The organism is Alkalibacillus aidingensis, assembly GCF_014595945.1.
GTDB classification, from domain to species: domain Bacteria; phylum Bacillota; class Bacilli; order Bacillales; family Alkalibacillaceae; genus Alkalibacillus; species Alkalibacillus aidingensis.
Genome location: NZ_JABXWU010000013.1, coordinates 1 through 57,671, shown reverse-complemented (window position 1 = coordinate 57,671; position 57,671 = coordinate 1). Strand labels below are relative to the sequence as shown.

Sequence of the window (57,671 nt, the reverse complement as noted above, 5' to 3'; positions counted from 1 at the left end):
TTCGCGATTAAGGGAAAACAACGCCTGCTTATTAGGGAGCCTTAGACTATTCTTAAATATTCTTAATAGGTTCATAGTTGTGCCATCCTTTAAACGATTGAATTCAATCTCTCAAAAATATTATATAGGTATTTATTCTATATCCCAAGAAAAAGCTTTGTGTCATTTTGATTACCATTTTATAGTATAATACAAGTATAAATTATCAGAATATTATCCGAATAATGTAAGGCCATTTTTAGAAGAAGAAGAAAAGTTTAGTGAGATGGTTACATCATTTAAGCAATTGTAGGAGGTTTTTTAATGAGTAGAATTGCGATTATTTCTGATATTCATGGTAATAAAACAGCACTTGAAGCAGTGTTAAAAGATATCGACCAACGATCAGTCAATCAAATTTTTTGTTTAGGTGACTTAGTAGGTAAAGGTCCTCAGGGGTCTGAGTGTATTAGACTCGTACGTGAAAATTGCCATAGAGTGGTTCGTGGTAATTGGGATGTGTTTATTCAGAATGATACAGATAATGAGTTTTTATTGTGGTATAAAGATAGATTAACAGAGGAAGATTACGTATATTTGAAAGAGTTGCCGTTTTGCATTGATGTCGAAATGAATGGCCAATTAATTCGAGGGATTCATGCTTCCCCTAGGAGTGAATTTGAAAGAATCTTACCATGGCATCCTGTTGAGAAATGCTTATCGATGTTTGAACATAGTGAGTTGACAGGCTTCAGAGAGAAGACACCAGAAATTGTGTTTTATGGAGATATTCACACAAGCTTTTTACATACTTACCCAAGTGGTATGCTCTGCAATGTCGGAAGTGTCGGCAACTCATTGGATTTAACCGATGCTTCATATGTCATTCTTGATGGTAATCATGGAAGTAATAGTATTGAATTTGTCCGTGTGAATTATGATCGAAAAGCTGAAGTAGGGATTGCTGAAGATTTGGGGATGCCAGGGTTACAAGAATATCGCAATGAAATTATGCATGCAACTTATCGTCATGCAAATAAAAAATAGGGGTTGAAGGGCTTTTGGTGGAGTTTATTGTTTTATATCAATGGTCGATATTTATCGCTGCTGAAGTCTTGTCAGTTATTGCCCTATTGTTATTTGGCTTTTTTAGATATTTTTTGAATAAAAGAAAAGTAAGTATGTTGTTTATCTTCACTTTTCTAGTTATCTTAGCTTTTGAAGCTATTCTTGCATTCATTTTTTATCAACAAACTGGTGAGGTTTCTTCTTTTCAGATAGTGATTGGTATATTTGTATTATATGCTTGTACCTTTGGTTTTTACGACTTCCTTAAAATGGATCGTTGGATGCGTCAGAAATTTAGTAAGTGGCGTGGGGTAGATTTATTAACTGAGGAAGATTACCGTACGTTGCAACGTCAAAAGGATCCTAAATATGTAGCGAAAATGTATCGAACAAGTGCGACGCTTCATTTAGTCGTTTTTGTTACGGTTCAGTCGATTTTTTGGATTTATGGCACGGCAAATTTTGCTGAGATCATGCATTATTTATCTGATCGGTCTTGGATAGAAGTGGGTATAGCTGAACTATCGCCTTATCCTAATGAGGCGACGTACTCAATTGGAATGATATGGGCAATTGTCTTTGTGGTCGATTTCATTTACTCGTGGTCCTACACGTTTTTTCCTGATAAAAAATAAAGCAAAGCTTAAGAGAGCGCCAAAAAGCTCTCTTTTTTCTTGACTTTTATAGTGTTATGGTTATATACTCAACTATATAACCATATATACATTTGAGCATAAAAAGGTGGTGACCCCACGTTGAGTAAGGAATTTGATGACAACAAACCGATATTCCAACAAGTGAAGGAGCTGATTGAGGATCAAATTTTAAACGATCAGCTGAAAGAAGGTGATCAAGCACCCTCAACTAATCAGCTTGTTAACTTTTACAAAATCAATCATGTAACAGTTGCCAAGGGTGTTAATCAGTTAGTTGAAGAAGGCATTTTGTTTAAAAAGCGTGGTGTAGGAATGTTCGTAGCGGAAGGAGCAAAAGAGAAATTGGTACGAAAGAGAAAAGAAGTTTTTTTAGACGATTATGTATTTAGATTGGTACAGGAGGCCGATAAACTCGGCATTTCTGAAAGTGAGATGTTAGAAATGATTCGTCAAGTAAAAAGGAGTGATCAGGATGTATAAGATTGAAGCTAAAGAGGTTTCAGTTAATTATAAAGACTTTCAGGCGTTAAAGAATGTTTCTTTTTCTCTAGAGGGTAATAAGATCTATGGGTTAATCGGTAGAAACGGAGCAGGCAAGACGACGTTTTTATCATTATTAGCTGCTTTTCAAGAAGCATCAGCTGGTCAAATCCAAGTGAATGGTGAGGATGTTTTTGAGAATCCTGAAATGATGGAAAAAATCGCATTACTTTATGATGTCGATTATAAAGATGAAACTGAAAAGGTGAAAAACATGCTCGAAGTGGCTAAAAGATATCGTCCTAATTATGACGATGAGTATGCTATGTATCTTTTGGAAAGGTTTAAGCTACCTTTAGATAAGCCAATAAATAAGCTGTCTAAAGGGATGCAGTCAGCCTTTAATGTTGTGATGGGCTTAGCTTGTCGGACGCCAATCACCATTTTTGATGAAGTTTATTTAGGAATGGACGCACCGACTCGGGAAATTTTCTATAAGGAACTATTAGAAGAGCAGACCAATCGTCCTCGGATGTTTATATTATCTACGCATTTAGTTTCTGAAATGGACCATTTATTTGATGAGATTGTGATTATTGACCAAGGTGAAATGCTACTACACGAAGATTATGAATCATTAGTCTCTAAAGGCGTTTCAATTACAGGTGATGCAGACGTGGTTGATCAGTTTACTCAAGATAAAGAAATTCTAAATGAACAGCGCTTAGGTCAAACAAAAGCTGTGATGGTTTACGGTACGTTAGGTAATGATGAATTGGAGAAAGCAAGGGACAATGGATTAGATGTGGGGCCAGTATCTTTGCAAGATTTATTTATACATTTAACGGATGGTGAAGAATCATGAATGCCAAAAAAGTAACGATTGACATGCTTTATGAACAAATGAAGTGGGCGTTTATCTTCCTTTCCGTTATTCTTTTAATTCAAATTAGCTTTACCGTAATTTCTTTATTAAAAGAATTTAGTCGTGGTGACTTCTTGTTATTTTCTTATAACTCAACACCTATTTTTATGTTAATCATTGGGATTATCAGTGCGTATAGTTTTTTACCGACTTATGTCAAGCAGGGTGTGACTAGGAAAGATTATTTCTTAGGTGGTACCTTATCTGGGGCTGGTGTTGCTGTTGGATTAACAGTTTCCTCCATCTTAATTACACTTATTGAACATGAGGTCATTGGCCTACTTAACGCTGAAACTCAACTGGATACTTGGACTAACCAAATGGGTGGCACTTGGCTATCTGCGTTTGTGTTTTATTGCTTCTCCATTATAATTTTTTATTACATTGGCTGGTTAATAGGTGTTGGTTATTATCGCTATGGATGGGTTGTTGGGTTTGGTTTTATTGCAGTTGCAATTGTCTTTATGATGGTAACAGATTTCCTTTGGGAAAGTGAAGTTTGGAAAAATTCTTCTGATTGGCTACCACTTGAGTTAAGTCATATATCAGTGATGCTCTCAGTAGTAGGCTCGTTGATCGTGATCACAGTGTTACTAATTTTGATTAGAACAATTACGAGACGAATTAGGATTAAAATGTGAAGTGTTGGAGGTGGATATAAATGAGACATGTCGTACACCACTTATATACAGAGCAGATGAAGTGGTCGTTTTGGTTTTTGACGACCTTAGTAACTGCAAGGTTTGCACATTATCTGATGGCTAGTTTCATGACTTCAGTGGATTCATCTATTGAAAATATCATGGTTTTTTCATTAGAGTGGTTTAAGATATATATGTTAGTCATTGGTTTGTTATCCGTATATGTGTTTCTATCACAGACGGTTTCTCACGGTGTTTCAAGGTGGAATTATTATCGTGGAACGTTGTTAGCAGCTATTGGAATTATAGTGACATATATGATTGTCATAGCCCTATTGACTTTAATTGAAATACTAGTTATTCAATTCATTGAAGTGCCAGTTGAAATTAATCAGGTAGCTTTTGGTGAAATGGCACAGTTAGTGATTCATTACTTTGTGATTAGTCTGCTGTATTACGTTGTAGGTTGGATGATTACAGCTGGTTTTTACCGGTTTGGTTGGTTGATTGGACTTGGGTTTATTATCATTGGTTTTGTGACGATCATGATTGCTGATTATTTTTGGGGAGAGAATGAATTGTTTTTCAACTTTGACTTTGGTCATGTTGAGTATCCATTTGGTATAGCTGTGATGGTATCCATAATCATCAATGTTGCTATGCTTTGGTTAGTTCGATTAATAACTAGAAAAGTTAGAATAAAGATGTAGTGAAAGCAGTGGTTAAAGCCACTGCTTTAATAATTTAGTAAATCCAAAATATTTCGAAACACGTAATTTTTCCATTGACTTCATATCGGACGAGCTGTAAAATACAGGCTAGAGAAAAAATTTTGAAAATTGGGAGGGTTTCCATGAGACTTCTAGCAATTCTCCTAGCAGCATTGTTGGTTTTAACAGCATGTAATGGGGATGACGCGGCAGAGGAACCAGAAGAAAATGGTCAAGAACCAGAAGAAGAGGTAGAACCTGAAGAGGAAGATGAGGGTGATCAAGAAGCTGAAGAAGCTTCAGCAGAGGCGAGTACAGAAGACTTAGTACTTGAAGCTGTTCAAAGCTACAGCGATGCAATCGAAGAAGTGTACGTTGCAGGTGAAGAAGTTGAAGATTTTGCAACAGCTGATGAGGTTGCGGACTATTTATTAGAAAATGCTCAAGTTACAGAAGATTTAGCTCAACAAATGGCTGAAAGTGTAACTGAGGACGAAGATGGAACGTTAGTATGGGCAGAAGTTGACCACGCCGTAACGTTTGAAGATGAGAATACAACTCGTTTTGAAGTTTATCCATTATTCGAGGACAATTACTTAATTAATATAACCATCTCCGGTGACGCTGAAGAATACCGTGGCCATTATAACTATAATGTAGTTGAAGAAGATGGCGAGTGGTTATTTGATGAATTCCACTTTGGTTATATCGACGGTGAACATCCTGATGACCAAGTAGAAGAAGAGGAATCGGATGAAGGAGAAGAAGACGAAGAATAACAAGGAGCCTTGACCTAAGATATGGGTCAAGGCTTTTATATTGAAATCACTTCTTAAATTTTAAATTGGTATTTGAATTTTGCCAATATTATAGTATATTATAAAGCATCTTTATTTTGGTAAGGTGATTAGGATTCATGGTTTCGTTTATACAGATAAAGGTCAACTGAGTATGCCGTAGCTGGACCAACATTGAATAAGTGAATGGCTATGGCTAATAATGCTAAGTCGAATTCATAACCTACAGATGAACCATCCCCAAGAAAACCAGCACTTAACTTCACAGAAAATAATGCTCCCACTAGTAATAGGATAAATGCAGCAGAAGTGTAGCGAGTAGCTAAACCAACAATTAGTGCCACGCCACCCAAGACTTCTAACCATGCAACTAAATAAGCCAAAAACCCAGGTAATCCTAAAAGATTAAACCACATAGCCGTTTGATCGATCCCTGATTGGAACTTGTCCAACCCATGGGTGAGAAAAATTAGACCTAAGACAATACGTAGAATTGCATTAGTTGTAGCATGATGTAACATCCTTGTCCCCCCTATAAGCTTTTATCCTATGTTTATTCATGATTAAGTCAAAAAATATTATATTTACGTTAATTATTTCATTAGCAGTAGAACGGAATTTCATAGAAAAGGGTGATAAAGGTGAATCGAAAATGAGAGTAAGGAGGAATTTGGGTGGATACGACAATTGAAAAGATTCAAATCGTCAAGAATTCCCGGTCGATTAGGAAGATTCATAAAGGGTTTTCCTTTGATGAGAAGTATGTTGTAGACGATCAGTACTTACTTAGATTATTTTCAAGCGAGAATGAAAAACAAAGAAGGCTAGAGTTTGAAACGATTAGGGACTGTTATCACTATTCTAGTTATGTTCCACGTGCTATTGAATTCGGTGACCTTCCTGAGTCTGAAAAATCATATATGCTGCTTACTTATTTACCAGGAGAAGACGGTGAGGAGGTATTGAGTGACTTAACAAGTGATGAGCAATATCAAGCAGGATACAAAGCAGGAGAAGAGTTAAGAAAGCTAAACTCTATGAAAGCTCCTAAAAATTTACCTACTTGGTATCAAACGAAGAAGGCAAAAAGTGACCGCTATCTTAAAAGGGTTAAGGATAAGGATTTTGATCAAACCATTATGAAAGAGGTTGAACAATATATTAAAGAAAATGAAGGTTTGATGAAGGGGCGCCCTAACCATTTGCAACATGATGATTTTCACCCTAATAACCTCTTAATTCACCAAAGAAGGTTTGCAGGAATTATAGATTTTCAACGAATGGATTGGGGAGACCCGTTTCATGATCTCCACAAGCTAGGCTATTTTTCTAAACCCATCAGTATTCCTTTTACTAACGGGTGTATCGACGGTTATTTTGACGGACAAGAAATACCCGAGTTGTTTTGGCAGTTATATGGCTTATATAGTGCGATGCATATCGTGTCAGCGATCGTTTGGGGAAGTGCATTTGAACGTGACCAATTTAAGTTTTTGAAAGCGCGAGCCTATGAAGTATTGGAGGATCATGACTATTTTGAGCTTCATCAACCAAAGTGGTATTCATAGAAGGAGGTTATATCATGTCTGTACACATAAGAGTACGAGCAGGTGCCATTATTATCGAAGACGAATCGATCTTACTAGTGGAATTTAACGATGAGCGAGGTGTTCATTATAATTTTCCTGCCGGTGGAGTTGAACCACATGAGTCAGTCATTGAAGCGGTTAAAAGAGAAGCGAAGGAAGAAGCGGCAGTCGATGTGGAGGTTGGCTCATTAGCTTTTACTTATGAATATGCGCCACATCTATGTGACTATCGTTTTGGGGAGTTGCATCAAATCGGCTTAATGTTTGAATGTAAGATTAAGGAAGGATCTGTACCTAGATTTCCGGATCACCCTGACCCACAGCAAACAGACGTAAAATGGATTCCATTAAGTGAGCTACATACCATCGATTTATACCCTAACATGACCAAGCAAATCATCGATTATGTCAAACAACCGTCGAAAATGGAGCTAATAGAAGAGAGACTGTTACCACAATCTCTCTGAATAAAGTTTACACGGGTTGGTATTGGTTGGATTTCTTATATGTCATCCAGCCAATACCAAGTAAGATTAAGAGAGCACCTGCAAACAAATAGGAAGTCGTTAACGTAGCGAACTCGATAATTAAGAATGACATTAATGGACCTAACGCCGCTCCTAAATCAACAGCGACAGTGTGAGAAGTCATCACTTTCACGCGATCTGTTTGAGCAGCTGCATGTGTTGCTAATGTATCCGTAGTCGTTACAAACATTGTCGACGTTAGTTGGAATATTAAAAGTAAGCTGACTAACCAGATCATCAACTGCATATTGGCGACTATTAAGAGTAAAGCCCCTCCAGTGAATAGTGGGATCAATAGGATGCTAACGACAGATTTGGCATCCAAAATCCTCCCTACTAGAGGAGCTATAAAAGGGTCCCATCCCCAACGAACTGCTTGGAGGAAACCTGCCAAAGTTGCTGCACCAATAGAGATTTGACCGAGTGTCCACTCATGAGTATAGCTTCTTTCAATTAATGGACTTAAAGTGGAAGCGAACAGGCCAAATACGATAAAACCCATGGTCATTCCTGTTAGTAATACCATCCTAGATGGAGGTTACTAGTTTTTGGATGAGTCAAAAGATTGCTATTCGACAGTGATTATTTATAAAATGATGTATAGGTTTCGTCATAAGAATGACTAGGTTAGAGGTGAAAAGGAGGAGAAAGTTATGGCATTCGTTATTACAAGTCCTTGTCAAACAGAGAAGGCTGCAGAATGTGTAGACGTTTGCCCGGTTGATTGTATAGAAGAAGGGGAAGATCAATTTTATATCGACCCAGATATATGCATTAATTGTGGCGCTTGCGTTTCAGTGTGTCCTGTAGAAGCAATTGTTGAAGACTTTGAACTCATGCCGGGTGAAGATGTTTATTTGAAAAGGGCTGAAGAGTTCTTTAAAAGATAGGGTACTACCACCTTCTAAACGCGAATAGTTCCTTTATGAATAGGAAAGATAAGAGTGCACATTGTGTTTAGGAGGGATGGTCTATGGACCGTGAAATGAATTATGGTAAAGATTATAAATTTATTCCTGCCACTTCGGCAAATAGTGGCTTGGGTATAGAGGTTTTACCAGACCTTTATAGTTATACGATACAGATTGTAAATATTATTCTTGTTGGTGATCCTGAATCAGATCGTTTTGTTTTGATTGATGCAGGGATGCCTAATTCTTCTGAGCAAATTATTTCGGAGGTTGAGGATCGTTTTGGTGCTAAGAAGCGTCCTGAAGCGATAATTTTAACTCATGGTCATTTTGATCATGTTGGTGCAATCATTGAACTGATTGAGTATTGGGATGTTCCTGTCTATGCTCATGAGCTTGAAATTCCGTACTTAACTGGTGAGAAGAGTTATCCGGAGCCAGACCCATCAGTGGAAGGTGGTATGGTGGCTAAAATGTCTCGTTTATTTCCTAATGAACCAGTTAATTTAGGGAATCATGTAAAAGCTTTACCAGAAGACGGGTCTGTCCCAGAATTACCAAAATTCAAGTGGGTACATACGCCAGGGCATACGCCAGGACACGTTTCGTTTTATCGAGAAAATGATGGGGCGTTAATTGTTGGGGATGCGTTTGTCACAGTTGAACAGGAGAATCTTTGGGATGTGATTACACAAAGGCCCGATATTAGTGGGCCACCGAGGTATCTTACGACGGATTGGGAAGTGGCTAAAAAGTCCGTTGAAAAATTAGAAGCACTAAAACCTACCGTTGCGATAACAGGTCATGGCTTACCTTTAACAGGTGAAGAATTAACTAAGAACCTACGAGCATTAGTTGAGAACTTTGACCAGATTGCCATACCTGATCATGGTAAATACCTTGATCACTAATGGATGATATATGTTAGCGGATAAAAGTAACTTGAATGGCTGTCAAGACCAAAATGAGTGGTAGGAAGTCTAGAAATGTCCGATAGAGCCGTTCTCAAGGCCGAAATGAGTGGTAGGAAGTCTAGAAATGTCCGATAGAGCAGCTCTCAAGGCCGAAATGAGTGGTAGGAAGTCTAGAAATGTCCGATAGAGCCGTTCTCAAGGCCGAAATGAGTGGTAGGAAGTCTAGAAATGTCCGATAGAGCCGTTCTCAAGGCCGAAATGAGTTGGCAGAAGCATCAAAATGTCCGATAGAGCAGTTCTCAAGGCCAAAATGAGTTGGCAGAAGCATCAAAATGTCCGATAGAGCAGTTCTCAAGGCCAAAATGAGCTGTCAAAAGCACCGAAATGTCAAGTCAACAAATTTTGTGAACAAATATAATTATGAGACAATACTTTTATACGAAATAGTGCTGAAATCAGAGAGGGGAATCGGTGATGAAACATATTTTTAGAGAAGGTAAAGACTTAACCGGACATACGCTGTTATTGCTTCATGGAACAGGTGGGACCGAACAAGATTTACTACCTTTAGTGGATTATATTGACCCTGAAGCGAATGTTCTAAGTGTACGTGGAAATGTTTCAGAAAATGGTATGCCACGATTTTTCCGTCGATTAGCTGAAGGGGTATTTGATGAAGAGGACTTAATATTTCGGACGAAAGAATTATATGAGTTTCTAGATCAAGCAGCCCAAGACTATGGCTTTGATCGTCAAAACGTCGTGGCTGTTGGCTATTCAAATGGCGCTAATATTGCAGGAAGTTTAATGTTTCATTACCAGGATGCGCTCAAAGCGGCAAGCATGCACCACCCAATGGTTCCGCGTAGAGGGATTGACCTCCCAGACCTAGCAGGAAAGAAGGCCTTCATTGCTGCAGGAACAAATGATCCAATTTGTCCCGCTCAAGAATCTGAAGACTTGAAGGCCTTATTAGAAGGAGCTGGAGCAGAAGTTGAATTACATTGGGAAAATCAGGGGCATCAACTAAATATCGGTGAGGTTAAAGCAGCTGCTGAATGGTATAAACAGATATAGTTAATAGGAAATACACAATAAACGAAAATAACGAAACTATTAGTTCCCTTACCAGGTGAAATTCGTGCTCACGTTAAAAAAAACGGTTGGAAATCCATAGTAGAAATTCAAGAAAACCCCTATTAGAACGAGGCTGGGACAAAAGTGTTTTTGGTAGAATAGAGCTTCACTCAGTTATGTCCCAGCCCCATAGTTTTATAATCCATTTACTACAATCGCTCCCTTATTGGTTAAAGAGCTTTGGTTCATGTCCTAATTTATTGTTTGAGTGTTTTTATCATAATTAAGTCAATTTGTTCTTCATCACCCATATAAAAAGAATGGGATCCAGTTTGAACAAACCCTAATTTCTTATAAAATGCAATAGCGTTTTCGTTCTTTTCCCATACGCCTAACCAGATTTTCTTTTTATGGCGATCGATTGCAATTTCCATTGCTTTATTTAGCAGATATCTACCTAGCCCTAGTTTTTGAAATTTACTCCTTATATAAATCCTTTCGACTTCAAGAGATTCATCACCCATTTCTTCAGACTGAGCATCATCCGTATTGATCTTTAAATACCCAGCGATCTCTTGATTAAAATAAACGAAAAAGAATTGCGAAAACCTGTTAGATAACTCTGTTTCCAACTGGGAAGAATTAAATGCTTTTTCCAAATAGGACTTCATATTTTTAGATGAATTTTGCTCTTTAAAGGTATCGTTAAAGGTTTCAACACTTATTTCTTGGAGTGTTTTTAAGTCTTCCTTGGTACATTTTTTTATATTTATAGTCATTTCAATTGCCAGTCCTTATATCTATAAAATGTGATGCAGTTTAATCGAACTCTAATTAGTACCTGCTAGATCTCGTATAGTTAAGTCTCTTTTATATTTTCTTGTTACTGATCTGTTGTCTAGGTTAATCGTTTGGCTAAAGATTGTTTCCACTTATCTGCTAAGAGTTCGCAGGAGTAGAGCTTTTTATTAAGCTTTATGTCATCCTTCTTTTCATACATGATTTCGTTGCACTTTGCGATGGTCCATTGTGGGTAAGGTCGCTCTAACAATGATAGTTCTACTTCACTTTGGACGTATCCTTCTTCTAATACTCGAAAGTACCAGCCAGTTCTCCCAGTTTGTTGGATACGTAAGGCAAAGTCATTGATGTTAAACCGACGTGCGGGCTTCCAACATGGTTTGCGTGGCTGTGATACTTGGATCACGGAGTCTCCGAATTGATAACGATCACCGATACAAACAGAGTGTTCATCCATTGATTGAACAGCTAAATTCTCTCCCATAGCTCCAATTCCGATCTTCTCTAATCCCAAATCTTCCTTCCAATAATCATAGTGACATGTTGAGTAAGCGAAGATGGCTTTTTCAGGCCCACCATGATTCTTCTTATCAGCTACTTCATCGCTTGCTAATCCCGTGCGACTAAGCCATAACTGATCATTGGTTCCTTCTTTAAACATGCCACTTTCCCATTGTCGTTCCCTTTGGATTGAGGCTTCTGAATCACCTATTTTTTTCACGCGTCCTACTAACAATTCTTTTATGTAAGGGGCACTCATGGGGATCCTCCTTTTAAGTTTGTGGTGAAGTAAAAATGTTAATAAATTATGTGTTGATTCTAACATAATCTTCAAATTAATTTAGAATTAGTTTAATAATTAGGGTAAAAAAACAATTAACCATAGTCAAATTATGATTGACTTCACAAAAGAGTCATTAGGTTACACCATTTTTGTGATTTATATCACATTTGAGAGGCGCGCTAAGCTGATACTATTAAACTAAGAAAGGTGGAACCAAGGTTTTCAAATCCTTCTACACTGGAGTGATTATGAATGAAAGCTCAAAAAGTATTAGTAGCGTATGATGGTTCTGAGACAAGTCACAAAGCTTTAGAGCAAGCTAAAGAGATTGCCATGAAAAATGAACAGGCGGAAATTAATGTAATGATTGTCTGTCAAATGTCCTTTGTTCCTGATTCTTTTGCTTATCAACAGCATGCGTTGGAATGTCAGAAATCTGCTGAAAAAGCCAGGGAGTACGCTGAAGACTACCTTAAAGATTTGAAGAATAACAAGGATGTCATTGTTAAGACTGGACATGCATCAAGTACGATTGTTGACTTTGCTAAAAATGAAGGAGTCGATTTGATTATCATCGGGAATAGAGGTTTAGGTGGAGTTAGACGATTCTTTTTAGGCAGTGTGAGTCACCATGTTGTACAAGATGTGGAGTGTCATGTATTAGTAGTTAAGTCATAAGAACAACGTAAATATCGATAACATAAACAAAAGCACACAACAACCTTCCCCCTAGTTGTTGTGTGCTTTACCTTTAATCCAGGTGAGCAAATGGGATATTTGTATCTACTTCACCGAAGATTTGTTCAGTTTCTATTGATTCACCTTTTAACCAAGCACCAAAGTCAAATTCAACTGGCTCCTGATCACCGCCTAATGCAAACCAGGCTTTTCTTTCTTTGGGAAAGTAAGCAGAAGTATGGATGGTACCAGCCCAACTTTTGTATTTTTTTGAGAAAATTCCTTTATCTGTGTCATTTAGTAGTCTAAATGCTTTGTAAGGATCAGTTGCTTGGGAACGCTGGTTGTTAATGGCCTCCATACGTTTGTAAGAATCCTCTAAGTGATGGCGGTTTTCGTCAGTCATGGTTTCGAAGTGGTTGGTGCAAACGTTGGTTTGACGAACTTCAACACCACGCGGACTGGTTTCAATGACATAGGATTGTCCACTTGGGTCTAAGACGATATAGCTAAAGGCATTACGGTGTGGTATGTCTTTAAGAAGTTGGATCGCCTCGTGAACATTCGCACAAGTATCTAAGATCATGCGTCCAATCATGTAGCAAACAAAGCCGTCCTTGGATTTTTTGCGATGAGTAAAATTATAGGCCATAGCTAACCCTTTTTCGTTCATTCCGTCCATACGTCCAGTCACCCTAGAAGTTGGTCCGATTGTTGCATACCCTTGATCGGTTGGCTGAAATAGACTATAGCGTCCTTCGTAGGTTTGGGGTTGATAGTCGTAATTACGAATCATGTAATCTGTGTCTGTCATAACTGAACAGCCACTTTTATCGATTTCAACTCGGTAGCCACCAAAGTCGCGCAATACTTCTTCCATAGGTTTTTCTAAACCATCTTTTAAGCCTTCAAATTCAGACCACATTTGTGGTGCATATGTCATGAATTTTGCTTTGGCTTCTTCGATGTTGATTTGGAAGCGTGGCTTTCTAATTTTCCAATGTTTAGTTCTGTTTTTAATCGTTAGAGAATGCTTTAACTGTTGACCTTGCATATAGCCAAATTCGTAATGGCTTCCTCTAAATGGGATGATGTCACTATGTATTTGTCTCATGTAAACCGTCCTTTGGATTTAGTCATAATAAATATCTTATTATGATTGTCTAATGGCTGCAATAGTTTAGCTTATTCATTTCCTTTACTTTGTGAATGCTTCTAAACATTAAATTTAACAACGCACTCAAAATGCCCAAGGATTGAAGTTTGCAAGGTAATATTGTATAATACAGTGTTGATTTCTACACTAATAAATCATTTAAAATAAATTTGAAGCAAGGTGGTAATTATGTCAAACAAAGATTACAGAGTGTTGCTTTATTACAAATACGTACAAATTGATGATCCAGCGACGTTCCGTGATGAGCACTTACAATTCTGCCTAGACCTTGGTTTAAGAGGTCGAATTATTGTAGCTGAAGAAGGTTTAAACGGAACTGTTTCAGGTACAGTTGAACAAACCGATAAGTATATGGAGGCACTTCATGCTGACCCACGCTTCGCAGATATGACATTTAAGATCGACGAAGCGGATGAACATGCATTTAAGAAAATGCATGTACGTCATAAGGATGAAATTGTTAATTTAAGTCTTGATGAAGACGATATTGATCCGAACGAAGTGACGGGGGAATATTTAGAACCCAAAGAGTTTTATGAAGAAATGCAGAAAGAAGATACGATCGTACTGGATGCTCGTAATGATTATGAGTACGATATTGGTCATTTCCGTGGCGCAGTCCGTCCTGACATTCGTAATTTCCGCGAGCTACCTGAATGGATTAAGGAAAATAAAGATATGTTAGAAGGTAAGCGTGTCTTAACATATTGTACAGGCGGTATTCGTTGTGAGAAATTCTCCGGTTGGTTGAAAGAAGAAGGCTTTGAAGATGTAGGTCAACTCCACGGAGGGATTGTAACTTACGGTAAAGACCCAGAGGTAAAAGGTGAACTTTGGGACGGACAATGTTATGTGTTTGATGAACGTATTAGTGTTCCGATTAATCAGGTAGAGCATAATGTCGTTGGTCGAGACTATTTTACAGGTGAACCGTGCGAACGCTATGTCAATTGTGCAAATCCAGACTGTAATGAACAGATTTTATGTTCTGAGGAAAACGAACATTTTTATTTAAGAAGTTGTTCACATGAATGTCGTGTACATCCTCGCAACCGCTACATTGAGGAACATGGTTTATCTGAAGAGGAAGTACAAAAGAAACTAAAAGCAATTGAAGAATCATCAACTCAAAATGCTTAATCAAAATCATGATTGACATGGTTATAATTGCCATGGTATGATGCATATAATTTAATATTAATAATTGAATAACAATTTCAACTCTTATCCAGAGTGGCTGAGGGACTGGCCCGTTGACGCCCGGCAACCTTCAAACATCGGTTTGAAAGGTGCTAATTCCTGCAAAGCAATTTATTGCTTTGAAAGATGAGAGAGACCAAATAGGTGTAATATTTGACCTCTCTATCTTTCAGGTAGAGAGGTTTTTTGATTTTTAAGGGGGGATGGTATTGGTTGATCATCAAGTCGATTCGGTGGTAACAATCCCTAATTTTACTTTGGAATCCGGTTATTTATTTGATGAAATCAATTTAGCATATGAAAGGGTAGGCCCAACTGATGGCCCGGTCATATTGGTTTGTCACGCGTTAACGGGTAACCAATGGGCTGTGGGAACTGAAGAGCATCCCGGTTGGTGGCGTGGACTAATAAGTAAGGACGGTTATTTAAATACCGCTCAGTATCAGGTTATAACATTTAATGTCTTAGGGGGGTGTGATGGTTCCACAGGGCCAAAGTCTGTTAACCCTAATACTAATCAACCTTATGGTAAGGAGTTTCCCAGCCTAACGATTCGTGACTTAGTTGAAGTGCAATTTCTAGCATTAAAAAAGCTAGGAGTGAGTCATCTTAGGGCTGTGATTGGTGGATCACTAGGGGGGATGCAAGTCTTAGAGTGGGGCTTAATGTATCCGAATTTTGTTGATGCTATCTTTCCAATAGCTGTAACACCACAGTTTAGTGATTATGCAATAGCATTTAATCATATCTCGAGTTTAGCTATTAAACAAGATCCAAATTGGAAACAAGGTAAAGTGCCGACAGCAGGTTTAGGTCTAGCGCGAGAGATTGGTATGATCACCTATCGTTCTGAGGAATTGTTTAAAGAACGTTTTGGTCGCAGTTTCTCAAAGGGTCAATATGAAGTTGCTTCATACCTAGATCACCAAGCTAAAAAAATGGTGGAAAGATTCGATCCTAATAGTTATTTAACCCTACTTGATGCTATGAACGGTCATGATATTGGCCGAGGACGAGGAGGTTTAGAGAATGCGATCGAGCAGCTAGAAGTCCCTGTTTATGCTTTAGGTTTTCAACACGATTTATTATACCGACCCGAGTCAATTGAAGAATTTATTGAGCAAGTTTTAATGGTTGGTGGTGAGGCTGACTATTTTGAGGTTGACACGGTCTTTGGTCATGATGGCTTTTTAGTTGAGTTTGATAAGTGGGGGCATATTGTCAAAAAGCAATTGTCCAAACTTGAAAAAATAAAAATATAGGTCTGGAGTGGTGAAGATGAGTCAAAAAGATTATCGCTTAGAAACAATTGGTGTTCATGGTGGCTTAGAGGCGGATCCGGTAACGGGTGCTAGAGCGTTACCCATTTATCAGACGAATTCCTATAAGTTTGATAATACAGAACATGCGGCAAATTTATTTTCATTACAAGAGGAAGGATTTATTTACTCAAGAATTGGTAACCCAACAGTTGGCGCACTAGAAGAACGCGTTGCACAGCTTGAGGGTGGAGTTGGTGCACTAGCATTTTCAAGTGGTATGGCTGCGATCTCAGCTGCTATTTTTAATATTGCTGAAAGTGGGGATGAAATTGTTGCGGCTTCGACGTTATATGGAGGCACGTATAACTTATTTTCGACAACCTTGCCAAAGCATGGGGTTACGACACATTTTGTTGACCCAACAGATGTAGAGAATTTTAGGCAGGCGATTACACCTAAAACAAAAGCTATTTTTGCAGAAACCATTGGAAATCCAGGGTTACACGTTTTAGATATTGAAAAAGTTGCTGAAGTCGCTCATCAGGCTGGAATTCCACTAATTGTTGATAATACTTTTCCGTCACCTTACTTACTTCGACCAATAGACTTTGGTGCTGATATTGTTGTTCACTCAGCGACTAAATGGTTAGGTGGTAATGGGACTACTCTCGGAGGCGTGTTAGTTGATGGTGGGAAGTTTGACTGGAATTCGCCAAAGTTCCCAGGGTTTACTGAACCAGATCCAAGTTATCATGGTATTGTCTATGCAGAAGCCTTACCAGAAGCGGCTTTTATCACTAAGGCACGTGTGCAAGTTCTTCGGGATACTGGAGCTGCACTAAGTCCATATAATGCTTTTCAAATCGCCTTAGGTCTTGAAACTTTGCACGTTCGGATGAAAGAGCATGTGTCTAATACCAGAAAGATTGTCGACTATCTAGAAGGTCATCCTGGAGTGGAATGGGTATTATATCCTGAGCAAGAGAGCCATCATTCCTACGAATTGGCTAAGAAATATCTACCTAAGGGTGCGGGTTCCATAGTTGTCTTCGGTATCAAAGGTGGCCGCGAAGCAGGAGCAAATGTCATTAATAACGTTGAGTTATGGTCTCACCTAGCTAACGTTGGTGATGCCAAGAGCTTAATCATTCATCCAGCAAGTACAACACACCAACAGCTAAGTGAAGAGGAGATTAAAACAACAGGTGTGACAGAGGATTTAATTCGCTTGTCAGTTGGGATTGAAAATATAGAAGACTTGATTGATGATCTCGAGCAGGCTATTGAAGCGGCAACAGGTGAGAGGACTAGAGGGGTGCATGTGAAATCTTAAGCTGGAGGGCTCTATATGAGTTCAATTAAGGTAGCGTTACTAGGGTTTGGGACGGTTGGCAGTGGTGTTTATGAGTTAATAAACCACGAGCAAAAACGTTTAAGAGAACTAATTGGGAGACCAGTTCAAATTGTTGCTGTGTTAATTAATGATGAACGAAAACAACGTGATATTGATCAAGATATTTTAGTGACGTCAAATATTGATGATGTTTTAGCACAAGAAGTTGATGTTGTCGTTGAAGCAATCGTTGGGGTTGAGCCAGCGTATACGTATTTAACTAAAGCTATTCATCAAGGGTGTCATGTTGTTACCGCTAATAAGGAGATGTTTGCCTATAAAGGCTTTGAATTAAGAAAACAAGCAAATGAACAGCGTGTTGAGGTATATTATGAGGCTGCTGTGGCCGGTGCTATTCCCATTATCTCGACGTTAAGAGATGTGTTTAAAGTGAATCGAGTTGCTCGCCTAGAAGCTATATTAAATGGAACGACGAATTATATTCTAACTGAAATGAGGGAGAATGGCACTTCATTAGAGGCAGCTTTAAAGACAGCTCAAGCCCAAGGATACGCTGAGTCAGATCCAACTAATGATGTCGAAGGTTATGACGCTCTATATAAATTGGTTATCTTATCTGAACTGTTATTAGGTAAGCAAGTAAACTGTACAACAGTCGAACGGGAAGGGATTAAAGAGGTCAATTTAGAGAGTATTAAGCGAGCTAGCAAACGGAATCACCGTATTAAACACGTCGCTAAATTAGCTTTTGAAGGTGATAAATTGCAGTTATATATAAGACCGCTAGAGGTTGATGAAGATCACCCACTATTTGCGGTAGAAGGCGTTGATAATGCAGTTGTAGTTACGGGGAACTATGTAGGTCAACTCAAATTCGAAGGGCCAGGAGCAGGGAAGTTCCCGACAGCAAGTGTTATGGTTGATGACTTAGTTGATATAATGCAACAAGACCAACGAGCAGTTAGTCCAGTGGTTAGATAATGTTGAGGTCTATGAGGCTGGGAAATTACTTAGTGAGTGATGCTAGGTCCCAGTCTCTTTTCTTTTGGTAGGAGAAAGGAGTTTAGCAATATTTTTTCCTATAAATAATTTCACTATTTCGATTATTTTATAAGTTATTGAGAACTCATTTATAAAGGATTAATATAAGTATAAATGTTCAAAAAATATAGATAAAAGGGGTAGGAGATAGTGAAATTAATCGCTAAATTAGTCGCAGGTATTATCGTTGGTATTATAGTCGGTTTAATGGGGATTGAGTGGTTAACACGTGTTTTAATAACATTTAGTGATTTGTTCGGTCAATTTATCGAATTTATGATTCCTCTTATTATATTGTTTTTCATTGCTTCAGGTGTGTCAAAACTCGGTCAAGAGTCTGGGAAGCTAGTCGGTCTTACGGTAGGAACAGCCTATACATCAACGATTTTGGCTGGTATTGCCGCATTTTTCGTTGCAACAACGCTAATGCCGATGGTGGCATCAGAACGTAGAGCACCAGAGGAAGGTAGTGCTTTAGAAGGGTATATTGATTTGGCTATTGACCCACTAATGGGTGTAATCACCGCATTATTGTTAGCGTTTACATTTGGTATTGCGATAGCAAAGTTGAATAGCGAAACATTAATCCAAGTCTTTGATGAGGGTAAATCAGTCGTTGAACTGATTATTGTAAAAATCATTATCCCACTACTGCCACTTTTTATTGCTGGTATTTTTGCGGGATTGGCTTCAGAAGGTACAGTTTTTGAAACACTACAAGTCTTTGGTGTTGTATTAGTCGTCGCAATTGCGACACATTGGGCTTGGATTATTTTACAGTACACTGCTGCTGGACTATATGTCGGTCGCAATCCGTTTATGTTGCTAAAAACTATGTTACCTGCTTACTTTACCGGTTTAGGAACAATGAGTAGTGCAGCAACGATTCCTGTTACTTTAAAACAGGCTAAGCAAAATAAAGTTCGTGAAGAAGTTGCTAACTTTAGTGTTCCACTAAGTGCAACGATTCACTTATCGGGAAGTGTTATTACTATTGTCAGTTGTACAGTTGCTGTCATGACAGTTTTAGATGGTTATAGTACTCCTGGTTTCTTCGAGATGCTACCAGTCATTGCAATGCTTGGGATAATCATGATTGCAGCACCAGGTGTTCCAGGTGGAGCAATTATGGCAGCGATTGGGATCTTAGGGTCCATGCTAGGCTTTACAGAAGCAGCGATTGCCTTAATGATTGCGTTATACATGGCTCAAGATAGCTTTGGTACAGCAGCTAACGTTACAGGTGATGGTGCAATTGCATTATTCGTCGATAAATTTACTAGTAAATTTAAAGGCTAAAAAAGAGGCAACCTAAAATTAGGTTGCCTTTTTCATATGTTAAAATATTTATCCGTTTAAAACGGCACTAGTAAAGTCACTTTTGCCCCAGCTTTTCTTCTATTCTTTTCTCTTAAATGGACTAGCTAAGCGACTAGCAGCGTCCTCTTCAGTATCCAAATATAACGTTCTGGTTGGGAATGCGATGGATACCTCTTCTTCATTAAGAATCTCCATGATTTTAAAATTAATTTCTTCTTTAACTTCTAGATATTCTGCCCAGACGGTTGTTTTGGTAAAGAAGTAGAGCATAATATTTAGGCTACTATCGTTATATTGATCGAACCTAACGAAAATAGTTTCCGGGTGTACTCCTTCATGGTTCTCCAGCAAATCACGAATTCGCTGAACAACCGTCTCAAGCTTATCTTTTGGTGTTCTATATTCTACGCCTAAGTTGAAGTAGATTCGGCGTTTCCCCATCTCACTCCAGTTGGTAATCGGTTCATTTGACAAGGTTGAATTCGGAATGGTTACTAAGGACTCTGAGAATGTACGAATGAGTGTACTTCTAAAGTTAATATCCTCAACCGTTCCTTCCACACTCGGTGTCGCGATCCAATCACCAATTGAGAAAGGTTTTTCTGTAATGATCACCACACCACCAAAGAGATTCTTAATGACTTCTTGTGCAGCTAAAGCAAAGGCTAAACCACCAAGACCTAAACCAGCGACAAAACCACTGACATCGTAGCCAAAGACTTGCAATACGATACTTAAGCTAATAGCCACCACAACAAAACGAATGGCCTTTGAAAGAAATGGGATTAGAATTTCGTCTATTTCAAGGCTTGTCTTGTCGTTAATTTTCATAAGCATCAGTGAGGAGCCTGAGGCTAAATTAAAGATTCCCCAAGTAATAATAATAATAAAGGATGCTTGAATTAATTGGCGAAACAGTTCATTTTCTTGATCAATATAGGGGAAGTAAAATGCAGCTGCATAAATACCAATAATGATAAAAAACCAACGGAACGGGCGCTCGTAAGCATCAAATATGTAATCTAGGAGTTCTGTTCGTGTCTTTTTTGCTATTTTCTTTAAAAATTTAAATACGTAAACCGTGAAAAACTTTCTAAGCAGCAGGAATACTAAGATAATTCCAACAGCAATTCCAATTTCGACTAAATCTTCGTATGTAATTATTCGTTCCCAAAAAAACCAATCCATGTTCTTAACTCCTTTAGTGATCATGAAACACTTCATTTTCTAATTGCCATCATACCATAAAAGTTACTAGAGTATCACATTCTGAATAAAAACGGGAACTGACCTAAGGATTCCTACCCCAGGTCAGTTAGGTTCACCACATTAACAAAATTGTGGTGGAATATGAAAGTTTGTATCAAATGTGTATGGAGGAGCGGGTTTTAATGTTGGAACTGGCCCATAAGCAGGAGGGTTTTGGATATATCTAAAGTGAGAACAGCTATCCATACTTGGGCCGTGTGCCCAGCGACCTTCTGCACTCTCATCACCTCGTGAGAAGTTATAGAAGTCATAGGCCACTTCTTTTTTCTCTTGATTAGACGGGAATGTTGCTGGAACAACCACACCTTCATGTTCTTCTAAGTCCTCAATGGCTGCCAACCACATGTTTTGGTGCATACGGTCGCGTGCGATTAGGAATGATAGCATATCCTTAACCCCACGGTCATTAGTCATTTCGTATAAACGAGTAGCTTGTAGACGTCCTTGGGATTCAGCGTTTAAATTAGCTCGGAAGTCAGCCAATAAATTGCCACTTGCAATAATATAATCTGCTGTCCAGCGATTACCTACACTATCAGATGGCATAGCACCTAGCCCTGATACAATCGCGTGCTGTGGATTCATACCACCTAAAATAGCACCAATAACTGGGTCTTTAGCGGCATCTTCTAAATCTCCAACTGGTGCATCATCTAGTAGTCGAGCAATCATTGTTGCCAACATTTCGATGTGAGCTAATTCTTCGGTTCCAACATCCATCAATAAATCTTTATATTTCCCATCCATTCTCACATTCCAGCCTTGGAATAAATACTGCATGGCGACTGAAATTTCTCCAAATTGACCACCTAAGATCTCTTGTAACTGCTTAGCGAAAAGTGGATCTGGGCGGTCTGGTTTTGCGTTATATTGAAGCTCCTTAATGTGATAAAACAATTTTTCCACATCCTTTAGTTGGGTTTCTGTGTATAGGTATGCAACTGGGGGTAAAACTGTTCAATTCAACAGTAATTTATTAACAATTAATGAATAGGGTGGAACGATTTAGAGAAAATATTAACGAATGAAACAGATAAAGGAGAGATTGATTTGGGAAAGTTATCAGGAAATCCTAAAGAACAACCATTACATTATGGTGAAGTGTATCAAATGTGGTCGTTTTTAGCTGCAGAAAAGTTGGATTATGCTAAGCTGCAGACATTGAGCAATCACACGGGTGATCGGGATTTAAAACGATTACTAGAAGAGATGCTTCAAGGTATGGAGAAGCAGATGGAAGATGTCGAAGAAATTTTAAAAGAACATGGTGTCAGTCTTCCACCGACACCTCCAGAGCGTTCTTATGCTGACTTAGAGGAAATTCCATCAGGAGCTAAATTCAATGACCCAGAAATTAGTGCGATGGCTTCTGCAATATTAGGTAAAGGTCTAGTATTGTTCAGCACGATTATGAGTCAGTGTACACGTGAGGATTTGGCCATGTTATTTGGACAATATCATATGAATACGGCTCAGTTAAGTGGTAAAGCGCTAAGATTAAATAAGGAAAAAGGTTGGTTAGTTGTTCCACCTTTACACAAATAAGACTCATTTAAAATTTAAACCCTGCCTCGTAGCACAGTAGGAGGCAGGGTTTTTCATGGCTTATTTTTGACTAGTTGGATCTTTAGTGTTAAGGATACGTGGTCTTCTCTTGTTATAAGGAATAGGCGAGCGTACGAGCATTAAGAAAAAGTCTCTCGGACTAAATGGGATAAAAGGCCATAGGTAAGGGACATTTAATGTTTTCGTTCTGACTAGTAATAAGAACCATAAGAAGATGGCGATTAAAAACCCAGTCACACCAAAAGATGCAGCAATAATTAAGAAAATAAGGCGAAATACACGGTTAGCTAAACCTAATTCATAACTAGGTGTTGCATAATTACCAATAATGGCAGCAGCTAAGTATAAGATCACTTCATGGTTAAATAACCCTACTTCTACTGCTATCTCTCCAATTAAAATGGCTGCAACTAAACCAAGAGCTGTTGCAAGTGCACTAGGTGTGTGGATGGCAGCCATTCTCAACATTTCAACGCCTATTTCAGCTATGAGAAATTGGAGGAATATCGGAACCTCACCGGGTTCTTCAATCCCGATAAAAGCAAAACTGTCACCTAAAAGGTCTTGATTGGTAGCAAATAAATACCATACAGGTAGTAAGAATAAAGCAACTAGGATCGCGATAAAGCGAATCCAACGTAGAAAAGCACCAATGATAGGAGTTTGCCGGTATTCTTCAGCATGTTGTAGATGATGCCAAAACGTTGTTGGTAAAATCATAGCACTTGGCGAACCATCTACCATAATAATAATGTGTCCTTCCATTAAATGAACGGCGGAGCTATCTCCACGTTCTGTGTAACGGACTAATGGATAGGGGTTCAAGCTTTTACCAAATAAGTATTCCTCTAAAGTCTTTTCACCCATAGAAAGACCATCAACTTCAATATTCTCGATTTCTTTTTTGATTCTCTTAACTAACTCGGGGTCAGCAATACTGTCGATATATGAAATGACAATATCCTTCTTGGCCCGACTTCCGACTTGCATATAATCCATAATTAAAGAACGGTCGCGTACATGTCGGCGAATCAGTGACGCGTTAAAGACGAGCGTTTCCACAAATCCATCTCGTGGACCACGAACAACACGTTCTAAATCAGGCTCTTGTGGTGAGCGAGCAGGATATTCTCTAGCATCAACAAGAATGGCTTCCGTACAACCCTCAACAATTAAAGCTGCTTGTCCAGCTAAGACTTGGCCAATTACTTCTTCTAAGTCTTCAGAAGTTTCAACCTCCTGGTGGGGGATGATCACCTCAGTTAGTGTCTTGATAGGATCATCAGCAAATCCATCTGCCTCAAGGTGTTTAAGGCCCTTCAAGGATTGGATCATAGCCATATCGTTAGCAAATCCATCGACAAAGAACATGCCAATTTTCCGGCCGTCATGTTCAAGTTTATGATGGATCACATCAAAGCTGTCATCTATACGAAGCTCTTTTTGTAAATAATCAATATTTTGTTGAAATTTTTTAGATAGAGGGACTTGGTTACCAGGTTTACCCATACACTATATCTTCCTCTCTATGTAAATGGCTTTCGTACGCCTTATTATTAATAAAATAGAAGAAGTTATGCGAGTGTATATGTAGTTACCTAAATGATCGCTATAAAAAATGACTCCGGTATTCACCCGAAGTCATTTAACTATTTATCTGATTGATTTTAACGCTTTAGCCCAATTATTAACTTGATAAAGCATTTGATTAACGTTGTCAGTGTGTAAATCCTGTGGTTTGAATTGAGTGAAATTATCAAAATCTGTAAATAATGATAGTGCAGGATTAGCACGAACATCTGCAATCATTAGTTCACCTAAAATTCCTCGTAAGTGTTCAGCTGCTCGAACGCCACCAGTAGAACCGTAACTGACTATTCCTGCCACCTTGTTATTCCATGCTTCACGTGCTAAGTCTAATGCATTCTTTAATGAACCTGATAGGCTGTGATTATATTCTTGCACGATGAAGATAAAACCATCCAGTTCAGAAAGTTTGGCATTCCAGTGAGTAATACCTTCTGTTTCATCTTCACCTAGTAATGGTAAGTTATAGTCAGCTATATCAACAATTTCATAATTGGCATCTCCACGTTGATCAGCGATTTCCTTAATCCATTTTCCAACTTGAGGGCTAACGCGCCCCTCACGAGTACTTCCTAGAATAATTCCGATGTTTAGTTGTTCAGTCATTTCAAATTCCCCCTTAGATGTTTGTTTGAATAGTTTTGTAAAGAATCCCATTGTGATGTTCTCCCCTTAATTACTTCTCTTTTTAAACCTTGAGATAAATGTCATTTCCTGAAGGATCAGTCGTAATCAAGCCTTCATTTTCTTCTCTGACAGATGCGCCAACTTTTTCTAAATTAGCTACAACTTCAATTCTCGATTCATGACTAGGTAGAACGATTGAAAAATGGTCAAGACCAACACTATTTTTGGATGGTGACGGTGCACCAACACCATTCCAAGTATTTAAGCCAATGTGGTGATGGTATTGATTTGAAGAAATAAAGAGTGCTTGAGATCCAAACCGGCAAACGACATCAAAACCTAGACCTTTGGAATAAAATTCTTCCGTTTTCTCTAAATCTGATACATGTAAATGAATATGTCCCATCACTGTTTCGGGAGGAAGCCCTTGCCACAATTCATTTTCCTTCTTGCTAGAAAGAACACCTCTAAAGTTTAGAGGATCTACAGTCATAGCTACCTCACCATTGTTCCATTCCCATTCTGAAGGGTCGCGGTCGATATAGACCTCAATCCCATTACCATCGGGATCTGATAAATAAATCGCTTCACTCACTAGATGATCTGAGGCACCAATTTGAATATTATGGTCAATAAAGTGAGTCAAGATATTAGCTAAATCAGAACGGTTAGGTAAAAGAATGGCAAAATGGTATAAACCGGTTGTTCTTCTTTGTTTGGGTTTAACGTTTTCTGGCTGCTCAATCGTAAGTAAAGTTGTTTTGCCATCAGCTGTCAATTTAGCAGATGTATCTGTCGTTTCTAATATTTGAAAACCAATTACTTCTTGATAAAAACGAAGGGAACGCTGTAAGTCGCTTACTTTAATTTTTACATGGTCTACATAAGTAGTTGGCTTAGTGTGAAAGTTGTTCATGTTAACCCTCCTTTCCTTACACACTTACATTATGTAAGTAACTATACATTAGTAATTTATGTGTGTCAATTATTAGGTTTTATACTTGATCAGAGTTTTTGAACACCGTGGTCAGTTCATTAAAAAAAGCATGTGATTTCGATTCGAAATCACATGCTTTATAGTTAGCTTATTACTTAAAATCCACCTTGCATCATCATATCCGTCATCATTTGATCTAGTTCATCGAAGTCCATGATGTCTGCGTTTTCTGGATCAAGTGTGAACTCAACATCACCATTCATGTTGCTGTAGGTAGTATCAACGATGAAAGCCATGTCCATTGACTCACCAGCATCTTCAATATTAAAGTCGATTGTGAAAGTTTGTCTCGTTAATTCATCACCATCAACTTCAACGGCAACATCGAATTGGTTGATTGTTAATACTTCGAATAACTCGTCAAATCCTTCATCAAGATCCTCATTAATCATGTCAAGCTCTTCAGGTGTTAGTAAATCACTAAACTCATTAAAGAACTCTTCGATTAATGTACGGACATCATTTTCACCGAAAGAAACGATGTACTCATCATCTTCACCTCTAGTGAAGTCTGCATCATCTTTATTTTCTAAAAGCTCAGTGAGCATTTGTTGCATACGCTCTTCTAACTCAGCCTGATCAAATTCTTGCGCTTGTGGGTCAACTTCTTCGATGTCAATTTCAATTAATTTCCCTTTAGCTTCCTCTGGAATAGGGAATAACATCCCAAGGTTGTCTACTAAGCTGTCTGTTTCAATATACATTTTCTCATTGGCAAGGTCTTGTAAGAATGGAACCTCAACATTAATGGTTAAAGGAGCCATTTGACCTTCAAAATAGATAACAGCTTCTTGTAATTCTTTATTAGCATCATATGTCTGGTCAAAGCTTAATTCAATATCATTGATCATCTGTAAATATGGCTCAACAAATGGATCATTAATATCTAAACTAAAATCAAAATCTACATCAGAAGCAGCTTTATAACTTTCTGCCTCTAGTACTGATTCAAACGCATCTACTACGACTTCTTTGTCGCTTCTCTGGTCGCCACATGCTGCAATTAATAATGAACCAACTAGCAGCATGACTAGCAATAAATTCTTACGCATTCATATTCCCCTCCCTAAATAATTACAAATCAATCATACCATATAGTACAAGTTTATGGTGCAATTGTTTTCAAAAATGTCTAAGTGTCAATTTTTGATAATTAATTATTGGGAAGAGAAAAGATAACTGTTTTACCTTTATCATATCGGTTTGATCAAAACTTATGTAGAAATCACAACAGGAAGAATTTGTGTAGGAATTTAATGGGATAAGTCGTTCCTTGTATAATTTCAACCTCTGGGTAAAAGCTAAACTTTGAAAGGGGTGAAGTTTAGTGGAAAATGCTATTCGCAATTTAATGAGTGATAATGTGATCTCTGTTTCACCACAGCAAACTGTTAAAGAAGCAGCAGCCTTAATGGAGCAAAATGACATTGGTGCAATACCAGTTGTTGAAAATGGTCAAGTAAGAGGGATTATTACAGACAGAGATATTACTCTACGTGCGACTGCACACGGGCAAGATGGAAACTGCCCAATTAACCAGTGCATGAGTAGTCAATTGTTAACGGCTGAGTCAAGTATGGATGTGCACGAAGCTGCAGCGCTCATGGCACAAAACCAAGTGCGTCGTTTACCAGTTGTTGAAAATGGCCAGCTAGTTGGTATGCTGTCAATTGGTGACTTAGCACAGCAAAATATTTACCGTAACGAAGCTGGTGATGCTTTATCCAATATTTCGATCCCAAATTTTCAGCAAAATATGGTACAACAGCAAAACATGCAGCAACAAAATACACAACAAGGTAATAACCCTCAAAGTTTTCAATAATAAAATCGCCCAAAGTCACTCATGCTGACTTTGGGCGATTTTTGTATTATCAACATTTCATATGCAGTTGAAGATAGATTATAACTCAAATTCAATATGATCGTGCAATTCTTCATTTTCAATGTGAACTGTTACAAAGTAATCATCATCAGGGTTTTGGTCAAAGTTGGCTTGATAGGTGCCAGGTTCAGCCTCAACAGCCGAAAGCCACTGACGTTCATCAGAGGTTGCTTCTGTCCAAATTTCAAAAGTGATATCGGCAGCCTTTAGCATTTTTCCTTTATACGTAATGGCAGCCTGTATATGATTTTGTTCATCTGATTCCACCACTGAAAAATCAACGTTTAATTCTCCGATTGTTTGATTGTGTATCTCATGACTTTCTTCATGAGAAGGATTGTCTACTTGAGTAGCCTCTGTGTCGACATCCCCCACGACCAAATCATGGCTAGGCATGGTATGTTGATCCCTAGCAGTTACGTGTGAGACAACATAATATGTCCCATCCTCTTCAAAAACATAACTTGCTTCATACACCCCATCTCCGGTTAGTGATCCTTCAATCATCTCACTAGCATCTCTCTCGCCATCTTGCCAAACCTCAAATGTGACTTCGCTAGCATCATTAACTGGCGCGTCATCATGAATAACTTGTACTGAAAGGGTTGTTTCACCAGTATCGATTTGATCTTCCATTAATATATCAACTTCAATGGGAGTTAGTGCGTCTGCTTCTGTTGTTTCCTCTTCCTCAGCCCCACAGGCTGTCATAGCAAATAAAGAAGAAACGACTAGAGCTAATATGACTTTTCTCATAAACATTCAACTCCTTCTAACGACATTATTTCCAATTTAATAACACCTTATCATGTTTGTGGAAATAGTGGCTTAAATAAGTTTGAATGTTTTTCGAAAGTTGACTTTATCAGAATAGTCTAGGACAAGTTGTGACATTTGTCATATAACACTTGTGACGATCATGACTGTGAAGAGGTGATCAAACCACTTAAGATAGGAAGGGAATAAAAGTAGAGGTGATGGTATGGCTAATCGAAAACTAAGTGAGTTAAGAAAGAAAATTAAACCTTTTGAAGATGCTGATACAAGAGCAAGTTCTAGGCAGTTACTGAATACAGTCATCCCTTTCTTAGTGCTTTGGTTTTTGGCCTATCAAAGCTTATCCATTTCGGTCTGGTTAACGGTCTTGTTATCTGTAGTGGCAGCTGGATTTGTCATTAGAGTATTTATCATTTTTCATGATTGTTGTCATGGGTCTTTTTTCAAAAATCGGAAGTTAAACCATTTGGTAGGTACGATCACGGGGGTAATCACCATGTTCCCTTATCAGAAGTGGAAGCGTGAACATGCTATTCACCATGCAACGAGTAGTAATTTGAACAAGCGTGGCACTGGAGATGTATGGATCATGACGGTAGATGAGTACATTAATTCATCACCGTTGAAAAGATTGCAATATCGGCTCTATCGTAACCCTCTCATTATGTTCGGATTGGGGCCTATGTATTTATTTTTGGTAACTAATCGCATGAACCGTAAAGATGCCAAAAAGCAAGAACGATGGAATACGTATTTAACCAACTTATCGATTGTCGGATTGTCTTTATGTCTAATTTGGTTAGTTGGATTTTACGCATTTTTTATCATTCAATTTACCATCTTGATTGTCAGTGGTTCTTTAGGGATTTGGTTATTTTATGTGCAGCATCAGTTTGAAGATTCTTATTTTGAAGATGAATCAGATTGGGATTATGTGAAGGCTGCCATTGATGGTAGTTCCTATTATAAGCTGCCACGAGTGTTACAGTGGATCACAGGTAATATCGGATACCATCATGTCCATCACTTAAGCCCTAAAGTCCCGAACTATCACTTAGAAACGGTTCACGAACAAACACCTCCACTCCAAGAGGCAACGACGATTACGATTAAATCAAGCTTAAAGTCAATTAATTTTAGGTTATATGATGAAGAGAAGAAAACGTTTGTCAGTTTTCATTCAATCAAACATTTGCTTAAAGATCACCAACCCATTAATGAATAAATAGGTAAAGCCATCCTTAATAGGGGTGGCTTTATTTTGTTTAAATCATCAATTAGACGATTTCTATCGGATTTTACTGCATTCAGGTTGATCACAATGACATTTAGCTCGATAGCCAATCACTTACTGCGCACCTTTCACCAAACCAAGTTACAACTATTATAGGAAAAGAGCTTGAAGGAAAAGAATGTTATAATAGAGAAATCAGAATAGAATGGTGGGTTCATGTTTGAAACAAAATTGGTTTAACCTTATACCTAGAAATTTAAGTTTAAATATATATGTTTGGATTATTTTTAGTTTTTTACCGTTTTATTTCATTTTTCGATCTAATGCTTTTGTCGAAGTTGTGTTAGGTATTGTCTTGATTTTAACTTTTTTCCTTGCTTACCGACTTTCAATTTTTTCTAATGGATGGTCGATTTATTTATGGGTCTCCATAAAAATGTTTATTAGTATCGGTATGGCTTTGTTTTATGGATACGTTTATATGTCGTTGTTCTTAGCATATTTTATCGGGAATATTCAGCGTAAGGCAGGTTTTCTAACGCTTTATATTATCCATCTGGTGACGACGCTTATTGCTGTTTATGGTAGCTTTTATACCCAAACGGAGTTATTTTTTACACAGCTTCCGTTTATCGTGATTACGATTATTGGGGTTATTTTGCTCCCTTTTAACACGTATAATCGCATCAAACGTCAAAAGCTTGAAGGTGAATTAGAATCTGCAAATGAGAAGATTTCACAATTAATGATTTTTGAGGAGCGACAACGAATTGCTCGTGACCTTCACGATACGCTTGGTCAAAAGCTTTCATTGATCGGATTAAAAAGTGACCTAGCAGGTAGGCTCATCGAAGATAATCCCAATCAAGCAGCTAAAGAAATGCAAGAGGTTAATCAGACTGCTCGTACGGCTTTAAAAGAGGTAAGGGAAATGGTCTCAGAAATGCGTGGCGTTCGATTAGAAGAAGAGCTTAAACACGTGCGACAAATCTTAGAAGCTGCTCAGATCGCCTATGAAATAGAGGGATCTAGTAGATTGACACAGACTTCACCGGTTATTGAAAATGTCGCAAGCATGTGTTTAAAAGAAGCAGTCAATAATGTCGTCAAGCATAGTGAGGCAACTCATTGTTGGATTGAAATTGATGAAATGAAAGATGAGTTGAAACTAGCCGTGACCGATAATGGTATCGGTCGTAAAGGTCAAGGTGAGAAATCTAATGAGCATGGTATTCGTGGAATGCGTGAACGCCTTGAATTTGTGAATGGTCGCCTATCAATTATAGACCAAGATGGTATTAGGGTAGTGATTACGATACCGAAAACCATTCAACAAAGTGGAAAGGAGGCAGTTGAGTGATTCGAATAGTCATAGCAGAGGACCAGGGGATGCTATTAGGTGCATTAGGGTCTTTATTAGACTTAGAAGATGACATGGAAGTAGTGGGAAAAGCTAGGAACGGTGAGGAAGCCATAGATTTAGTCAAGCGCCATCAACCAGACATTTGCTTGATGGATATCGAAATGCCTGTAAAAAGTGGCTTAGAAGCTGCCGAAGAACTTGTTGAAGAAGATTGCAAGATCATTATTTTAACAACATTCGCACGGCCAGGTTATTTTGAAAAGGCAAGACAAGCAGGCGTTTACGGCTATCTATTAAAGGATAGTCCAAGTGAAGAGCTGGCGAGTTCAATTCGAAAGATTATGAATGGTAGACGAGTTTACGACCCTGAATTAATTGACATTGCCTATGAGGAAGTTAATCCTCTTACAGAAAGAGAGAATCAAGTTGCTGCTTTAATAGCAGAAGGAAAAAGTACTAAGGAAATCGCTAAAGAATTATATTTGACCCATGGTACCGTTCGAAACTATATATCGATTATTTTCGATAAGCTTGAAGTCAGTAATCGAATTGAAGCAATCTCTAAGCTTAAAGAAAAAGGGTGGTTGTCAACATGAAGCGTATTCGTGATTATGGGATCAACATTGGAACAACTGTAACAGGGAAACGTAATCAAATAACCGATGTTCCAGGAGTAAAAGTTGGACATTCAACTCTAATGAATGGTGATATACAAACTGGTGTGACAGCTATTGTTCCAGGTAGTGGCAACCTGTTCCAGAATAAGATGGTGGCAGCTAGTCATGTGTTTAATGGTTTTGGTAAATCAACGGGTCTTGTTCAAATTAATGAGCTAGGCACGGTAGAAACACCGATTTTGTTGACCAATACGTTAGGGGTAGGGACTTGTCAGGAAGCGTTAGTAGAATACATGTTGGATCAAGACTCGTCTATTGGTGTAACGACAGGTACAGTCAATCCTGTGGTTGGTGAATGTAATGATATGGTACTTAATGATATTCGAAAGTTATCGGTTCAAAAGAAACATGCTAGAGAAGCAATTGATCATGCGAAAGGTAAGGTGGAGGAAGGTAGTGTTGGTGCAGGTCGGGGAATGAAGTGCTTTGGATTAAAAGGTGGTATTGGTACATCATCCCGTCAGTTAGCTTTTCCCTATGATACCTACCATATTGGTGTTTTAGTGTTATCGAACTTTGGTCAGCTTAATGAGTTTCGCTTAAATGGAATTAAAGTCGGCGAAAGGCTAGGAGAATTGACTAGAGTTTATGGACAGGAAGCTGATAGAGGTTCAATTATGATGGTTGTTGCAACTGATTTACCCGTAACGTCTAGTCAATTAGAGAGGATGATCAAGCGAACAGGAAATGGTTTAAGCCGAACTGGGTCGTTTATGGGAAATGGTAGTGGAGATGTGGTCATTGGCTTTTCAACTGCTAATCGTGTACCCCATCAAAAGAATGAACGTCTACAGACAATAAAAACAATTCATGAACAAGATATAGATCAAGCATTTCAAGCAGTAACAGATGCAACAGAAGAGGCTATTTTAAATTCCATGATAACAGCAGAGACAGTTACCGGTAGAAATGGTTACACCCTTTATTCATTAAATCAATACATAGATCACCTTCTCTAATGGGAGAGTGACTTTGTGGGAAAAGAGCGTAGGCCAGCTAATGAATTAGAGAAAAAGCGTCAATTAAACTTTTGGGATTGGTTGTTTCTTGTCGGGGATATCCTTTTATATTTACCACGGTTAATCTATACGTTAATCCGTAGTATGTTTTAGTCGTCATAAATGGGAGGTACATGGATGCGATATTTGGATGAATTGCAGAAGTTAGATGCATTGGGACAAAAGGAATTAATCGACCGAGGAGAGGTTACTGCTGAAGAAGTCACAGCTTATTATATCGACCAAATTAATCAGCTAAACCCGAAAATAAATGCCGTTGTACATACGATGTTTGAAGAAGCTTATGAAAATGTAGAGAATTATAGTCGCAAGAACCATCCCCTCTGTGGGTTACCTTTCTTAATTAAAGATCTAAATCCAGTCGCAGGTCATCCGTTTACGAATGGGTCGAGGCTTCAACAGCATGTGATTGCCGAACAGGATGATGTGTTGGTGTCACGTTACCGTGATGTGGGGCTTAACTTCCTAGGGAAAACCAATACACCAGAGTTTGGTTTTTTACCAACAACAGAGCCGGAACTATTTGGAGCGACACGAAATCCCTGGGACTTAACACGATCGCCGGGTGGCTCAAGTGGTGGTGCGGCAGCAGCAGTTGCTTCTGGTATGATTCCATTTGCTCATGCCAGTGATGGTGGTGGGTCGATTAGGATTCCTGCCTCGTGTTGTGGCTTGTTCGGATTCAAGCCTTCACGTGGCCAGTTACCGATATCACCGTATGTTAATCAAATTTCAATTAATCATGCGATTACTAGGTCAGTTCGGGATAGTGCAATCTTATTGGATGCTGTGCGTGGGGGGCTATCAACAGAGCTCTATCCGACTTTCAGGAGTTCCTCTAGCTTTTTAGAAGTGGTCAATTCATCTAACCAAGGTAAATTAAGAATAGCTGCCACATCTGATTGGAATGGACAAGCACAAATTGATCAAGAGACGCGTCAGGCTTTTGATGAGACGGTAAACTTGTTGCAAAGGTTAGGGCATGATGTTGACGTGCATTCACCTAATATTAACTTTGAACTTTTTGCCGAACAATTTATTAAAGTGTGGGTGGCATCAGGTTCTGTGGTGATCAAACATCTAGGGGCGATGGCAGGTGTGCAACCATCAGAGCAAAATCTTGAGCCACTTTCTCATCAGGTGTACCGACAAGGAAGTGGTATGACAGCCTTAGAATATGAAGAAGCTAGGGTGATTTTGCAGATCGAATCACAGAAGTTCCTTTCCTTATTTGAGCAGTACGATGTGTTATTAACACCAGTAATCAATAAGCTTCCAGTGAAAATTGGTGAACATAAACAGTCGCAGCCTGATGCTTTAATGAAAAATTTCGTAGACTATTGTAGCTTTACTCCAATCGCTAATGTTACTGGCCAACCAGCTATGAGTGTTCCAGTATATTGGACGGAAAGTGGTGTGCCGATTGGCATGCAGTTGTCGGCTAACGTTGGCGATGATGCACGCTTATTTAAATTGGCAACCCAAATTGAGCAAGCTAAACCGTGGTTTGACCGATATCAACAGATACAGTTTTAGATTTGGTAATAAAAATAGAACCCGCCTAATGCTTATAAAGCTTAGACGGGTTTTCTATATTAATCTAGTGTTGGATGGCTTCGTATGACTGGACTAACCCGTGCCCATATTGATGTGAGGCACCAAGTTCATCAGCCGTATCTTGGAGAAGTTCACGTAATTCGACATTTGATAATTCAGGCTTTTCCGCCCATACTTGTGCAGCTACTCCAGCAACGTGTGGAGATGCCATGGATGTTCCATTGTAAGTATCATAACTATCACCAGGTACAGAACTTAGGACATCGACACCAGGTGCCGATAATTCAACGTCTGGACCAGTACTAGAGAAAGTCGCGCGTTGGTTATTTTCATCAACAGCAGCTACTGCAATAGCAGAGTCATATTTTGCCGGGTAACCTACCGAATCATTATTTCCACCACGATTACCATCATTTCCAGCAGCAGCTACAACAAGGACTCCTTCTTCATATGCTAGGTCGGTATATTCTTCTAGAATGCTAGAGCTTTGTGAGCCACCTAAGCTCATATTAATAATATCCATGTCGTTTTGGATCGACCATTCAATACCCTCTGCAATTCCTGCATAAGATCCACTTCCGCTATTGTCTAGAACTTTTACAGCATAGACACTAGCATCAGGAGCTACTCCCACAACACCTAAGTCATTGTCTAAAGCAGCAACTGTACCAGCAACGTGTGTACCATGACCATTTTCATCGTAATAAGGGTCACTATTTTCTGCATCATCAAAAACTGAATGGCCTCCAGCAACGTCTAAATCTTCATGACTAGCATCAATACCAGTGTCTAATACCGCAACATTTACACCTTCACCGGTATAGCCTTCATCCCGGGAATCTGTTCCTTCAACATGTGGGATACCCCATGGTTCGGTTTGACTAAAAGCTTGCGCATCGGCATTTTCCTCGACGTGCTGGATTTGAGGATGGTTATCTAAACCTTCTGCCTGCCCCTCAGTCAGATTAATATGGTAAACAGGGAGTAAATCGTAATCACGCAAAATATCCTCATCATCAACTCCAAAGGCGTTAAGTAAACCTTTCTGTGCAGGACCATCAAACATAACTAAATAATCCTCTTTGCTTTCATCTTCTGCTGCTGCAGATATTCCTGTCGAGATTGGAGCGACCAATAAAGCAATTATCCCAAGTGTTGCTAATAACTTTTTCATCAACATCCTCCTCTTAACAATTTAAAATAATTAATACATTATGCCGATCTTGTGGTTAAAAAGGGATGAATTCTACTGCAATTGCACCTCCTACATTTGGAATTGTTAAAATATTAGCACATTAAAAGGAGGAGGTTAATAGTCTAATAGATTGAAAAATATTGAGTGGACTTTTGTATTTATGAAAAAGTCCTCATTCGAACAAACTATATTTTTTCATAAATTTTGAAAATTACTTGAGGCATATAAATGACTTTAAATGACGGCTAGAAAGTCGGTGTACTGGTTTTATGAGGAGTGATTATTTAATAACATTTTTAGCTTTTCTTGGAATTTTTCACGGTCTTCTTGAGTGAATGCTTTCGGTCCCTTTGTTTTTTGACCGCTTTTTCGAGCTTTGGCGTTTAAATAACGCGACTGAAGAAGTTGGTCAATATTCTCATTTGTATAGGCGAACCCCTTGTGGTGTATAACCGTACAGCCTTTTGGTAGGGCTAAGGAAGCTAAACCATAATCTTGGGTAATGACTAAGTCCCCTCCTTGACATAACTGCATAATCTTATAATCAGCTGCCTCTGCCCCTGTATCGACATAGATCGTTTTGACACCGTCTTGTTCATCACTAGGTGAGAAATGAGAGAAGCTTTTAACTAAAACAACTGGGATATGACGTAGTTTAGCTTCTTTAATAACGATATCTGTAACTGGACAAGCATCTGCATCGACGTATATGTTCATATTTAAACTCCTTATTCTTGTAGTCATTAAGTTCTGAATTATATGTACAATGACTGACTTCGTTGGTAAATTATTTAGATTCACCACAACTGACATCTTATTAAGAATGATGAATGATTGGTGATTATTATACAAGTATTATGTGAATACCAACCGTTAAACGATAAGAAAAATATCTATTGACTTATTTCCAAATTAAGTTAAAATTTAATTAGTACATTACATCACTAATGCACTATGTCACGTGTGATGAAGGTGGGGAAGATAATGATTTTAAACCACGACAGTATGAAACCCATTTACGTTCAGATTGCAGAGTGGTTAGAAACTGAAATTATAAATGGCAATTTGAGTGTCGATGACAAAATTTACTCGCAATATCAATTAGCGGACTTATTTAATATTAATCCTGCGACAGCGGCTAAGGGGCTTACCCAATTACTTGAAAACGACATTGTGTATAAAAAACGAGGACTTGGTATGTTCGTTAAGGAGAACGCGCGCGCGATTATTTTGCAAAAACGTAAGAATGAGATGATGGAAGTGATGATCGAAGACCTGGTGAAAGAGGTGAACTATCTAGATGTCAGTAATGAAGAGTTATTTCGAATGATTGAAGCGATTAGGAAAAAGGGGGAATCCTAATGGGAGTTGTCACGTGTTACAACGTCACGAAGATGTATCGTCGTCACCGAGCAATTAATCAATTGAGTGTCAATTTTAAAGAACAGACGATTACTGGATTAATTGGACGTAATGGAGCTGGAAAAACGTCATTATTAAAAATGATTGCAGGACTAACTCGACCAACAAGTGGAGATTTAGAAGTTTTCGGGGAACATCCATTTAATAGTTTGAAAGTATCAGCCAATTCTATTTTTGTTGATGATCAAATGGTTTTGCCACCTGATTTAACAGTCTCTAAGGTATTAAGGGAGTGCCAAAATTTCTATCCTAACTGGGATAAGGTGTTAGCAGATCGACTCATTAACTATTTTTCTATCAGTCTTGATGTTTATCCTGATCAGCTTTCTAAAGGGAAGCGCAGTACGTTTCATGCGATCATTGGTATGGCTTCAAGAGTACCACTTACTATCTTTGATGAACCAACAACAGGGATGGATTATTCGGTTAGGCAAGACTTTTACCGTGCATTATTAAAAGATTACCTCGAACATCCTCGCACTGTAATTTTATCAAGTCATTTACTTAACGAGTTGGAGGATTTGTTAGAGGAGATTATTTTGATCAATGATGGTGGTCTAAAGCTTCATGAATCAATGGCTGACCTCAAGGAATATGCGATCGGTTTAATTGGGCAGTCTTCTGTGATTTGGGAACAGATTAATGAAGAGCAAGTTATTTATCGCAAAAACATGGGTTCCGAACAGAGTTATATAGTTGTCAAAAATGATTTATCTTCTGAATTGAAAACATCGTTACACCGTTCAGGAGTCCAACTTAAACCAGTATCACCAGCTGATTTGTGTGTTTATATCACGAACCAATCGAAAGGGGGCATTGATGATGTCTTTGATCGAGATGAGTCTTAAGGGTGTTGTTAAAAGGCAATATATGTTAAAAATGCGTGCGTTTACCCGTGTGTTTTCATCGTTAGTATTTGTTCATTTAATTGCTATGCTGTTTAGTATCGGTGGAGTTGGTTCAACGGGTGGTGGATCAAGTCTGGGAATTAGCTACCAATTCTCTTATATGTCCGGTGATATGATTTATATATTTACACTGGTGTGGGCCTTTGTGATCCCGTTTGGAATGGTAAGAAGAGAACATTGGGAAATGGATTACGCTTTTATTACGAACCGTTTAGCTAGTCAGTTAGCGAATATCGCATTTATGGTCACGATGAGCGCAGTGGCAGCTATTATGGCGGTCGGCAGTAGTATCTTATTTAAAACGTTAACGGCTTTATTGAGCAGTGAACTTATGGTTGCTACGAGTTTCGGACTGCTAGAATATGTGATTAGTATGGCTGTACTATTTATGTATTTATTATTACTAAGTTCGGTGGGGTATACGCTAGCTTTAATCATGAAGTGGTATGGATTATTTAAAATAATCATTCCCGTCACTGTTGTTGGTCTGCTACTCGTCGAACAAAGAGTAGGATTTTTTGGAGGAATCTTTCCTTTCTATGCATTGGAGGATTCAATAATTGTATTACTCATAAAGAGTATTGGAACAGCTGGGGTACTATTTGTGTTGATGATTTTATTGACAAACCGATGGGAGGCTAGAGTATGACAGCTGTAATGCAACTGCTTCCAATAGCGATGATTCTAGTAATTATTGTTCTAATCGCCTTTTCCGTTACTAAAGGAGCTTCAGTAATGGTGCCGGTGAGAATCAGGCAGAATCAAACACGCTATATACTAAGTGGCTATAGTGTTTTGCTTATTATGGCAGCTATTACATATATATGGATGGCTGATGAACATGCTGTTGATTACAAAAGTAATGGATATGAGCTAGGGAATGGAGACTATAGTGTAGAGGAAATTTCACCTGATGAACATGCGTTAAGAACAGGAGATGCTGATCAATTAGATGATATGGCTGTTAATTATGAATGGGAGTTTGATCTCGAGGATCATGAAATCAAGATTGACCAAAACCAGAACACCCATGACGGTTTAAGAATGGTCCCAATTTATGTGAAGGAGAATTCAGCATTAAATCAGCAGGTCTCTGTCAAGCATTATACACCAGAAACGGTCTACCTATCTGGTGTAGCCTTGCAGGATCATATTCCAGCCCCTATTATCGATCAATCTTTTAATACACTACATTTTAGAGCTATGGCTGAGAAATTCTTCGATTATAAGCTAATTACTGATGAGGCTGTGACTAGTCGATTCACGGATGTTCAAAGTTGGCTTCCTTCTATGAGCCATGTCGATTCAAATATACGTATGCAGGCAATTGTCATAGAGGTTCCATCGGGAGTTCGAGTCACACAAGGGGACATATCACATTTTTATGATTTGAGAGAGGAAACTGAATCTTAAGGGATTCATCCAATTGGTCGTTTGGGTGCTGCTAAAGAGGTGGCTGTACAGCTCAATAATTTGTTAAGAATTAATAAGAAAAGGCTTAGGGAGGAAAAATCCCTATGCCTTTTTAATCATTAAAAATTAGTCATTGAAATAGGTTTTTCGCGTGTGTAGAAGGTGTCATTAATTGCTTTGACATGTTCTTCATTAGACACGTCAACTTTGCCATATAAATGAAGCTTCTCAAATTCTACAACTCCTAAAACTAAACTAGAGAAATCAGCTATATCCATCTTAACGATCGTATCTGCTTTTGCACCTTGAACCACAGTTGGTTTCCCATTGGTGAATTTAACCGTCACCTCGCCAGCATTCGCAGGATACATCGTGTCCGAAATCTGGAAAGTGATCGAGTGATTACTGTTGTTAAAGTTATGTTTACTAACTTGTTGAAAGAATCGCTTGGCATTAATAACTCGGTACATGAGGCCAAGTCCAGATTTATTGGTTTGATGATAAACAAAATTCACTAACTCATCTGATCCATCGCGTGCATCAGTGAAAAAATGGTGAATCGCCGGGTCTTGCGTTGGAAAAGTAATTCGGTGAACTTGGTCTTTTTGTGTATGGAAAAAGGTTGATAATTGCTGCAGTGCATCTCGATCTTGGTAGACAAATTCATGGAGGGATATATTGTTAGAAAGAAAATTGTTTTCCTCACGCTTTTTAAAGGAAAAAATCGCATAACCTGTCAGCTTGTCATTCTTTTTAATCCCAACAACTTTATATTGAAATTTTTCAAGAGTTCGTTGATATTGGAGTTTAATTTTTTTAATTAGACCGTGATGCTGACTTGCAAATTCGTTATAGCAATCAACAAGTAATTGTTCATCGCCTTTTTTCAGATAAGTTAAATCATTTTTGTGTTTAAAATTCGGAAAGGCGTGTGGTGCCACGGTGTAGACATCTTTCTTGGTTGCATAGCCAAAGCCCATTTGATAATAAAAATCAGGGCGAAAAGCGTACAAAGCAGCCAGTGAGTACCCACGCTCGTCATAATGTTTTAGATAAAAGTCAACCAATGACTTAGCCACTCGCTCCTTCTTATGTAACAAATCAACGGCTACAGAGCTTAGACCTCCAGTAGGTAAAAAGCTTCCAAACACATTCATCTCAAAGTCGAACAATTTCATGGAGCCGATTAACTGATTGTTCTTGAACACACCATATGGCTGAACACCACGGGCGGCGTTTAAATTCTCCTTTTCTTTTTTAACTAATTGATCAATCTCTTCATCGTTTTCAGCGGCATGAGCCGTATAAGCTTGCTCATGTAAGATGACAAGATCTCTGTATTCTTCTTCTTTAATTTTTCTTACTTCGTGCATGATTTAGCCTCCTTGTCTAGAGTTATTATAGAACTAATCAGAAAATTAGCCAAGAGGAAGGTAAAATCTTGTTGGCTCACCCCCCAAAACTCATAACGGTGGAAGAAGTTTTGAGAAAAGTATGATAAATTATTACTTAAAGGAGTGATTAGGTGAGAAAGCGTGTCGTTCTTCCGGGAGGATCAGGTTTCTTAGGAAAGGCTTTTGCTGCATATTTGAAGGAACGAGATTATGATGTTGTTGTTTTGACAAGGCGAGTACCAGAATCAAGTGAGGATGGAATTAAATATGTTCAATGGGACAGTCGCAATTTAGGTGAGTGGGTCAACGAAATAGAAGGTAGTGTGGCTGTCGTTAATTTCACAGGTAAGAGTGTCAATTGTATTTACACAAAATCAAATAAGGAAGAGATTGTATCATCACGAGTGGAGTCGGTACGTGCTGTGTCAGAAGCAATCAATCGTTGTGAGCAACCACCGTCTGTCGTTGTGCAAGCAGGCTCTTTAGCGATCTATGGTAATACGAGTGAAGTGTGTGATGAAGAAGCTCCACATGGTAAAGGTTTTTCTGTTCAGGTTTGCGAATGGTGGGAGGAAGAGTTTTTTAAACAATCCTTTGATCAAACGAGGCAAGTGATGTTTCGGATTGGCTTTGTTTTGGGGGAAAATGGTGGAGCATTAGAACCTTTAAAAAAATTAGCACGATATGGTCTAGGAGGTACGGTAGGATCTGGGAAGCAGTATATTAGCTGGTTACATATAGATGATTTAAACCGTATGTTCCTAGAAGCGATTGAAAATGAGCGCTATCAAGGCATTTATAATGCAACAGGACCTACCCCGGTAACGAATCAAACTTTTATGAAAGAGTTAAGAGAGTCGATGGGGAAAGGTTGGGCACCGCCTGCACCAACGCCATTTGTTTGGTTAGGAGCATATTTAATTATGAGAACTGAACCGAGCTTAGCGTTAACAGGCAGGAACTGTATCCCTAAACGATTAGAGAACGAAGGCTTTCAGTTTAAATATACTGATTTGAAAAAGACCTTAAGCGAGTTGGTTTAGCTAATGAGAGTCTGTTGAGTACAGTTCTCTTTAATTTTTCTTGTAATATATTGGAACAGAATTAGGTAATCATTAGCTGTTCCATGGTATATTTTGGAGTTATAAATTCCTATTTTTCTGACTTTTCAACATACTGAAGTAAATTTCCTCTATAATCAAATTGTAAAACTAATTTATGGAGGGTTATGGAATGTCAGTTAGAGTTAAGAAATTAGGAATAGTAGCTGTTATCATATTATTTTTTATGACTCTATTATCAGCCGTTAACTTCAATCAATCAAATGCTTCTGTATTAGGGTTAACTGAGAAATTATCTGATACACTAATTGAAACTTTAGAAGTTGCGGATGAGGGGATGTATCATGATGTGATCGTTGTTTTTGACGATTTAGATAGTGTATCTAAATTAGATGATTATAGTCGGAGCTATCATTCATATGATCATTTACCCTTCGCACGAATTCTATTAAATCAAAGTGAAATTGCAGACATCTCTGAGTGGAATGAGGTTCGTTATATAGAACCTAACCAAAGTTTATCACTATTTAATGCAGAAGGACGTGAAATGACGGGTGTAGATGATCTTCAGGACTCTTTTGGTTATACAGGAGAGGGTGTAGAAATAGCGATTATTGATACAGGGCTAGACGGATTACATCCTGATGTTCAAGATAATCAAGTTCGCAATTGGCAAGTAGCAGGGACAATTGTGACTGAGGATAATTTATATGTAAGTTCGACACCAGATGGGATAGATTTAGAAACGAGTGTTTTTGATATCGAGTTAGATGAGGGAGCACCTGTCAATAATGATGAATATGGACATGGAACGCATGTCTACGGATCGATTGCCGGTAGTGGAGAGGCATCTGATGGTCAACTTAGAGGTATGGCACCAGATGCAGAGGTACACAGCTACAGCACATCTACTGGTATGGCTTTAGTTTATACTCTGGAAGCCTATGATCATATTATTGACCTTGTGAAAAATGATGAAGCAGATATTCGACTGATTTCAAATAGTTGGGGATCAGATGGATGTGAGTTTGATCCAAATAATTCTACTAATATAGCAGCAAAGGAAGCGTATGAGTTAGGGGTATTAAGTGTATTTGCTTACGGAAATGAAGGCTCTGATAGTAATACATGTAACCCTTATTCAGCATCACCATATGTTTTAGGGATTGGTGCTACAGATAAGTCATATAATGTGACTGACTTCTCTTCGCGTGGTAAGGAAAATGGCAACTTTGATCGTGAAGAGGCACTTGCGAATGCAAAAGCCTATTATTCGGCTAATGAGGAAGAGCAAGACAACTGGGATTTTGAAAATCAACCTATAGGTTTATACCGTCCATCAGTAGTAGCTCCCGGAGAGAATATAGTGTCAGCCCAAAATCCACTGCATGCTATGACGTTAAGTGGAACTTACTACGGTTCGGCTAGTGGTACTTCAATGGCAACACCTATGGTTACAGGAATTTTAACCCTGGTTATTGATGCTTATGAACAAAATAATGAGGGTACCTTAAGTCCAATCGAATTGATTAGGTTATTGGAGGTAACCGCCAATAAGGATGTTATGCATGGATATGAAGAGTTTGAAGCAGGTGCGGGTTTTGTAGACGCTAAAGAGGCAGTAGAACGTGCTATTCATAATGATATACCAGATCAAGTAACGATGGATGACCTTGTATCATTTGAATATCCTGAAAATGTGGTCACTGAAGAAGGTGCCTATGAAGGAAGTGTCGCGCCTAATTCATGGGAAACAAATGAAGGATATGAGACCCATACCTTTGAGGTGAAGGAAGGAGCTCTAAAGGCATACGCAGACCTTTCATGGTCACTAGAACTAGAGAATATATATATTTCACTTTATGGTCCAGGTAGTGATGTGACAGATGTGGATGCAGCTGATGCTCAGTCGGCAGGGCTATTAGATATAGTAGATGAACGTTATGTGTCAATCAACTTCCCTGAGCCAGGAACATGGACCGTTCGAATAGATGGACGTACTAATTTATTGACTAGTTACGAAGGAAAGTGGCAGGTTGAATATCCTGAAGACTTAAACTATGATCCAGAAGTTGCTTTAGAAGTTACGCCGGATCAAATTTCTGGAGATCAGGGAATAGATGTTACAGCGACTGTTACGGACCGTGATGGTCTTGAGGATATAGAAACAATTGATTTGACCGTTGAATCAGCTAATGGTAATGTACTTCACCACTTTACAAAAGCTGATTTCACAAATAAAGATCATGACTTTACCTTGAGTGAATCAGATTTAAAAATGACTGCAAAAGCTCCTTGGATCATAAAGTTGAATGTGGTTGACTCCGCTGGTATTCAGACTTACGAACAGGATTTAGTAGGAAGAGAGTAAATTCAAGTGGAAGAGGTTGACCAGAACCCTCTTTCTGAATGACTAAAACCAGTTTTGCTCCATGTTTATAATTTTTAAAATAGTAGCCCAAGTGTTACTCATAATAAAATCGCCTCGGTTTCGTTGCTTGTTGGTTTATCACTTACAAATTAACGAAAGAGGCGATTTTTTTGCTACAGAGTGCCTTTTTAGCGATTTTTATGGCTTTGGGGACAGTCCGATTTACTTTTTTGTTCTTTTTTCATTTTAGTCATATCTGTCATTTGTTTCCAAATAGAACCTTGTGCTTTTTCGCCTTCTTGGATTCGAGCTAAGGCCATTTTAGCTTGCATTCTCACTTCAAATTCAGGGTCATTTAGAGCATCTTCTAAAGCAGCAATAGCTGTTTTATCCCCATATTCGTATAGAAACATCGCCGCCCGCCAGCGTACAATTCGACTGGGGTCTTTTAATCTGTCAATCATCTTCGGAATGGCTTCAGTGAAACCTAAGTCAGATAGACAGTCACCAGCAGTTCTTCTTACCGTTACCGTCTTATCATCTAATGCCTTGTATAAATGTGGAAGAACTTCTTTTTCTTCGATCATTCCTAAGTAGGCTGTCGCTAAGCGTCGGATCGACATTTTCGGGTCGTCTAACGCTTTTTCCAGTAAGGGTAAATCCTTTACTGTAGGATCCGGCATCCGGTCTAAAGCAGCATAACGAGCTTTCCAATCATCTTGTTCAAGTTTCACTGTTGTGAGTGGTTCAAGCTGTTTGGCCTGTCTTGTTTCCGACACATCTCCGGTTTGTGCCAATGAAACAAGTGTATTTAAACGCTTTTCATCGTATGTGGCTTCTATCTCGTCGACGATATCGGGTCCAATCTCTTCAGCATCACCATAACGAGGGTCATGCTCAACCCATTTGCGTTCCATTAACATATTGGTCGTGTCTTTAGATGCTTCCATAGCAGCGTCTGTAAAACGTTGAGGCAAACCAAAACGCTTCTCTCCATCTTTTTCTTCTAGCTTGACTTGCAAGGGAATCCCTCTAAATAATTGAATGAAAACCTTAACTTCACCGAAGGATTCTTCAACCTCTTGGTCACTGTTCATATCCTCAGTGGCTAAATCATCAGTGGATCCCATGACTGCTTTGACTTGGGGTAAGATCACTTCCCACTCCACTTTTGGATCGCGCTCAAGGGCAATAAAATCTATGACGCGATAGAGTTCTTTAACCCCATCAATCTTAAATAAATCTTGAACATATTGTGGGGCCATATTTAAGTCATCGCTCTTAGTGAAATTTTCTGTTTCCATATCTGATAAACGTTCATTAACAATAATCTTCATCGAGTAAGGACTCGGAGTAGGTTCAATGGATATGATCTTCATAGTGCTCCTCCTCTTGAAATGTACCGTTAGAATTATTTTATTAAAGTATAACAAAAGAAGGATTGGTCTTCGAATTGGAACATATGATATTGATAGAAGTATAATTTATATGGAGGCTAATCATGAATCAAATTCCTTTTCATGTTGGTAAAAACATAGCTGGTGTTATCTTTTTATTTATTTTCTTGTTATTCATTGTGTTTTTTTCCACTAATTGGTTTTGGGTTATTATCTTTTTAGGTGGTTTAGCTTATTCAATTTATGCACTTGATCAATGGCAAAAGGGAGATAAGGACTTTAATATCTATATCCTTTTATCTTTGTTTATATTAAGCCAAGCTTTCTTTTTCTTCGCCTTGTTTTCCATTGTTTTGTCAAACTTGTTAAGCTAATGATTACCGAGAAACGGTATTTATTTCCGACTTATTTTATTCATTGCTATTCAATTTTCCATTATGATAAGATATCTTAGTTGCAATTAATCATAGTAGAGAAAAGGTGTAAAAAATGAAAAAAGAGCTAATATATTCGATTGTTTGTTATGTGTTAGGTATGTTAACGCTGTCATTTGGCGTAACGATGCTTATTTTGTCTGGTTTGGGCGTTGGTGCTTGGGATGCCTTATTTGTCGGGTTATCAGAGCTAATAGGATTAACTGTTGGTTCGTGGATATTCATTGTAGGGATCTTATTAATTATTATCAATGCTTATCTGCTAAAAGACCGCTTTGATTACTCAGCGATCATTACGATTTTCCTAATCGGTGTTTTTATCGATTTTTGGTTACTAATCGTATTTGATGGGGTTACGGTAAGTGATTTTGTAGCACGGATCGCTCTATTTATTCTAGGTATTATCTGTATGGGTGCTGGAATTGGAAGCTACTTGCAGTTGGATTTTGCACGTAATCCGATCGATAACTTGATGATGGCTGTACACAAAAGGTTAGGTTTAAGTTTAGCTGTTTCTAAGTCGGGGTTAGAGATTTTAATCCTTATCATTGCGTTTTTTATTGGTGGCCCAGTTGGAGTTGGGACGATTATTGTCGCATTTGGGATTGGTCCATTAGTTCAATTGTCCTTTAAGACTTTAGATAAGATGAAAGCACGATTAGCAGCATAGTGGTTTTATTTGCTATTCGCCAATAGCATTGTAGGACTTTCGCCACCACATATAGACAAGATAAGTGTAGGAAATTAGTTTGAGATATCGTCAATTTGGGAATGGTATTTCTGATAACTTTGTGATTAACAATCCTTGTCGAATTTTAATATGTGTGGAGGTCCGTAATGAACACTAAGGACTCAGTAAAGTATAAAAAATATCCGATCTTGATGAAATTTATCATGATCATTGTCATATTATTAATTGGGCAGTTCGCCTATCGATTATTTGACATTGTATTCGGTCCAATTCAAGTAGACGGATTAGATCTAAAATTCTTTTTTGATTTAGGTTTTGTTCTGTTAATAGTAGCTCCAGTGATCTTGATATTTCTAAAACAAACACAGCATCACCTTAATGAAATAGAGAGTCATGAACAGTTCATGGAAAGTATTTTTGAAAATATGTATGAAGGTTTCATTGTTTGTGATCAGAACGGAAATTTGACACGAACTAATTCTAAGATCAGTGAGTATATTGATTTGGAGTACGACGACTATATCCCGTTTGAGAAGTGGACGTCATATGTGCAGTATTTCGATCCTGAAACGAACGAGCTCTTGGCGCCTAATGAATTGCCATTAATCCGAGCATTGAATAATGAGAAAGTTAAGGATCAACAATTGTTAGCTAAATCTGAAAATGGTGTTAATAAGTATCTTTCTGTGAATGCTAAATGTTTAAAAGATCATAAGGGTCGAGTAATTGGAGCCTTTTCTGTGTCTCATGATGTAACTGATCAAGTTGAAACCAAGCGAAGAATTAAGCAAAGTGAAGAACAATATCGTAGCTTAATTGAACTATTGCCAGATGCGGTTATTGTCCAAAAAGATGAGAAAATCGTCTTTGCCAATGACCGAGCCCGGGAAATGTTAGGTGGTCAAAGTGTTGAGGATATTGAAGGTAAACCTATATACGATTTCATACAGTATGGTTATGAGCAGAATTTAATGACTTGGATTGATGAAGAGGGTATGAATGCTCGTTTTCCTAAACCAGTTGAACAGAAGATTGTTTCACTTGATGGTCGTGAAAGGGATGTTGAATCTGTTGGAGTCCCTATTGTTTTCCAAGGCGAGCCTTGTATATTGACCATTGATCGCGATATCACTGAACGTAAAGAGATCGAGCAGGCCTTAACAGAAACGAGACGTCAATATCAAGTTATTGCTAACAATATGAATGACCTAATTGCTATCGTTAATAAAGATGGCAAAATTGTTTATTCATCCCCTTCTCATAATTGGTTTTTAGGATTTAGTCATGAAGAGTTCGAAGGGAACGACGCTCTATCCTTTGTTCATCCTGATGATCAGGATGTGATGAAAGAGTTATATTATAACATCATGGCTACGGGTGTGACTCAGGAGGCTGAATACCGGATTCGACATCAATCTGGTAAATGGCTATGGATTCAGGTTAAAGCTTCACCATTATTTAACGAAGAGCATTTTGATGGAGCTGTTCAACTTCCGGATGAAATCTTGCTCGTTTCGAGAGATATTACGGAACGAAAAGAACTAGAAGAACAGCTCCGACATATGGCTTATTACGATGAACTGACGGAATTACCTAATCGCCAATTTCTAGAGGATCATATGAATCGATTGATGGCTAAGTCAAAACGTCACGGTGAAAACATTAGCACTCTATTTATCGATTTAGACGGTTTCAAGATTGTCAATGACCAACTCGGTCACGATGCAGGTGATGAGTTATTGAAGGTCATCTCCTCACGTTTTGTCAATAATTTACGAGAAGAGGATTTTATTGCAAGACTTGGAGGAGATGAATTCATTGTGGTCCTTGAAGATGAAAGTGAAGAAGGAACTGTAGGCGCTGCACAAAGGATCATCGAATCCTTGTCAAAACCAATCAAAATAAAGGGTGAAGAGGTACAAATCTCACCTAGTATCGGTATAAGTATGTATCCGAAAGATGCGAAGGATATGGATACCTTAATTAATAAGGCTGACCATGCCATGTATGTCGCTAAGAGTAAGGGTAAAAATACTTATCAATTCTATCGAACAGATTTACCTAAAGTTCAAGACTTAAATGTCAATCCAATTACAAAAATCTTGAACAGGTTTAAAAGAGATTAAAAAGAGGATGGGGCAATATTTTGTCCCATCCTTTTGCTATCATAAACTTTATAACCGTTGGATCACTTGGTTAAAAAAGTAACCGGAGAGAAGTCCAAAAGTGGTATGTATGGCCATAGTTCGCCCGATATCTATAAATACCATTCGATTAACATCCATTAAGGCAAAGAAAAGCATGATGACGCTCATGATCAAAAGTGGTCCAAACACAAAGATATATAGATCAATTTTTGTAAAACTACGAAGTTGAACGACACGTAGTATAAGAGCCAATCCGATCGTGACGATTAATAAGACAAAATGATGTGCAAAGCTCAAACAACCAGCCCCTATGACTTTTACTTGACGGTCTTGTCAGTTTTAACGAACCAAGCTTTTCTCCTATATTAAATCATACGCAGACAAGGGGTAAATTATTTTAAAATTTCGCATAGTGTTCTTTTACCTTCTGGATTGTCCTGAAATTACCACTTCGCTTCATGATCCTCAGCCCAACCCAGTAGCTTGTGAAACTCAAGTTCCTCACCATGGTGAAGTTGTACGGTTCCGGAGTAATGCCCAATAATTTGGTGTACCTTCGATTTGACCGGGCCACTGTTAGTTTTAGATACGCGTTCGAATATAGGGTCAAATACAAGTTTGACACGATCAGAATGAGAGGTTTGTATAACCCATGTTTTCATATAATTGTGTCTGTCGTAAAGCCAGTCTAATTCATCGTTTATTTTATGGAGGTGCCCGTTGACGATAATTCCATTTTCCGTTTGACCAGTCCCTGTTGTCCATTGCCCTCCAAAGTTAACGCCAACTCTGTTGTTATTCACGAACCCGGCAGCAGCTCCCCAGTTCCATCTAGCATGATAAGGCCACTTCCCACGCCCGAAGTCTAACGTCGCAAACGCATATGTCGGTTGAAAGGAATACGTTCCTGCTGACCACTTAACTTCACCCCGTACGGGTAGAGCCACTTGTTTGGATGTGTATTGAAAGCGTTTATGACTCCAAGGAATGACGACGTTAAGGGAGTCATGATCATATGTGCGATCAACTAATAGGTGTGCTTCAAGCTTTTGTTGATCATGAAAGGCATCCCAACTCACATGGATTCTTGTCGCATCACCCATCTCCACAAACTCAACTGAAATACCACTCTTTTCAAAATAGGCACTTTCCCAAACATTATCAGGGATAATGAGTCCTTTTCCTAGTGGCATCAGGACTGACTTTTCCTTGAAATTCAATGTCTCTAAATCTAGTACATAAGCAAATACAACAGCTGCGTAATCTAAGTGAGAAAGTGTAATCGAAAATAAGAGTTCATCGCTTGTAAAGCACCAATAATTCCATTTCTTCTTTCGTAAAAAACTACCGTTTAGATTACAAGAAGTTAGTGGTGTACGAGACCAACCTACACTTTTTTGATTAATATTTCCCTTCCGATTACATAATTGAACCGGTTCAATGATTTCTTCTGACGCCATGAGCATACCTCCTAAAGGTCTTATTTACTAATTACGGTATCAGCAAGGGATATTCCTTTTTATATGGTAAAAATCTGTTAAATGTTTGTTATAATAGGATTTTAGATCTGTAACGTTGAATACATTGATATAAGTGGTGAATCATCAATTTGGGGTAAAGTTGTAAGTTTCCCCACTAGAAAGGGTGGTTTAATGAGTGGGAGGAACGTGTTATTCATATTGTTAGTTCTAGTTATATTAGCTTTTCCTTTAGTTGTCGATTTTCATTCGGTACTGAGTTATTACTTAGTAATGACTCCATTACTAGTTTTTGCGATGATCAGACTGTTTCAGGAAGAGCAAATTAAAGAAAAAAGATATCAAAAATGGAAGCAATTGCGTCAGCAAAATAAATGGCAGGTGATTTTTAGGTACAGTGTTATTTCATTTGTCGTTATCGTTTGGGCAACGTTGTTCGGACAATATGTTGCGGAGGGAAGGACCCCAGTTTGGCTGATGAAAGAGATGCCTGTTTCGGCTACGATTATGTTGCTAATGATTGTCGTCTTTTTCTCAGTAGCCTCTGGAGCCATACAGTACTATGAAAATGGGAAAAAGTATGGATTTAAATCGTTAAAAGAATAGAGAGAATTTAAATGAGGAATAGCTAGTGAACAGTATATCGGGATCGGAAGCTAGTTATGCTGGTCATTATTTTTAGGTTATGAGGGATGCAGGAAAGGAAGAGGTGAGATGAGGAAGGCTTATTTATCAGTCGTGATCGCTTCAGTTATCATAGTGCTTGCAGGTTGTGGAACTGGAGGAGAATCTGCACAGCATCAGACTAGTGGCGATCAAGTACCAGAACAAAAAGAAGTGGTGCCTGAAGCAGGTCAATCAATGGATGTCAAGGAACCAACCAATGAAAAGGATGAGAAACCATCGAGTGAAATTGAGGATGAGTTAACCGCCCATTATTTTGATGTGGGTCAGGCAGATTCCACTTTATTAACTTATACACATGAGGGTGAAGATTACCACATTTTAATTGATACAGGGGATTGGACGAGTAGCGATGTTACTTATTATTTAAATGACCTTGGTGTTGAACAGTTGGATTTGTTAATCGGCACGCATGTTCACGCGGATCATATTGGACAAATGGAAGAAGTCGTAGAGAACTTTAGTGTAGATGAAGTTTGGATGACGGGAAATGAAGGAACATCACAGACTTATGAAAATGCTCTTGCTGCTATTGAGACGAATGATGTTGGCTATCATGAACCACGTGTAGGAGAAGCATACGAAATTGGTGTGCTTGAAGTTGAGGTGCTTCACCCTAGTCAGTTAACTGGGGATTTCAATGACGACTCGGTGTCAACTAGGATGACTTACGGCGACATTTCATTCTTATTTACAGGTGATGCAGAAGCGACAGGTGAAGCGGCTATGTTAAGAGGGAACGCTCAACTTGATGCCCATATTTTACAGTTAGGTCACCATGGTTCAAGCACCTCAACATCGCCCGATTTCTTAGCGGCGGTTAACCCTGAAGTTGCCATTTACTCTGCCGGAGCCAATAATAGTTATGGACATCCACACGAAGAGGTTGTTGAACGAGTGCAAGCTTCTGGGATTGATTTGTATGGCACTGACGTTCATGGGACGATCGTAGTAACAACTGATGGCGAGGCGTATCAGGTAGAGACGCGACGAGATGGTACGATTACACCAGCAGCTGAAGAGCCTAGTGAGTCGGAATCAACAGAACAGGATTCTAATCAGCCTGAACAAGAGGAATCAGTAGATCATTGTGTGGATATAAATTCAGCATCATACGAGGAATTACAGGAGATTATTCATATCGGACCAGACCGTGCACAACAGATTATTGACCTGAGACCTTTTAACCGTGTAGAAGATTTAACGCAGGTCCACGGTATTGGTGGAGGCCGATTAGGAGATATTGAATCAGAAGGTTTAGCATGTGTAGGAGGTTAAGATGAAAACATATCAGGGAGTTCTTGATCGAATAGTTGATGGTCAAAAAGCTACCATCCTTATTGAGTCACTTAAAAAGGAAGTAACGTTAAACCTAGATGAATTACCCAAAGGTAGTCAGGAAGGGACATGGTTTGATATAGCATTAGAAGGAGATCAAGTTAGGGAACTGGTGATTAATCAAATCAAAACTGATGAGCAAAAGCAGTCAACTACTAATCGACTCAACCGACTTCGATCCAAAAGTAAAGGGAGTAAATTTAAAAAGAAGTAAAAAAGGTTAGTAGGTAAGGGACTAGAAAAAGAACTGTCCCTAAAGTTGCCTCAACTAAGGGAACAGTTCTTTATTAGATTGTTTATCAAAGTTAATAACTTGCATCATCATTCACAACAATTATAATGGTAGTCAGTGAACTAAAATGGAGGCATAAGCATGAATTCGAACTTTAGTGGGAAAAAAGTTGTCCTTGCCCTGATTATTATTGTCATTATTTTGATTTTGATTACTTATGGTACGCTAACTTATATTGAGAAAAATGAAATGATTGATGAATCAATACAGGTGTCATCTAATTTAATAGGTATACATTTAAATGGGCCATCGTTCGCGTGACGATGGTTTTTTAGTGAAAATTTTTTGTGAGATAGCTTTTGATCTAGTATATCTTCTCTTTTTCTATTTCTAATGAATTTAGTTTATGAATAAATATACAATTGATTGATTGTTTATTAAGTAATAAAATTAAATTAATTCAATTTATAGAGGGGAAGAGAACTAATGACAGAACAAAAGAAAAAATTTCAGACGCCACACGCGTTTGTCATATTATTTGTATTAGCGATTATAATGGCTGTACTTACCTATCTTGTTCCGGCGGGTGAGTATGAACGAACAACTAATGATGATGGACAAACAGTAGTTGTTGATGGTACCTATCAAAGTGTGGATTCAAATCCGACTGGGTTTTTAGAGTTTTTCACATCGATTCACCAGGGGATGCTTGATAGTGCCATGATCATCTTCTTTATTTTTATTGTAGGGGGAGCCTTTCAGGTTTTTCGTGAAACACATGCTATAGAGAGTGCATTTGCTTCACTATCGCATAAAATGGTTGGTAAAGAACTCTACCTGATTCCTGTTGTGATGATCTTCTTTAGTGCGGCGGGTGCTACTTTCGGAATGTTTGAGGAAGCCTTACCGTTTATATTAATTTTGGTCCCACTGATGATGAAGCTAGGGTTTGATTCATTGGTCGGTACAGCAGTAGTGTTGGTGGGTGTGTCAGCTGGCTTTACCGCAGCATTTATGAATCCTTTTACGATCGGTGTTGCTCAAGGGTTAGCTGAAGTTCCAATTTTCTCGGGGCTCGAAGTGCGTGTTTTCTTTTACTTAATTTTCTTAGCAGTAAGTATTTGGTATGTTATGCGTTATGCTAAAAAAGTTAAAAAAGATCCAACGAAGAGCTTGGTGTATGAAGAAGACCAACAAAGAGAGGAACAGAGCACAGAGAACGAACATGAAAAGTTAAATGTGAGACAGAAATGGACGATCGGTGTTCTTGGGGCGACACTTATTGCTTTAGCATTTGGAGTAATGGAGTATGGCTGGTATATTCCAGAGATTTCAGCGATCTTTTTAATTATGGGAATTTTGGTTGGTTTTATTAACCGAATGCGTGTCAATGAAATTGCAGAGGCGTTTGTGCGGGGGTGTCAGGAACTTGTTGTTGGTGCGCTTGTTGTTGGTTTTGCCTACGCATCGCTTGTTATTTTAGAGAATGGATATATTATCGATACTATTTTACATGGTGTCACTGAGTTAGTATCAGGTTTGCCAGCTGGCTTAGCAGCGATGGGTATGTACTTTACTCAAAGTATTCTAAACTTTGTTGTGAATTCTGGCAGTGGTCAAGCGGCTTTAAGTATGCCGATTATGGCACCACTATCCGATTTAGTGGGTGTTGACCGACAAACAGCTGTTTTAGCCTTCCAAATGGGCGATGGAATTTCAAATATTTTTGCACCAACTGCAGGGTTATTGCTGGCTGCTCTAGCGATGGCTAAGATATCTTGGGTGAAATGGTTTAAATGGATTTGGCCACTTATTTTAATCCATTATGCATTAGGTGCAATCTTCGTAACCGTCGCACACTTATTTATTTGGACACCATAACTTAAGGAGGGCGTCGTTAATGGATCATGTTAAGAATATTGAAGATCTCATAGAACAAAAGAGTGATTTATTTGTTTCGATGAGTGAAAAGATTTGGGAATTTGCAGAAACGAGCTTTCAAGAGAAGCAGTCTGCAAAATATATTGCTGAAAACTTGGTTAAACAGGGCTTCACGGTTGAAGAAGAAGTGGCTGGTATAAAGACGGCTTTTGTAGCCAGCTTTGGTAGTGGTAAACCAGTCGTTGCCTTTTTAGGAGAGTATGATGCACTTGCTGGTTTAAGCCAAGAAAAAGGTGTTAGTGAGTATCAGCCGGTAGAAAAAGGAGGAAATGGCCATGGGTGTGGTCATAACCTTTTAGGAACCGGATCATTCGCATCAGCTGTTGCCGTAAAAGATTACATGGAAGAACATGGCTTATCAGGAACAGTTCGTTATTATGGTTGTCCTGCTGAGGAAAGTGGTGATGCCAAAGCATATATGGTGAAAGCAGGCTTATTTGTTGATGTCGATTTTGCGATTTGTTGGCATCCAGCTCCTGTCAATTCGGTTCTGCGGATGGATGTTTTAGCCACACAGCAAGTTTATTTCCGGTTCAAAGGGCGTTCAGCACATGCGGCAGCAAGTCCATACTTAGGTCGCAGTGCCCTCGATGCCGTGGAGCTAATGAATATTGGGGTCAACTATTTGCGAGAGCATATTGTTCCTGAAGCTCGAGTACATTATGCAGTTACGAATACAGGTGGACACTCACCTAATGTTGTCCAATCAGATGCTGAGGTTTTATATTTAATTCGAGGACGTACAGTACCACAGGCGAAAGAGATGTATGAACGGGTGTGTAAAATTGCTGAGGGTGCCGCTTTAATGACAGAAACCGAGCTTGAGATTGTATTTGATAGTGGTTCATCTGACCTTGTGCATAACCATGTACTGGATGATGTCGTTCAGAGTAGTATGACGCGAATGGCCCCACCTACTTATACCGATCAAGAGAGGGAGTTTGCCAAAGCTATTCGTGAGACCTTATCGGAGGCAGAACGTGATAGCTACTGGGCAAAAGGATTAAAAGGTCATTCTTTAACTGATTTTGTTGTCGATCGTGAGGAAATTGATGAAATGACTGGTTCCACAGATGTCGCTGATGTAAGTTGGGTTACCCCAACTACACAGTGTCTAACGACTTGTTTTGCAAATGGCACGTCACTTCATTCATGGCAGGCTGTCTCACAAGTGGGTATGTCCATTGGGCAGAAGGGTATGCTTTATGCTGGCAAAGTGATGGCTGCAACGGCCATTGAGGTCATGCAGAATGAGGAGTTATTAGCACAAGCCAAGCGTGAACTTGAAGAGCGTACTGCAGAAATAGGATATATCTCGCCGATCCCTGAAGGTGCCAAACCAGGTTTGGAAAAGTAAGTTAATCATAAAAATCATAAGTTGAACAAAGTCTCGGCGTAATGCCGAGACTTTGATTTTAGAAATACAGTTAAATTGATGAGTTTTACAGTTAATTTATGGGGTTTTACAGTTAAATTTTCCGATTTACGGTTAAAATATGTAAAATACGGTTAAATTCCGAAAAATACGGTTAAATTCATTTAATAAAATAAATTCCTTCGCAAAACGAAATATATCTGTTATTATATATTGTTAGGCAATATAGATTTAGAAAGAAGGAATAGAATGACACACGAAGAAGACCAACCAAAAGAGCCGATCAAACGCTTACCATTAATGATTGTCCTAATTTCAGGTGCGTTTGTGGCGATCTTAAACCAGACGTTGTTAGGAACAGCGTTACCACATATAATGGATGACTTACAGATTGATGAAGCGACTGCACAGTGGTTGCAGTCGATTTTTATGCTTGTAAATGGAGTGATGATACCCGTCACTGCTTTTCTAATAGGAAGATACACGACGAGAGCCTTGTTTCTTACTGCGATGGGATTATTTACGTTTGGCACACTCATTTGTGCGATTGCGCCGAATTTCAGTCTTTTATTAGCTGGGCGTATATTCCAAGCAGCTGGTGCGGGGATTATTCTTCCACTTATGCAGACGATTATATTTTTAATCTTCCCGATTGAAAAACGGGGATCTGTTATGGGTATATTTGGGCTAGTTATTGCCTTTGCGCCAGCTATTGGGCCGACACTTTCAGGATGGTTAGTTGAACAATTTGTTTGGCGTAGTTTGTTCTATGTCATTTTACCGATTGCTATTTTAGATCTTATTATGGCTTATTTAATTTTGAAAAACGTAACCGAACGAGATTTCCCACGGATTGACATTTTATCTATTTTACTTTCGACACTAGGATTTGGTGGATTACTGTATGCCTTCAGTGTTGCAGGTAATGTTGGTTGGACACATCCAGAGGTATACTTATCAGCGATTGTCGGGGCTATCACGTTAACAATCTTTATCAAGCGACAATTAAAATTGGAACAACCTATTTTAGAGTTTCGTATTTTTAAATATAAAATATTTACGATTTCTACGGTAATTGGGATGACTGTCTTCTTCTCAATGATTGGTGGAGCAATTATTCTACCAATTATGATGCAGAATACACTCGGTTTTACCGCTTTTGAGTCAGGTCTTATGTTACTTCCAGGAGCGGCATTAATGGGAGCGATGAACCCCATAACGGGACGGTTATTCGACAAATACGGTCCAAAATGGTTGCTGTATGTTGGCTTAACAATGGTGATTATAACGACCTTTATGTTTGCCGTTTTAACACCAGAAACAACATTCACTTATTTAACAACCGTTAATGCCTTCCGCATGTTAGGTATAGCCATGGTATTAATGCCAGTGACAACGGCAGGGCTAAACGTCTTACCACCAAAGTATATTCCGCATGGGTCCGCGTTAAATAATACGCTAAGGCAAATGTCAGGTGCGATCAGTACGGCGCTTATGGTCACAATTATGGTAACTTTGGCTGTACCAACAGAAGGTATTACTGGTGAATTACGAGGAGTTAATGCATCATTCTTCCTATCTGGAGTGTTTGCGGTCATTGGGTTAGTACTTGCTTATTTTATGAATAGAATTAGTGTTAAAGAAAATCAAGAATTAACCAAGAAATAAAGAGTGGCTGGGACAAAACCAGTAAATGGTAATTAAAAATGGTCATTTCTAACCGGGTGTTAGAAATGACCAT

The 57,671-nt window shown here is 38.6% G+C and carries 61 protein-coding genes and 1 riboswitch (1 of these 62 running past the window's edge); of the genes, 42 read left to right on the top strand and 19 right to left on the bottom strand.

Annotated elements, in window-relative coordinates:
• Window positions 1-75, bottom strand: the start of a protein-coding gene (locus HWQ49_RS13685; RefSeq protein WP_188208198.1) for a DUF1189 family protein. 405 nt of this gene lie to the left of the window's left edge; the window shows 75 of its 480 coding nt (coding positions 1-75); its start codon is at window positions 73-75; its stop codon lies beyond the left edge, outside the window.
• A 228-nt stretch (window positions 76-303) separates the two neighbouring features.
• On the opposite strand from HWQ49_RS13685, the gene HWQ49_RS13680 reads away from it, so the two are divergent.
• The 7 genes from HWQ49_RS13680 (at window position 304) to HWQ49_RS13650 (ending at window position 5,238) form a co-directional block, all read left to right on the top strand.
• Entirely contained in the window at window positions 304-1,026 is a 723-nt protein-coding gene (locus HWQ49_RS13680) for a metallophosphoesterase family protein (protein ID WP_188208197.1), read from the top strand.
• A gap of 17 nt (window positions 1,027-1,043) precedes the next feature.
• Complete coding sequence (locus tag HWQ49_RS13675) at window positions 1,044-1,682, top strand: hypothetical protein (protein WP_188208215.1); 639 nt, start codon at window positions 1,044-1,046, stop codon at window positions 1,680-1,682.
• Between the two features lie 120 nt (window positions 1,683-1,802).
• Window positions 1,803-2,183, top strand: coding sequence for a GntR family transcriptional regulator (locus HWQ49_RS13670; RefSeq protein ID WP_188208196.1), 381 nt, complete (start codon window positions 1,803-1,805; stop codon window positions 2,181-2,183).
• Window positions 2,176-3,048 carry an ATP-binding cassette domain-containing protein gene (locus HWQ49_RS13665; RefSeq protein WP_188208195.1) on the top strand — a complete coding sequence of 291 codons (873 nt, stop codon included), beginning with the start codon at window positions 2,176-2,178 and terminating at the stop codon, window positions 3,046-3,048. Before HWQ49_RS13670 ends, HWQ49_RS13665 begins: the two co-directional genes overlap by 8 nt.
• A complete protein-coding gene (locus HWQ49_RS13660) occupies window positions 3,045-3,749 on the top strand; it encodes a hypothetical protein (protein ID WP_188208194.1) in 705 nt (234 codons plus the stop codon). Before HWQ49_RS13665 ends, HWQ49_RS13660 begins: the two co-directional genes overlap by 4 nt.
• A gap of 20 nt (window positions 3,750-3,769) precedes the next feature.
• Window positions 3,770-4,459 (top strand): hypothetical protein, encoded by a 690-nt coding sequence (locus tag HWQ49_RS13655; protein ID WP_188208193.1) that lies wholly within the window; start codon window positions 3,770-3,772, stop codon window positions 4,457-4,459.
• A gap of 143 nt (window positions 4,460-4,602) precedes the next feature.
• Window positions 4,603-5,238 (top strand): hypothetical protein, encoded by a 636-nt coding sequence (locus tag HWQ49_RS13650; protein ID WP_188208192.1) that lies wholly within the window; start codon window positions 4,603-4,605, stop codon window positions 5,236-5,238.
• Between the two features lie 128 nt (window positions 5,239-5,366).
• On the opposite strand, the gene HWQ49_RS13645 is transcribed toward HWQ49_RS13650, so the two are convergent.
• Entirely contained in the window at window positions 5,367-5,777 is a 411-nt protein-coding gene (locus HWQ49_RS13645; protein WP_188208191.1) for a DoxX family protein, read from the bottom strand.
• A gap of 153 nt (window positions 5,778-5,930) precedes the next feature.
• Between HWQ49_RS13645 and HWQ49_RS13640 the strand changes: the two genes are divergently transcribed.
• Window positions 5,931-6,824 (top strand): aminoglycoside phosphotransferase family protein, encoded by an 894-nt coding sequence (locus HWQ49_RS13640; RefSeq protein ID WP_188208190.1) that lies wholly within the window; start codon window positions 5,931-5,933, stop codon window positions 6,822-6,824.
• A gap of 14 nt (window positions 6,825-6,838) precedes the next feature.
• Window positions 6,839-7,312, top strand: a complete 474-nt coding sequence (locus HWQ49_RS13635; protein WP_188208189.1) for an NUDIX domain-containing protein — start codon at window positions 6,839-6,841, stop codon at window positions 7,310-7,312.
• A 7-nt stretch (window positions 7,313-7,319) separates the two neighbouring features.
• Here HWQ49_RS13635 and HWQ49_RS13630 read toward each other — a convergent pair whose 3' ends face one another.
• The gene (locus HWQ49_RS13630) at window positions 7,320-7,874 is read right to left on the bottom strand and encodes an MFS transporter (protein ID WP_188208188.1); all 555 of its coding nucleotides are present in this window, start codon (window positions 7,872-7,874) and stop codon (window positions 7,320-7,322) included.
• A 151-nt stretch (window positions 7,875-8,025) separates the two neighbouring features.
• Between HWQ49_RS13630 and HWQ49_RS13625 the strand changes: the two genes are divergently transcribed.
• From HWQ49_RS13625 to HWQ49_RS13615, 3 genes are all read left to right on the top strand, one after another.
• Window positions 8,026-8,262: an indolepyruvate ferredoxin oxidoreductase subunit alpha gene (locus HWQ49_RS13625; protein WP_188208187.1), complete on the top strand. Its 237-nt coding sequence runs from the start codon at window positions 8,026-8,028 to the stop codon at window positions 8,260-8,262.
• 83 nt (window positions 8,263-8,345) lie between these two features.
• The gene (locus HWQ49_RS13620; protein ID WP_188208186.1) at window positions 8,346-9,194 is read left to right on the top strand and encodes an MBL fold metallo-hydrolase; all 849 of its coding nucleotides are present in this window, start codon (window positions 8,346-8,348) and stop codon (window positions 9,192-9,194) included.
• A 477-nt stretch (window positions 9,195-9,671) separates the two neighbouring features.
• Window positions 9,672-10,274: an alpha/beta hydrolase gene (locus tag HWQ49_RS13615; protein ID WP_188208185.1), complete on the top strand. Its 603-nt coding sequence runs from the start codon at window positions 9,672-9,674 to the stop codon at window positions 10,272-10,274.
• 257 nt (window positions 10,275-10,531) lie between these two features.
• On the opposite strand, the gene HWQ49_RS13610 is transcribed toward HWQ49_RS13615, so the two are convergent.
• Together HWQ49_RS13610 and HWQ49_RS13605 are read right to left on the bottom strand one after the other, a co-directional pair.
• Window positions 10,532-11,053 (bottom strand): GNAT family N-acetyltransferase, encoded by a 522-nt coding sequence (locus HWQ49_RS13610; protein ID WP_188208184.1) that lies wholly within the window; start codon window positions 11,051-11,053, stop codon window positions 10,532-10,534.
• A 119-nt stretch (window positions 11,054-11,172) separates the two neighbouring features.
• A complete protein-coding gene (locus HWQ49_RS13605; RefSeq protein ID WP_188208183.1) occupies window positions 11,173-11,835 on the bottom strand; it encodes an MOSC domain-containing protein in 663 nt (220 codons plus the stop codon).
• Window positions 11,836-12,111: 276 nt separating this feature from the next.
• Between HWQ49_RS13605 and HWQ49_RS13600 the strand changes: the two genes are divergently transcribed.
• On the top strand, window positions 12,112-12,537 hold the full coding sequence (locus tag HWQ49_RS13600) for a universal stress protein (protein ID WP_188208182.1): 426 nt from the start codon (window positions 12,112-12,114) through the stop codon (window positions 12,535-12,537).
• Window positions 12,538-12,610: 73 nt separating this feature from the next.
• Here HWQ49_RS13600 and HWQ49_RS13595 read toward each other — a convergent pair whose 3' ends face one another.
• Window positions 12,611-13,651 carry a C45 family autoproteolytic acyltransferase/hydolase gene (locus HWQ49_RS13595; protein WP_188208181.1) on the bottom strand — a complete coding sequence of 347 codons (1,041 nt, stop codon included), beginning with the start codon at window positions 13,649-13,651 and terminating at the stop codon, window positions 12,611-12,613.
• Between the two features lie 231 nt (window positions 13,652-13,882).
• Here HWQ49_RS13595 and trhO point away from each other — a divergent pair, with 231 nt between their 5' ends.
• From trhO to HWQ49_RS13570, 5 genes are all read left to right on the top strand, one after another.
• A complete protein-coding gene (gene trhO, locus HWQ49_RS13590; RefSeq protein ID WP_188208180.1) occupies window positions 13,883-14,854 on the top strand; it encodes an oxygen-dependent tRNA uridine(34) hydroxylase TrhO in 972 nt (323 codons plus the stop codon).
• An 81-nt stretch (window positions 14,855-14,935) separates the two neighbouring features.
• A riboswitch (SAM riboswitch) is annotated at window positions 14,936-15,047 on the top strand.
• Window positions 15,048-15,117: 70 nt separating this feature from the next.
• Window positions 15,118-16,176: a homoserine O-acetyltransferase MetX gene (gene metX / locus HWQ49_RS13585; RefSeq protein WP_188208179.1), complete on the top strand. Its 1,059-nt coding sequence runs from the start codon at window positions 15,118-15,120 to the stop codon at window positions 16,174-16,176.
• Between the two features lie 16 nt (window positions 16,177-16,192).
• The gene (locus HWQ49_RS13580; protein WP_188208178.1) at window positions 16,193-17,509 is read left to right on the top strand and encodes an O-acetylhomoserine aminocarboxypropyltransferase/cysteine synthase family protein; all 1,317 of its coding nucleotides are present in this window, start codon (window positions 16,193-16,195) and stop codon (window positions 17,507-17,509) included.
• Between the two features lie 15 nt (window positions 17,510-17,524).
• On the top strand, window positions 17,525-18,511 hold the full coding sequence (locus HWQ49_RS13575; protein ID WP_188208177.1) for a homoserine dehydrogenase: 987 nt from the start codon (window positions 17,525-17,527) through the stop codon (window positions 18,509-18,511).
• Window positions 18,512-18,721: 210 nt separating this feature from the next.
• A complete protein-coding gene (locus HWQ49_RS13570; RefSeq protein WP_188208176.1) occupies window positions 18,722-19,870 on the top strand; it encodes a dicarboxylate/amino acid:cation symporter in 1,149 nt (382 codons plus the stop codon).
• Window positions 19,871-19,969: 99 nt separating this feature from the next.
• Here the strand turns inward: HWQ49_RS13570 and HWQ49_RS13565 are convergent, their stop codons facing one another.
• Together HWQ49_RS13565 and HWQ49_RS13560 are read right to left on the bottom strand one after the other, a co-directional pair.
• Window positions 19,970-21,079, bottom strand: a complete 1,110-nt coding sequence (locus HWQ49_RS13565; RefSeq protein WP_188208175.1) for a mechanosensitive ion channel family protein — start codon at window positions 21,077-21,079, stop codon at window positions 19,970-19,972.
• A gap of 141 nt (window positions 21,080-21,220) precedes the next feature.
• On the bottom strand, window positions 21,221-22,057 hold the full coding sequence (locus HWQ49_RS13560) for a manganese catalase family protein (RefSeq protein WP_188208174.1): 837 nt from the start codon (window positions 22,055-22,057) through the stop codon (window positions 21,221-21,223).
• 153 nt (window positions 22,058-22,210) lie between these two features.
• On the opposite strand from HWQ49_RS13560, the gene HWQ49_RS13555 reads away from it, so the two are divergent.
• A complete protein-coding gene (locus HWQ49_RS13555) occupies window positions 22,211-22,705 on the top strand; it encodes a DUF3231 family protein (protein ID WP_188208173.1) in 495 nt (164 codons plus the stop codon).
• Window positions 22,706-22,765: 60 nt separating this feature from the next.
• Here the strand turns inward: HWQ49_RS13555 and HWQ49_RS13550 are convergent, their stop codons facing one another.
• The 4 genes from HWQ49_RS13550 to HWQ49_RS13535 all read right to left on the bottom strand — a co-directional run bounded on the left by HWQ49_RS13550 (window position 22,766) and on the right by HWQ49_RS13535 (window position 26,989).
• Window positions 22,766-24,235, bottom strand: a complete 1,470-nt coding sequence (locus HWQ49_RS13550) for a spore germination protein (RefSeq protein WP_188208172.1) — start codon at window positions 24,233-24,235, stop codon at window positions 22,766-22,768.
• 144 nt (window positions 24,236-24,379) lie between these two features.
• On the bottom strand, window positions 24,380-24,970 hold the full coding sequence (locus tag HWQ49_RS13545) for an NADPH-dependent FMN reductase (protein ID WP_188208171.1): 591 nt from the start codon (window positions 24,968-24,970) through the stop codon (window positions 24,380-24,382).
• A 31-nt stretch (window positions 24,971-25,001) separates the two neighbouring features.
• A complete protein-coding gene (locus tag HWQ49_RS13540) occupies window positions 25,002-25,856 on the bottom strand; it encodes a VOC family protein (protein ID WP_188208170.1) in 855 nt (284 codons plus the stop codon).
• Window positions 25,857-26,032: 176 nt separating this feature from the next.
• Window positions 26,033-26,989, bottom strand: coding sequence for a hypothetical protein (locus HWQ49_RS13535; protein ID WP_188208169.1), 957 nt, complete (start codon window positions 26,987-26,989; stop codon window positions 26,033-26,035).
• A 275-nt stretch (window positions 26,990-27,264) separates the two neighbouring features.
• Between HWQ49_RS13535 and HWQ49_RS13530 the strand changes: the two genes are divergently transcribed.
• Window positions 27,265-27,762, top strand: coding sequence for a CBS domain-containing protein (locus HWQ49_RS13530; protein WP_188208168.1), 498 nt, complete (start codon window positions 27,265-27,267; stop codon window positions 27,760-27,762).
• 78 nt (window positions 27,763-27,840) lie between these two features.
• Here the strand turns inward: HWQ49_RS13530 and HWQ49_RS13525 are convergent, their stop codons facing one another.
• Entirely contained in the window at window positions 27,841-28,578 is a 738-nt protein-coding gene (locus tag HWQ49_RS13525; RefSeq protein ID WP_188208167.1) for a FixH family protein, read from the bottom strand.
• A gap of 226 nt (window positions 28,579-28,804) precedes the next feature.
• Between HWQ49_RS13525 and HWQ49_RS13520 the strand changes: the two genes are divergently transcribed.
• From HWQ49_RS13520 to HWQ49_RS13495, 6 genes are all read left to right on the top strand, one after another.
• Window positions 28,805-29,824, top strand: a complete 1,020-nt coding sequence (locus tag HWQ49_RS13520) for a fatty acid desaturase (protein WP_188208166.1) — start codon at window positions 28,805-28,807, stop codon at window positions 29,822-29,824.
• A gap of 229 nt (window positions 29,825-30,053) precedes the next feature.
• Entirely contained in the window at window positions 30,054-31,193 is a 1,140-nt protein-coding gene (locus HWQ49_RS13515) for a sensor histidine kinase (protein ID WP_223155193.1), read from the top strand.
• Window positions 31,190-31,792, top strand: a complete 603-nt coding sequence (locus HWQ49_RS13510) for a response regulator transcription factor (RefSeq protein ID WP_188208164.1) — start codon at window positions 31,190-31,192, stop codon at window positions 31,790-31,792. The genes HWQ49_RS13515 and HWQ49_RS13510 overlap by 4 nt, the downstream gene beginning before the upstream one ends.
• Window positions 31,789-32,832 (top strand): DmpA family aminopeptidase, encoded by a 1,044-nt coding sequence (locus tag HWQ49_RS13505; protein ID WP_188208163.1) that lies wholly within the window; start codon window positions 31,789-31,791, stop codon window positions 32,830-32,832. The genes HWQ49_RS13510 and HWQ49_RS13505 overlap by 4 nt, the downstream gene beginning before the upstream one ends.
• A 15-nt stretch (window positions 32,833-32,847) precedes the next feature.
• On the top strand, window positions 32,848-32,985 hold the full coding sequence (locus HWQ49_RS13500; protein WP_188208162.1) for a hypothetical protein: 138 nt from the start codon (window positions 32,848-32,850) through the stop codon (window positions 32,983-32,985).
• A gap of 24 nt (window positions 32,986-33,009) precedes the next feature.
• On the top strand, window positions 33,010-34,428 hold the full coding sequence (locus tag HWQ49_RS13495; RefSeq protein ID WP_188208161.1) for an amidase: 1,419 nt from the start codon (window positions 33,010-33,012) through the stop codon (window positions 34,426-34,428).
• 64 nt (window positions 34,429-34,492) lie between these two features.
• On the opposite strand, the gene HWQ49_RS13490 is transcribed toward HWQ49_RS13495, so the two are convergent.
• The gene (locus HWQ49_RS13490) at window positions 34,493-35,623 is read right to left on the bottom strand and encodes a S8 family peptidase (RefSeq protein ID WP_188208160.1); all 1,131 of its coding nucleotides are present in this window, start codon (window positions 35,621-35,623) and stop codon (window positions 34,493-34,495) included.
• Window positions 35,624-35,911: 288 nt separating this feature from the next.
• The gene (locus HWQ49_RS13485; protein ID WP_188208159.1) at window positions 35,912-36,361 is read right to left on the bottom strand and encodes a YaiI/YqxD family protein; all 450 of its coding nucleotides are present in this window, start codon (window positions 36,359-36,361) and stop codon (window positions 35,912-35,914) included.
• Window positions 36,362-36,628: 267 nt separating this feature from the next.
• Here HWQ49_RS13485 and HWQ49_RS13480 point away from each other — a divergent pair, with 267 nt between their 5' ends.
• The 4 genes from HWQ49_RS13480 to HWQ49_RS13465 are packed head-to-tail and all read left to right on the top strand — an operon-like array spanning window position 36,629 to window position 39,387.
• A complete protein-coding gene (locus HWQ49_RS13480) occupies window positions 36,629-37,006 on the top strand; it encodes a GntR family transcriptional regulator (protein ID WP_188208158.1) in 378 nt (125 codons plus the stop codon).
• Window positions 37,006-37,914, top strand: a complete 909-nt coding sequence (locus HWQ49_RS13475; protein ID WP_188208157.1) for an ATP-binding cassette domain-containing protein — start codon at window positions 37,006-37,008, stop codon at window positions 37,912-37,914. Before HWQ49_RS13480 ends, HWQ49_RS13475 begins: the two co-directional genes overlap by 1 nt.
• A complete protein-coding gene (locus HWQ49_RS13470) occupies window positions 37,889-38,623 on the top strand; it encodes a hypothetical protein (protein WP_188208156.1) in 735 nt (244 codons plus the stop codon). The genes HWQ49_RS13475 and HWQ49_RS13470 overlap by 26 nt, the downstream gene beginning before the upstream one ends.
• Complete coding sequence (locus HWQ49_RS13465; protein ID WP_188208155.1) at window positions 38,620-39,387, top strand: hypothetical protein; 768 nt, start codon at window positions 38,620-38,622, stop codon at window positions 39,385-39,387. The genes HWQ49_RS13470 and HWQ49_RS13465 overlap by 4 nt, the downstream gene beginning before the upstream one ends.
• A 119-nt stretch (window positions 39,388-39,506) precedes the next feature.
• Here HWQ49_RS13465 and HWQ49_RS13460 read toward each other — a convergent pair whose 3' ends face one another.
• On the bottom strand, window positions 39,507-40,760 hold the full coding sequence (locus HWQ49_RS13460; protein WP_188208154.1) for a GNAT family N-acetyltransferase: 1,254 nt from the start codon (window positions 40,758-40,760) through the stop codon (window positions 39,507-39,509).
• 152 nt (window positions 40,761-40,912) lie between these two features.
• On the opposite strand from HWQ49_RS13460, the gene HWQ49_RS13455 reads away from it, so the two are divergent.
• Together HWQ49_RS13455 and HWQ49_RS13450 are read left to right on the top strand one after the other, a co-directional pair.
• Window positions 40,913-41,824: a TIGR01777 family oxidoreductase gene (locus tag HWQ49_RS13455; protein WP_188208153.1), complete on the top strand. Its 912-nt coding sequence runs from the start codon at window positions 40,913-40,915 to the stop codon at window positions 41,822-41,824.
• Window positions 41,825-42,014: 190 nt separating this feature from the next.
• Complete coding sequence (locus tag HWQ49_RS13450; RefSeq protein ID WP_188208152.1) at window positions 42,015-44,213, top strand: S8 family peptidase; 2,199 nt, start codon at window positions 42,015-42,017, stop codon at window positions 44,211-44,213.
• A gap of 188 nt (window positions 44,214-44,401) precedes the next feature.
• Here the strand turns inward: HWQ49_RS13450 and HWQ49_RS13445 are convergent, their stop codons facing one another.
• A complete protein-coding gene (locus tag HWQ49_RS13445; RefSeq protein ID WP_188208151.1) occupies window positions 44,402-45,592 on the bottom strand; it encodes a conserved virulence factor C family protein in 1,191 nt (396 codons plus the stop codon).
• A 122-nt stretch (window positions 45,593-45,714) separates the two neighbouring features.
• On the opposite strand from HWQ49_RS13445, the gene HWQ49_RS13440 reads away from it, so the two are divergent.
• The 3 genes from HWQ49_RS13440 to HWQ49_RS13430 all read left to right on the top strand — a co-directional run bounded on the left by HWQ49_RS13440 (window position 45,715) and on the right by HWQ49_RS13430 (window position 48,861).
• Window positions 45,715-45,984, top strand: coding sequence for a hypothetical protein (locus HWQ49_RS13440; protein WP_188208150.1), 270 nt, complete (start codon window positions 45,715-45,717; stop codon window positions 45,982-45,984).
• Between the two features lie 115 nt (window positions 45,985-46,099).
• Window positions 46,100-46,714, top strand: a complete 615-nt coding sequence (locus HWQ49_RS13435) for a YczE/YyaS/YitT family protein (RefSeq protein WP_188208149.1) — start codon at window positions 46,100-46,102, stop codon at window positions 46,712-46,714.
• Between the two features lie 167 nt (window positions 46,715-46,881).
• A complete protein-coding gene (locus HWQ49_RS13430) occupies window positions 46,882-48,861 on the top strand; it encodes a sensor domain-containing protein (RefSeq protein ID WP_188208148.1) in 1,980 nt (659 codons plus the stop codon).
• Between the two features lie 48 nt (window positions 48,862-48,909).
• Here the strand turns inward: HWQ49_RS13430 and HWQ49_RS13425 are convergent, their stop codons facing one another.
• Both HWQ49_RS13425 and HWQ49_RS13420 read right to left on the bottom strand, forming a co-directional pair.
• On the bottom strand, window positions 48,910-49,179 hold the full coding sequence (locus HWQ49_RS13425; protein ID WP_188208147.1) for a hypothetical protein: 270 nt from the start codon (window positions 49,177-49,179) through the stop codon (window positions 48,910-48,912).
• 146 nt (window positions 49,180-49,325) lie between these two features.
• Window positions 49,326-50,342, bottom strand: coding sequence for a DUF2804 domain-containing protein (locus tag HWQ49_RS13420; RefSeq protein WP_188208146.1), 1,017 nt, complete (start codon window positions 50,340-50,342; stop codon window positions 49,326-49,328).
• Between the two features lie 192 nt (window positions 50,343-50,534).
• Here HWQ49_RS13420 and HWQ49_RS13415 point away from each other — a divergent pair, with 192 nt between their 5' ends.
• From HWQ49_RS13415 to HWQ49_RS13385, 7 genes are all read left to right on the top strand, one after another.
• Window positions 50,535-50,966, top strand: coding sequence for a hypothetical protein (locus HWQ49_RS13415; RefSeq protein ID WP_188208145.1), 432 nt, complete (start codon window positions 50,535-50,537; stop codon window positions 50,964-50,966).
• 108 nt (window positions 50,967-51,074) lie between these two features.
• Window positions 51,075-52,322, top strand: a complete 1,248-nt coding sequence (locus HWQ49_RS13410; protein ID WP_188208144.1) for an MBL fold metallo-hydrolase — start codon at window positions 51,075-51,077, stop codon at window positions 52,320-52,322.
• Between the two features lies 1 nt (window position 52,323).
• Entirely contained in the window at window positions 52,324-52,596 is a 273-nt protein-coding gene (locus HWQ49_RS13405; protein ID WP_188208143.1) for a DUF3006 family protein, read from the top strand.
• A 159-nt stretch (window positions 52,597-52,755) separates the two neighbouring features.
• A complete protein-coding gene (locus tag HWQ49_RS13400; RefSeq protein WP_188208142.1) occupies window positions 52,756-52,935 on the top strand; it encodes a hypothetical protein in 180 nt (59 codons plus the stop codon).
• 165 nt (window positions 52,936-53,100) lie between these two features.
• Complete coding sequence (locus tag HWQ49_RS13395; RefSeq protein ID WP_188208141.1) at window positions 53,101-54,495, top strand: YfcC family protein; 1,395 nt, start codon at window positions 53,101-53,103, stop codon at window positions 54,493-54,495.
• A gap of 19 nt (window positions 54,496-54,514) precedes the next feature.
• Window positions 54,515-55,912, top strand: coding sequence for a M20 family metallopeptidase (locus HWQ49_RS13390; protein ID WP_188208140.1), 1,398 nt, complete (start codon window positions 54,515-54,517; stop codon window positions 55,910-55,912).
• 267 nt (window positions 55,913-56,179) lie between these two features.
• Complete coding sequence (locus HWQ49_RS13385) at window positions 56,180-57,598, top strand: MDR family MFS transporter (protein ID WP_188208139.1); 1,419 nt, start codon at window positions 56,180-56,182, stop codon at window positions 57,596-57,598.
• Window positions 57,599-57,671 lie beyond the last annotated feature (73 nt).

Bases quoted from the DNA above. Each gene is read 5' to 3' on its own strand.
- HWQ49_RS13450 (WP_188208152.1), top strand. From the start codon at position 42,015: ATGTCAGTTAGAGTTAAGAAATTAGGAATAGTAGCTGTTATCATATTA.
- HWQ49_RS13650 (WP_188208192.1), top strand. From the start codon at position 4,603: ATGAGACTTCTAGCAATTCTCCTAGCAGCATTGTTGGTTTTAACAGCA.
- HWQ49_RS13410 (WP_188208144.1), top strand. From the start codon at position 51,075: ATGAGGAAGGCTTATTTATCAGTCGTGATCGCTTCAGTTATCATAGTG.
- HWQ49_RS13525 (WP_188208167.1), bottom strand. From the start codon at position 28,578: ATGAGAAAAGTCATATTAGCTCTAGTCGTTTCTTCTTTATTTGCTATG.
- HWQ49_RS13490 (WP_188208160.1), bottom strand. From the start codon at position 35,623: ATGAAAAAGTTATTAGCAACACTTGGGATAATTGCTTTATTGGTCGCT.
- HWQ49_RS13400 (WP_188208142.1), top strand. From the start codon at position 52,756: ATGAATTCGAACTTTAGTGGGAAAAAAGTTGTCCTTGCCCTGATTATT.
- HWQ49_RS13435 (WP_188208149.1), top strand. From the start codon at position 46,100: ATGAAAAAAGAGCTAATATATTCGATTGTTTGTTATGTGTTAGGTATG.
- HWQ49_RS13610 (WP_188208184.1), bottom strand. From the start codon at position 11,053: ATGACTATAAATATAAAAAAATGTACCAAGGAAGACTTAAAAACACTC.
- HWQ49_RS13430 (WP_188208148.1), top strand. From the start codon at position 46,882: ATGAACACTAAGGACTCAGTAAAGTATAAAAAATATCCGATCTTGATG.
- HWQ49_RS13620 (WP_188208186.1), top strand. From the start codon at position 8,346: ATGGACCGTGAAATGAATTATGGTAAAGATTATAAATTTATTCCTGCC.
- HWQ49_RS13580 (WP_188208178.1), top strand. From the start codon at position 16,193: ATGAGTCAAAAAGATTATCGCTTAGAAACAATTGGTGTTCATGGTGGC.
- HWQ49_RS13395 (WP_188208141.1), top strand. From the start codon at position 53,101: ATGACAGAACAAAAGAAAAAATTTCAGACGCCACACGCGTTTGTCATA.
- HWQ49_RS13420 (WP_188208146.1), bottom strand. From the start codon at position 50,342: ATGGCGTCAGAAGAAATCATTGAACCGGTTCAATTATGTAATCGGAAG.
- metX (WP_188208179.1), top strand. From the start codon at position 15,118: ATGGTATTGGTTGATCATCAAGTCGATTCGGTGGTAACAATCCCTAAT.
- HWQ49_RS13405 (WP_188208143.1), top strand. From the start codon at position 52,324: ATGAAAACATATCAGGGAGTTCTTGATCGAATAGTTGATGGTCAAAAA.
- HWQ49_RS13545 (WP_188208171.1), bottom strand. From the start codon at position 24,970: ATGGGATTCTTTACAAAACTATTCAAACAAACATCTAAGGGGGAATTT.
- HWQ49_RS13505 (WP_188208163.1), top strand. From the start codon at position 31,789: ATGAAGCGTATTCGTGATTATGGGATCAACATTGGAACAACTGTAACA.
- HWQ49_RS13655 (WP_188208193.1), top strand. From the start codon at position 3,770: ATGAGACATGTCGTACACCACTTATATACAGAGCAGATGAAGTGGTCG.
- HWQ49_RS13470 (WP_188208156.1), top strand. From the start codon at position 37,889: ATGTCTTTGATCGAGATGAGTCTTAAGGGTGTTGTTAAAAGGCAATAT.
- HWQ49_RS13485 (WP_188208159.1), bottom strand. From the start codon at position 36,361: ATGAACATATACGTCGATGCAGATGCTTGTCCAGTTACAGATATCGTT.
- HWQ49_RS13595 (WP_188208181.1), bottom strand. From the start codon at position 13,651: ATGAGACAAATACATAGTGACATCATCCCATTTAGAGGAAGCCATTAC.
- HWQ49_RS13480 (WP_188208158.1), top strand. From the start codon at position 36,629: ATGATTTTAAACCACGACAGTATGAAACCCATTTACGTTCAGATTGCA.
- HWQ49_RS13445 (WP_188208151.1), bottom strand. From the start codon at position 45,592: ATGAAGATCATATCCATTGAACCTACTCCGAGTCCTTACTCGATGAAG.
- HWQ49_RS13605 (WP_188208183.1), bottom strand. From the start codon at position 11,835: ATGAGTGCCCCTTACATAAAAGAATTGTTAGTAGGACGCGTGAAAAAA.
- HWQ49_RS13520 (WP_188208166.1), top strand. From the start codon at position 28,805: ATGGCTAATCGAAAACTAAGTGAGTTAAGAAAGAAAATTAAACCTTTT.
- HWQ49_RS13680 (WP_188208197.1), top strand. From the start codon at position 304: ATGAGTAGAATTGCGATTATTTCTGATATTCATGGTAATAAAACAGCA.
- HWQ49_RS13565 (WP_188208175.1), bottom strand. From the start codon at position 21,079: ATGGATTGGTTTTTTTGGGAACGAATAATTACATACGAAGATTTAGTC.
- HWQ49_RS13615 (WP_188208185.1), top strand. From the start codon at position 9,672: ATGAAACATATTTTTAGAGAAGGTAAAGACTTAACCGGACATACGCTG.
- HWQ49_RS13415 (WP_188208145.1), top strand. From the start codon at position 50,535: ATGAGTGGGAGGAACGTGTTATTCATATTGTTAGTTCTAGTTATATTA.
- HWQ49_RS13540 (WP_188208170.1), bottom strand. From the start codon at position 25,856: ATGAACAACTTTCACACTAAGCCAACTACTTATGTAGACCATGTAAAA.
- HWQ49_RS13645 (WP_188208191.1), bottom strand. From the start codon at position 5,777: ATGTTACATCATGCTACAACTAATGCAATTCTACGTATTGTCTTAGGT.
- HWQ49_RS13665 (WP_188208195.1), top strand. From the start codon at position 2,176: ATGTATAAGATTGAAGCTAAAGAGGTTTCAGTTAATTATAAAGACTTT.
- HWQ49_RS13600 (WP_188208182.1), top strand. From the start codon at position 12,112: ATGAAAGCTCAAAAAGTATTAGTAGCGTATGATGGTTCTGAGACAAGT.
- HWQ49_RS13465 (WP_188208155.1), top strand. From the start codon at position 38,620: ATGACAGCTGTAATGCAACTGCTTCCAATAGCGATGATTCTAGTAATT.
- HWQ49_RS13385 (WP_188208139.1), top strand. From the start codon at position 56,180: ATGACACACGAAGAAGACCAACCAAAAGAGCCGATCAAACGCTTACCA.
- HWQ49_RS13625 (WP_188208187.1), top strand. From the start codon at position 8,026: ATGGCATTCGTTATTACAAGTCCTTGTCAAACAGAGAAGGCTGCAGAA.
- HWQ49_RS13460 (WP_188208154.1), bottom strand. From the start codon at position 40,760: ATGCACGAAGTAAGAAAAATTAAAGAAGAAGAATACAGAGATCTTGTC.
- HWQ49_RS13535 (WP_188208169.1), bottom strand. From the start codon at position 26,989: ATGCGTAAGAATTTATTGCTAGTCATGCTGCTAGTTGGTTCATTATTA.
- HWQ49_RS13475 (WP_188208157.1), top strand. From the start codon at position 37,006: ATGGGAGTTGTCACGTGTTACAACGTCACGAAGATGTATCGTCGTCAC.
- HWQ49_RS13390 (WP_188208140.1), top strand. From the start codon at position 54,515: ATGGATCATGTTAAGAATATTGAAGATCTCATAGAACAAAAGAGTGAT.
- HWQ49_RS13550 (WP_188208172.1), bottom strand. From the start codon at position 24,235: ATGGGTAAACCTGGTAACCAAGTCCCTCTATCTAAAAAATTTCAACAA.
- HWQ49_RS13630 (WP_188208188.1), bottom strand. From the start codon at position 7,874: ATGGGTTTTATCGTATTTGGCCTGTTCGCTTCCACTTTAAGTCCATTA.
- HWQ49_RS13635 (WP_188208189.1), top strand. From the start codon at position 6,839: ATGTCTGTACACATAAGAGTACGAGCAGGTGCCATTATTATCGAAGAC.
- trhO (WP_188208180.1), top strand. From the start codon at position 13,883: ATGTCAAACAAAGATTACAGAGTGTTGCTTTATTACAAATACGTACAA.
- HWQ49_RS13660 (WP_188208194.1), top strand. From the start codon at position 3,045: ATGAATGCCAAAAAAGTAACGATTGACATGCTTTATGAACAAATGAAG.
- HWQ49_RS13440 (WP_188208150.1), top strand. From the start codon at position 45,715: ATGAATCAAATTCCTTTTCATGTTGGTAAAAACATAGCTGGTGTTATC.
- HWQ49_RS13495 (WP_188208161.1), top strand. From the start codon at position 33,010: ATGCGATATTTGGATGAATTGCAGAAGTTAGATGCATTGGGACAAAAG.
- HWQ49_RS13575 (WP_188208177.1), top strand. From the start codon at position 17,525: ATGAGTTCAATTAAGGTAGCGTTACTAGGGTTTGGGACGGTTGGCAGT.